Genomic DNA, 57,113 nt, shown 5'->3' with positions numbered 1-57,113 from the left:
GCGGCGCATGAGCCCCGCGATCACCCTGGCGGCCGGCGAGGCCAGCGAGCACCGGCCGCTGATCATCAGCCTGTTCGCGGTCTTCGTCGTCGCGACCCTGGTCATCACGGTCTGGGCCGGACGCCAGACCAAGGACGCCTCCGACTTCTACGCGGGCGGCCGCCAGTTCACCGGCTTCCAGAACGGCCTCGCCGTCTCCGGCGACTACATGTCCGCGGCGTCGTTCCTCGGCATCGCGGGCGCCATCGCCCTCTTCGGCTACGACGGCTTCCTGTACTCCATCGGCTTCCTGGTCGCCTGGCTCGTCGCCCTGCTGCTGGTCGCCGAACCGCTGCGCAACTCCGGCCGCTACACGATGGGTGACGTCCTCGCGTACCGGATGCGACAGCGCCCGGTCCGTACGGCGGCCGGCACCTCCACCATCGTCGTCTCGATCTTCTACCTGCTGGCCCAGATGGCGGGCGCGGGCGTCCTGGTCTCGCTGCTGCTCGGCATCACCAGCGACGCCGGCAAGATCGGCATCGTCGCCCTGGTCGGCGTCCTGATGATCGTGTACGTCACCATCGGCGGCATGAAGGGCACCACCTGGGTCCAGATGGTCAAGGCCGTCCTGCTGATCGCGGGCGCCCTGCTGCTGACCTTCCTGGTGCTGCTGAAGTTCGACTTCAACGTCTCCGACCTGCTCGGCTCCGCCGCCGACAACAGCGGCAAGGGCGCGGCCTTCCTGGAGCCGGGCCTGAAGTACGGCGCCACGGGCACCACCAAGCTGGACTTCATCTCGCTCGGCATCGCCCTGGTCCTCGGCACCGCGGGCCTGCCGCACATCCTGATCCGCTTCTACACGGTGCCCACCGCCAAGGCCGCCCGGAAGTCGGTCATCTGGGCCATCGGCCTCATCGGCGCCTTCTACCTGATGACCCTCGCCCTCGGCTTCGGCGCCGCGGCCCTCATCAAGCCGGACGAGATCATCGCCTCCAACAAGGCGGGCAACACGGCGGCGCCCCTGCTGGCACTCCATCTGGGCGGTGTCGACTCCAACTGGGGCGCGATCCTGCTGGCCACCATCTCGGCGGTCGCCTTCGCCACCATCCTCGCGGTCGTCGCCGGCCTCACCCTGGCCTCGTCGTCGTCCTTCGCGCACGACATCTACGCCAACGTCATCAAGCGCGGTCAGGCCACCGAGAAGCAGGAGATGAGCGCGGCCCGCTGGGCCACCGTCGGCATCGGTGCCGTCTCCATCCTGCTGGGCGCCCTCGCCCGCGACCTCAACGTCGCCGGCCTCGTCGCCCTCGCCTTCGCGGTCGCCGCCTCGGCGAACCTGCCCACGATCATCTACAGCCTCTTCTGGAAGCGTTTCACCACCTCCGGAGCCCTGTGGTCGATCTACGGCGGCCTCATCACGGCGGTCGGCCTGGTGCTGTTCTCACCGGTCGTCTCCGGCAAGCCCACCTCGATGTTCCCGGACGTCGACTTCCACTGGTTCCCGCTGGAGAACCCGGGCATCATCTCGATCCCGGTCGGCTTCCTGCTCGGCATCATCGGCACCTACCTGTCCAAGGAGGAGCCGGACAAGGGCAAGTACGCGGAGCTGGAGGTCCGGTCCCTGACCGGCACCGGAGCCCACTGACCCGTCCTTCGAGCGGCCGTGTCGTAGATCTCTACGACACGGCCGCTTCGTACGTCGTGGGATCGGGCACTGTCGTTGTCAGTGACGTCACGTAGGCTCGCACGTGACGGAAACCGATGGACTCGGCACTGATCCGCGACGAGGGAGGGGGCCCACGTGCTCATCGACACCTATGGCCGGCAGGCCACCGACCTGCGCGTCTCGCTGACCGACCGCTGCAATCTGCGGTGCACGTACTGCATGCCGGAAGAGGGCCTGCAGTGGCTGGCCAAGCCCGACCTGCTCACCGACGACGAGATCGTCCGCCTGATCGACATCGCCGTCACCTCCCTCGGCATCGAGGAGGTCCGCTTCACCGGCGGCGAGCCCCTGCTGCGCCCCGGGCTGGTCGGCATCGTCGAGCGCGTCGCGGCCCTGGAGCCGCGCCCCCAGATGTCCCTCACCACCAACGGCATCGGCCTCAAGCGCACGGCGAAGGCCCTGAAGGCGGCGGGCCTGGACCGGGTCAACGTCTCCCTGGACACCCTGCGCCCGGACGTCTTCAAGACCCTCACCCGCCGCGACCGCCACCAGGACGTCCTGGACGGCCTGGACGCCGCCCGCGAGGCGGGCCTGACCCCGGTCAAGGTCAACTCCGTCCTCATGCCCGGGCTCAACGACGACGAGGCCCCCGACCTCCTCGCCTGGGCGGTGGAGCACGACTACGAACTGCGCTTCATCGAGCAGATGCCCCTGGACGCCCAGCACGGCTGGAAGCGCGACGGCATGATCACCGCCGGGGACATCCTGACCTCCCTGCGCACCCGCTTCGACCTCACCGAGGAAGGGGCCGACAAGCGCGGATCCGCCCCGGCGGAGCGCTGGATCGTCGACGGCGGCCCCCATGTGGTCGGCGTCATAGCCTCGGTCACCCGCCCCTTCTGCTCGGCCTGCGACCGCACCCGGCTCACGGCCGACGGCCAGGTGCGCACCTGTCTGTTCGCCCGTGAGGAGACGGACCTCCGGGCCGCCCTGCGCTCGGACGCCGGTGACGAGGAGATCGCCCGCATCTGGCGCGAGGCGATGTGGGGCAAGAAGGCGGGGGCCGGTCTCGACGACCCGACGTTCGTCCAGCCGGACCGTCCGATGTCCGCGATCGGCGGCTAGGCCCCTTCGGGAGCCTGCCAGTCCTGGAGCTTCACGACGTCCTTGAGGAAGCCCCGCACCCCGAGGAACTGCGACAGATGCTCCCGGTGCTCCTCACAGGCCAGCCACGTCTTGCGCCGCTCCGGGGTGTGGATCTTCGGGTTGTTCCACGCGAGCACCCACACGGCGTCGACGCGGCAGCCCTTCGCGGAGCAGATCGGGGTCTCGTCACTCACGGATTTCGTCTCACAACCGGGGTGGAAAAGGCGACGCCGAGCAGCCACGGGGGGAGCTGCCCGGCGTCGGTCTGTCGCTCCGACGGGGGATGCGGAGCGCGTACGAAGTATGTCACGGGTAACCCTCGCCCCGGCACCGGAACAACATGATTGATCTGAGCTTTTCTTGAGCTTGGCGCGGAGAAGAACCGTCACGTCCGCTCGCGCGGTTCCCCCCGGACACCCGACGCCGCACCGCCCGCGCCGGCTTCCGGCACGGATTCCGCGAAGTCGTCCTCGACCCGCGGTGGCATGATCATCGGCCGGACCGGAGCGGCCACGAAGGTCGACGGCAGCGAGGGCGCGTTCTCCCGCCCCGCGTTGGCGATGACCACGGCGATATAGGGCAGAACGGCCCCCAGTACCAGTGCCACGATCGCGACGTGCCGTTCCACGTTCCAGAGGGTGGCCGCGAGCACCACCGACAGCGTACGGACCGTCATCGAGATGACGTACCGGCGCTGACGTCCGCGCACGTCCTCCTGAAGGCTGGTCCGGGCTCCGGTGATCCGGAACACCTGGGCGCTCCCGCCGCCATGCTGCTTCCGCATCACATTCCACCATCCGCCCGCATCGGACTGCTCCCGGCTCCGCATCCGCTCCGTACCCGGTGGAGGTACCGGGCCCGGACAGCTTCCACGGTACGCCGCGCCTGCGCCGCCTACGAGACCGGGGCATCTCCCGCCGGGGCCGACGGCCTCACCCCCGGCACGTACGGCGTACCCGACATGCGGCGTAGTGCGAACGGACCGACACTGGCCGTAATGCTCACGTAGAGCCGTACGAGGAGGCAGCCATGGGCTGGTTGTGGGCGATCATCGTGGGATTCGTGCTGGGTCTGATCGCGAAGGCGATCATCCCCGGCAAGCAGCACAGTCCCCTCTGGCTGACCACCATCTTCGGCATGCTGGGCGCCATCGCCGGCAACGCCATGGCACGCGGGTTCGGCGTGGAGGAGACCTCCGGCATCGACTGGAGCCGCCACGTCTTCCAGCTCATCGCCGCGATCATCATCGTCGCCGTCGGCGACATGCTCTACATGGCGACGCTGGGCAAGAGGAAGCAGCGGCGGGTCTGAGAGCCGTACGACGAAGAGGGCGCCCCTCCGTGAGGAGGGGCGCCCCCGTCTGCCGTACCGAGACCTACGCGGACGCGACCTCGACCGCGGCCAGGTTCTTCTTGCCCCGGCGCAGCACCAGCCAGCGACCGTGCAGCAGGTCCTCCTCGGCGGGAACGGCGTCCTCGGCGGTGACCTTGACGTTGTTCACGTAGGCCCCGCCCTCCTTCACCGTCCGGCGCGCGGCGGACTTGCTGGCCACGAGACCGACCTCGGCGAACAGGTCCACGACGGGACCGAGCTCGGCGACCTCGATGTGCGGAACCTCGGAGAGCGCCGCCGTCAGAGTCCGCTCGTCCAGCTCCGCCAGCTCACCCTGCCCGAAGAGGGCCTTTGAAGCGGCGATCACCGCGGCCGTCTGGTCCGCGCCGTGCACCAGCGTCGTCAGCTCCTCCGCCAGCGCCCGCTGAGCGGCCCGGGCCTGCGGCCGCTCCTCGGTCTGCTTCTCCAGCTCCTCCAGCTCCTCGCGGGACCTGAACGACAGGATGCGCATGTACGTCGAGATGTCCCGGTCGTCCACGTTCAGCCAGAACTGGTAGAACGCGTACGGCGTCGTCATCTCCGGGTCGAGCCAGACGGCGCCGCCCTCGGTCTTGCCGAACTTGGTGCCGTCCGCCTTGACCATCAGCGGCGTCGCCAGGCAGTGCACCGACGCGTCGGGCTCCAGCCGGTGGATCAGGTCGAGCCCCGCCGTGAGGTTGCCCCACTGGTCGCTGCCGCCCTGCTGGAGCGTGCAGCCGTACCGCCGGTACAGCTCCAGGAAGTCCATGCCCTGGAGCAGCTGGTAGCTGAACTCCGTGTAGCTGATGCCCTCCTGGGACTCCAGCCGGCGCGCGACCGAGTCCTTGGTGAGCATCTTGTTCACGCGGAAGTGCTTGCCGATGTCCCGCAGGAACTCGATGGCCGACATTCCGGCCGTCCAGTCCAGGTTGTTCACCATCACCGCGGCGTTCTCGCCCTCGAAGGACAGGAACGGCTCGATCTGCGCGCGCAGCCGGGTCACCCAGTTCGCGACCGTCTCCGGGTCGTTCAGCGTGCGCTCGGCCGTGGGGCGCGGGTCGCCGATCTGGCCGGTCGCCCCGCCCACCAGGGCCAGCGGACGCAGACCGGCCTGCTGGAGCCGGCGCATGGTGAGGACCTGCACCAGGTGGCCGACGTGCAGAGAGGCCGCGGTCGGGTCGAAGCCGCAATAGAACGTGACGGGACCGTCCGCGAGCGCCTTGCGCAAAGCGTCCTCGTCAGTGGACAGGGCCCACAGCCCCCGCCACTTCAGCTCGTCGACGATGTCCGTCACGGTTCTCGTATCTCCTCGAAAGGTCCTCGGGCAGTCGGGTGACTGCCGGCTATGAGGTTATACGCCCTGACTGACAGAACTCATATTGAAATCCGGCACCCGCAGCGCGGGCATCGCGGCCCTGGTGAACCAGTCGCTCCACTCCCTCGGCAGGGTCTTCTCCGTCCGTCCCGCCTCCGTCGCCCGCCCCAGCAGGCCGACCGGCGACTCGTTGAACCGGAAGTTGTTGACCTCGCCCACCACCTCGCCGTTCTCGACGAGGTACACCCCGTCCCGGGTCAGCCCGGTCAGCAGCAGCGTGGCGGGGTCGACCTCGCGGATGTACCACAGGCAGGTCAGCAGCAGCCCGCGCGTGGTGTCCGCGACCATCTCCTCCAGGGAACGGTCCTGACCGCCGTCCAGGATCAGGTTGCCGATCGCCGGGGCGACGGGCAGCCCGGTCAGGGCCGCGCTGTGCCGGGTGGTGGTCAGATGCGCCAGCGTGCCCTGCCGCACCCACTCGGTCGCCCTCACCGGAAGGCCGTTGTCGAACACCGACTGATCGCCCCCCGAGGAGTGCGCGACGACGAACGGCGCCGTCTCGAGCCCCGGCTCGTTCGGGTCGCTGCGCAGCGACAGCGGCAGACCGGTGAGCGTCTCGCCCACCCGGGTGCCGCCGCCCGGCTTGGAGAACACCGTCCGCCCCTCGACCGCGTCCCGGCCCGACGCCGACCACAGCTGGTAGATCAGCAGGTCCGCGACCGCGGTAGGCGGCAGCAGCGTCTCGTACCGCCCCGCGGGCAGCTCGACGCGCCGCTCGGCCCATCCCAGGCGTACGGCGAGCTCGGCGTCCAGCGCCGCCGGGTCGACGTCCTTGAAGTCCCGCGTGGAGCGTCCGGCCCAGGCCGAGCGGGTGCGGTCCGGCGACTTGGCGTTGAGCTCCAGCGTGCCGTTGGGCTGGTCGTGGCGCAGCCGCAACCCCGTGGAGGTGCCCAGGTACGTCGAGACGAGCTCGTGGTTGGCGAAGCCGTACAGTTCCCGGCCGCCCGCACGCGCGCGTGCGAAGGACTCGCCGAGCGCCGGCGCGAAGTCGGCGAAGACGGCCGAGGAGGTCTCGGCGGGCGCGTCCGTGAAGTCGGGGGACTCCGGTACGCCGGTGACCAGCGGCTGGGCGTCCTCGGCGGGTCCGGCGCCGCGGGCCGCGGCCTCGGCGGCCCGCACCAGCGGCTCCAGCTCGTCCGCGGTCACCGCGGACCGCGAGACCACCCCGGAGGCGGTGCCCTCCTTGCCGTCGACGGTCGCGACGACCGTGAGCGTGCGCCCGCGCGTGACGCCGTTCGTGGTGAGCGCGTTGCCCGCCCAGCGGAGGTTGGCGGTCGACTGCTCGTCGGCGATCACGACACAGCCGTCGGCGGTGGACAGCTCCAGCGCCCGCTCGACGATCTCGTGCGGCTTGTTGCTGCGGGCGCTCATCGACCTGCCTCCTGCGTGGTGTTCAGAATGTTGACGCCCTTGAAGAGGGCCGACGGGCAGCCGTGCGACACGGCCGCGACCTGGCCGGGCTGGGCCTTGCCGCAGTTGAAGGCGCCACCGAGGACGTAGGTCTGCGGGCCGCCCACCGCGGCCATCGAGCCCCAGAAGTCGGTGGTGGTCGCCTGGTAGGCGACGTCCCGCAGCTGCCCGGTGATGCGCCCGTTCTCGATCCTGAAGAACCGCTGGCCGGTGAACTGGAAGTTGTAGCGCTGCATGTCGATCGACCAGGACCGGTCCCCGACCACGTAGATCCCGCGGTCCACGCTGCCGATGAGGTCTTCCGTCGACATGCCCGCCGGGTCCGGCTGGAGCGACACGTTGGCCATGCGCTGCACCGGGACGTGCCCGGGGGAGTCGGCGTAGGCGCACCCGTTGGACCGCTCGAACCCGGTCAGCCTCGCGATCCGCCGGTCCAGCTGGTAGCCGACCAGGGTGCCGTCCTTGACCAGGTCCCAGGACTGTCCCTCGACGCCCTCGTCGTCGTAGCCGATGGTCGCGAGGCCGTGCTCGGCGGTGCGGTCACCGGTGACGTTCATCAGCTCGGAGCCGTAGCGCAGCTTGCCCAGCTGGTCGAAGGTGGCGAAGGAGGTGCCGGCGTAGGCCGCCTCGTAGCCGAGCGCGCGGTCCAGCTCGGTGGCGTGGCCGATGGACTCGTGGATGGTCAGCCAGAGGTTGGACGGGTCGACCACGAGGTCGTACAGGCCCGCCTCGACGCTCGGTGCCCGCATCTTCTCGGCGAGCAGCTCCGGGATCTGCTCCAGCTCGCCGTCCCAGTCCCAGCCGGTGCCCGTGAGGTACTCCCAGCCGCGTCCGACCGGCGGCGCGATGGTCCGCATGGAGTCGAACTCGCCGCTGGACTCGTCGACCGACACGGCCGTCAGCTGGGGGTGCAGCCGGACCCGCTGCTGCGTGGTCACAGTGCCCGCGGTGTCGGCGTAGAACTTGTTCTCGTGCACGGTGAGCAGCGAGGCGTCGACGTGGTTGACCCCGTTCGCCCGCAGCAGCCGCGCGCTCCAGTCCGCGAGCAGCGCCGCCTTCTCCTCGTCGGGCACGGAGAACGGGTCGATCTCGTACGACGAGACCCACGTACGGTCGGCGTGCACCGGCTCGTCGGCGAGCTCCACGCGCTCGTCGGAACCGGCGGCCCGGATCACCTGCGCGGACAGCTTCGCCATGGCCACGGCCTGCGAGGCGACCCTGGCGGCGGCGTCCATCGTCAGGTCCACGCCCGACGCGAAGCCCCAGGTGCCGCCGTGCACGACCCGCACCGCGTACCCGAGGTCGGTGGTGTCCGAGGACCCGGCGGGCTTGGCGTCCCTGAGTCGCCAGGACGCGCTGCGCACCCGCTCGAACCGGAAGTCCGCGTGCTCGGCGCCGAGCGCACGCGCGCGTGCCAGCGCGGCGTCGGCGAGGGCACGTAGGGGAAGCGCTGTGAAGGCTTCGTCGATGGTATGAGGCACCTGGGTCTCTTCCTGTCGGGAGGGGGTCGGCGGCGGTTGCCCCCGATCATGTCGCGGCGACCGGCGCCCGGACCACACGTTTGGGACCGCCACCGGCAACTTTCTGTAGGGACCCGACAGCGAGTCCCGTAAGCCACTGTCGGTGCCCGAATGTCCTCGGGCGGGACGCGCCCGATAGGTTTTCGGAGAAGCCGCCTGTCATCCAGGGTGTCGGGCGGATGTGTCAGACCCCAAGGGAAAGGGTGATCCGTTGAGCCGCTCGGTTCTCGTCACCGGAGGCAACCGGGGCATCGGCCTCGCCATCGCCCGCGCGTTCGCCGATGCCGGCGACAAGGTCGCCATCACGTACCGCTCGGGTGAGCCGCCGGCCGCCCTGACTGATCTGGGCTGCCTGGCCGTCAAGTGCGACATCACCGACACCGAGCAGGTGGAGCAGGCCTACAAGGAGATCGAGGCCGAGCACGGCCCGGTCGAGGTCCTGATCGCCAACGCCGGCATCACCAAGGACCAGCTCCTGATGCGGATGTCCGAGGAGGACTTCACCTCGGTCGTCGACACCAACCTCACCGGCACCTTCCGCGTGGTCAAGCGCGCCAACCGCGGCATGCTGCGCGCCAAGAAGGGCCGGGTCGTCCTGATCTCCTCGGTCGTCGGCCTCTACGGCGGCCCCGGCCAGGCCAACTACGCGGCCTCCAAGGCGGCCCTGGTCGGCTTCGCCCGCTCGCTCGCCCGTGAGCTGGGCTCGCGCAACATCACCTTCAACGTCGTCGCGCCCGGCTTCGTCGACACCGACATGACCAAGGCGCTCACCGACGAGCAGCGCGAGGCCATCGTGAAGCAGGTGCCGCTCGGCCGTTACGCGCAGCCCGAGGAGGTCGCCGCGACGGTGCGGTTCCTCGCCTCGGACGACGCCTCGTACATCACTGGAGCCGTCATTCCCGTTGACGGCGGACTGGGAATGGGTCACTGAACACCATGAGCGGAATTCTCGAGGGCAAGCGCGTCCTGATCACCGGTGTGCTGATGGAGTCCTCCATCGCCTTCCACGCCGCCAAGCTGGCCCAGGAGCAGGGCGCCGAGATCATCCTGACCGCGTTCCCGCGGCCCACGCTGACCGAGCGCATCGCCAAGAAGCTCCCCAAGCCCACCAAGGTCATCGAGCTCGACGTGACCAACGACGAGCACCTCGGCCGGCTGGCCGACGTCGTCGGTGAGGAGCTCGGCGGCCTCGACGGCGTCGTGCACTCCATCGGCTTCGCGCCGCAGGACGCGCTCGGCGGCAACTTCCTGAACACGCCGTTCGAGTCCGTGGCCACGGCCATGCACGTCTCGGCGTACTCCCTGAAGTCGCTCACCATGGCCTGCCTGCCGCTGATGCAGAACGGCGGCTCGGTCGTCGGCCTCACCTTCGACGCGCAGTACGCCTGGCCGCAGTACGACTGGATGGGCCCGGCCAAGGCCGCGCTGGAGGCCACCAGCCGTTACGTCGCGCGCGACCTGGGCAAGCAGAACATCCGCTGCAACCTGATCTCCGCGGGCCCGCTCGCCTCCATGGCCGCCAAGTCCATCCCGGGCTTCAGCGACCTGGCCGCGGTCTGGGACAACCGCTCCCCGCTGGAATGGGACCTCAAGGACCCGGAGCCGGCCGGCAAGGGCATCGTCGCCCTGCTGAGCGACTGGTTCCCGAAGACCACGGGCGAGATCATCCACGTGGACGGCGGGCTGCACGCCATCGGCGCCTGATCCCGTACGGCGTCGACGCCCCGTTCCCGCAGGGAGCGGGGCGTCCCCCGTTCGGCCTACCAGGCCGGGCGCGCACGGCCGACAACTGGGCACCCTGGATTACGCGTTCACCAGCGATTCCCTCCCCAGTACGGCCGAGGAGGTCCCCTTGTGCGCCTGTCCCGCAGTCTGGCCTCAGCGACCGCAGCCGTCTGTCTCGTGATGTCCCTGTCGTACGAAGCGATGTCGCACGCACGCGTGGAGAAGCCCCGGGCCGCCGCCTCGGAGCTGTTCGGCGCGTCCTGCCGCAGCAAGGTCACCGGCTCCCGTGTGACCACCTACTGCCACAACCCCTATCCGCGCACCGACGGGGTCCGCCTGCACATCGAGTGCGAACGCTGGTGGGACCTCGACACCGACAGCGCCGAGGTCCAGGCCGGGCCCGCGCAGACCGTGCGGCTGACCGGCAGGTGCTGGAAAGAGGTCCGCTCGGTGTGGGTCAGCCACCGGAAGCTGGCGCGCTGAACCGTCCCGGACGGCACAGGAAGGGGTAGCCGGCCGCCTCCTCGGCGGCCGTCGCCGCGTCGCCCGCGCGGATCGCGTCGACGAGCCGGGTGTGGTCCATGTACGTCTCCGGCGTCAGTTCCCCGCCGACGTCCTCGCGCAGCCAGTCCCGCAGCACCGCGCCGAGATCCGCGTACATCTCGGTCATCACGTCGTTGTGCGAGGCGGCCACCACGGCCAGGTGGAAGGTGGTGTCCGCCGTCACGAAGGCCTCCGCGTCGCCCGACGCCCAGGCCTCCTCGCGCCGCGCCAGGAGCGCGTCGAGCTGCCTGAGGTCCTTCTCGGTGCGCCGCTCGGCCGCCAGCCGCGCCGCGGACGACTCCAGGGTGGAGCGCACCTCGGCGACGTGCCGGGGGTCCGCGTCGGCGAACCTGCGGTGCATCACGCCCGCCAGCTCGCTGGTGGCCACGACGTACGTCCCCGAGCCCTGGCGGATGTCCAGCAGGCCGTTGTGCGCGAGTGCGCGGACGGCCTCACGGACGGTGTTGCGGGCCACCCCGAGCTGCTCGACCAGCTCCGGCTCGGTCGGGATCCGGGAGCCGACCGGCCACTCGCCCGAGGTGATCTGGTTGCGCAGTGCGGCGATGACCTGCTCGGACAGCGCCGAGCGGCGGGGATGGCTCAGGGGCATGGCACACCTTCGCACGGGCGGGAGGACACTGGGCGACCCGGGGATGGACAACCAATCATCCCATGATTCTATGATGGGGGACATGGCAAGCGAGGAAACCCGGACGGTGAAGTCCACGACGGCACGCCCTTCCGCGATCCCCCGCGGTTCCGCGGCCGGCCCGGAGGAGGGAGCCGCGGTGCCCGCGCCGCGCGCGTGGGCGGTGCGCCTGGTCGTCGTCGGCATCGTGCTGTCCGCCCTCAACCTCCGCCCCGCCATCACCAGCCTCGGCGCCCTCCTGGAGGAGGTGCGCGACGGACTCGGCATGAGCGGCAGCGTGGCCGGCCTGCTCACCTCGGTGCCCCCGCTGTGCTTCGCCGTCTTCGGCGTCACGGCCCCGCGCCTGGCCCGCCGCTTCGGTGCGGGCGCGGTGGTGTGCGCGGGCATGGTCGCCATCACGGCGGGCCTGCTCGTACGGCCGTACACGGGCTCCACGGCGGGCTTCCTGGCCGCCAGCGCCCTCGCCCTCATGGGCATCGCCGTCAGCAACGTCCTGATGCCGGTCATCGTCAAGCGCTGGTTCCCGGACCGGGTCGGCTCCATGACCGGCCTGTACTCGATGGCCCTGGCCCTCGGCACCTCGGCGGCGGCCGCCGTGACCGTCCCGGTGACCGAGGCGCTGGGCGGCAGCTGGCAGTCCGGGCTCACGGTGTGGGCGGTCCTGGCCGCGGCGGCCGTACTGCCGTGGATCCCGCTCGTGCGGGACCGGGGGCCTGTGTCGACGGAGACCAGGGCGGCGCAGGACGCGGTCCGGAGCGTGCACACACGCGTGGAGGGCGCCGGCCCCGTCCGGCACGTGCACGCGCGCGTGGAGCCGCCCGCGCTGCGGATCACCCGGAGCCGGACCGCCTGGGCGCTCGCCGTCTTCTTCGGGCTCCAGGCCACCGCCGCCTACATCACCATGGGCTGGATGGCGCAGATCTTCCGGGACGCGGGCGTGCCCGCCGGTACCGCCGGACTGCTGCTGGCCGTCACGATGGTGATGGGCGTCCCGCTGGCCTTCGTCATCCCGCGCGTGGCGACCCGGCTGCCGCACCAGGGCCCCATCGTCCTCGCGCTCGGCGTCTGCGGCCTCGCCGGGTACGCGGGCCTGTACCTCGCCCCCGCCGCCGGCGCCTGGGCCTGGGCCGTCCTGCTCGGTGTCTCCAACTGCGCCTTCCCGCTGGCCCTCACCATGGTCGGGATGCGTGCCAGGACCGGCGCGGGCGTCGCCCAGCTGTCCGCGTTCGCGCAGAGCACCGGCTATCTGATCTCCATCCCCGGACCGCTCCTGGTGGGCGTGCTCTACCAGCACAGCGGCGGCTGGGGCCTGCCGATCGCGCTCATGATCGGCCTGATGATCCCGCAGATGGCGGTCGGAGTGCTGGCGGGCCGCGACCGCACGGTGGAGGACGAGGCGGCCCGCTGAGGTCACCCTGGCGGACTCGGCGGGAGCCCGGGGTGCGAGACTGGCCGTATGCCAGTGCTCGACCCGAACCCCCAGAACGGCCAGAAGAAGATGCTGCTGGTCTTCGGCTCCTTCCTCGCCATCTTCGTCATCATCGCGATCATCGCGACGATCGCCTCGCCCTGATCCCGCGCACCCGCTCCCCGGCCCGATGGTGGGGTTAACCCCACATCCCCTAGGGGGTGAGTGTCAGGGTCAACTGGGTGGATCACCGGATGGGTTGAGGGCCGCTGGATCCGTACCTTCGAGATGTGACCGCGGGAAGCGGATCACGGAGGACTCGGAGACCAGCGGAGGCACTCATGTCGGCCCCTACGCACACCCCGCCCCACCCGGCGACCCGGGGCCGCGTCGACATCCGGCTGCCCTGGTGGGCCCTCGCCCTGCCGACGCTCGCCTTCGTGGTGCTCCTGGCCCTCATCCTCAACCCCGCCGACGCGCACGCGGCCTCCGGCGACCCCCTCATCACCCAGGTCCTGGAGCGCGTACAGCAGCTCATAGCCAGCTGAGCACCCGCGAACCCGCCCGTCAACTCCCTGCGCCCCATGGCCTGTTTCATGCGAAGCTGGATCCCATGAGCGTCGCAGATCCCCGCAGGATTGTCCTTTTCCGGCATGCGAAAGCCGACTGGCCACAGGTGACCGACCACGAGCGGCCGCTCGCCGACCGGGGCCGCAAAGATGCGGCGGAGGCCGGACGACGGCTGGTCGACTCCGGCATCCCGCTGGACCTGGCCCTCTGCTCCACCGCGACCCGGACCCGTGAGACCTGGAAGCTCGCCGTGCAGGAGTTCCCGCACCGGCCGAAAACGGTCTACGAGGAGCGGATCTACGAGGCCTCGCCCGGCGAGCTGATCGCCGTGCTCAACGAGACCCCGGACGACGTGCACAACGCCGTCCTGATCGGCCACAACCCCGGTGTGCAGGGCCTCGCCGACGTCCTCGCGGGCGCCGCCGAGGGCGATGCCCGCCGGCGGATGAACGGCCGCGGCTTCCCGGCCGCCGCCTTCGCCGTCCTGTCGTTCAGCGGCCCCTGGAAGACCCTGGAGCCCGGCACGGCCACCCTGGTCGACTACTGGGCGCCGTCCGACTGACGACGGCACGACTCCCCACTCGGGCGAGAGACGGCAGGGGCCCGGCACCGCCACGGTGCCGGGCCCCTGCCGATCCGTCCGGTCCGTCGTCGGAGGTCAGTCCTCCTCGTGCGCGTCGGCCGCCTCGACCTCTTCGCGGGTGACGCCCAGCAGGTACAGCACGGTGTCGAGGAAGGGGACGTTCACCGCGGTGTGCGCGGCCTCCCGCACCACCGGCTTCGCGTTGAAGGCGACACCGAGCCCGGCCGCGTTGAGCATGTCCAGGTCATTGGCGCCGTCGCCGATCGCCACCGTCTGGGACAGCGGCACCCCGGCCTCGGCGGCGAACCGGCGCAGCAGCCGCGCCTTGCCCGCGCGGTCCACGATCTCCCCGGTGACCCGCCCCGTCAGCTTGCCGTCGACGATCTCCAGCGTGTTCGCCTGGGCGAAGTCCAGCCCCAGCCGGTCCTGCAGGTCGTCGGTCACCTGGGTGAAACCGCCCGAGACGACACCCACTTGGAAGCCGAGCCGCTTCAGCGTCCGGATGAGGGTGCGGGCACCCGGTGTCAGCCGTACTTCCGAGCGCACCTTGTCCACGACCGAGGCGTCCAGCCCCTCCAGCAGCGCCACGCGCGCGTGCAGCGACTGCTCGAAGTCCAGCTCACCGCGCATCGCGGCCGCGGTCACCTCGGCGACCTCGTCCTCGCAGCCGGCGTGCGCGGCGAAGAGCTCGATCACCTCGTCCTGGATGAGCGTGGAGTCCACGTCCATGACGACGAGCCGCTGGGCCCGGCGGTGCAGACCGGCGGCGACGACGGCCACGTCCACGCCGAGCTTGCCGGCATCCGTCACCAGGGCGGTGCGCAGCGGCTCGGTCTCGACGCCGGACACCGCGAACTCGACGGCCGTGACCGGGTACTTGGCGAGCCGGAAGATACGGTCGATGTTGCCGCCCGCCTTGGCGATCTTGGCGGCGATCGCGGCGGTGGCCTCCGCGGTGAGCGGGTGGCCGAGCACGGTGACCAGGGAACGCCCCAGGCCTCGCGGCCGGTTGTCGCCGAGACCGGAGATGATCTCCGCCTGCATCTTGATCGACTCGGCCCAGCTGTGGACAGTCGCCCGCAGGTCGCCCTCCAGCGCGCGGGGCGGCGCGGTCACCAGCGCGCACAGCACCATCCGGCCACGCGTGACGACCTGCTCGATGTCGACCACGTCGACCGAGTAGGCGGCGAGGGTGTCGAACAGGCCGGCCGTGATGCCCGGCCTGTCCTTCCCGAAGATCTTGACGAGAAGGGTGGGGACGTCGGAGAACGAGGTCTGCTCAGCGCTCATGGTGCTCCCACCGTATCCGGCACCCAGTGCCTTCTGCTCCCGCGGTCCGTCTGACGGACACGGAACACTGGGTGTCGGGCGGATGGCGAGATCCTTACGGGCGGGACACGGGCGTACCGCGGCGCGCGGGGGACTGCGCGGGTGACGCCGGGTCCGGCACCGTCCTGCCCGGCCGGGCCCCGCGCGTCCCGCGCCGGATCAGCGGCGGCCCTTCGGCTTCCCGGGCGGTGGGGGAGGAGGCGGGGGTGGCGACTGCCGGCCCGCGTCCCCGGAGGACGGCCGGCGGGCGGGCCGTCGCGGTGAACGAGGGGGCGGGTCGACCGGGCGGGCCATCGTCGGGGCGCCGTACACGTTCTCGTCCCCGTCGTCGGGCGGCCCTGCCCGGTCCGGGCCCGGACCGTTCTCCGCAGGGGACGGCCCCGCGTCCCGGCCCGTCGTCGGCCCGGGATCGTCGTCCGGCCCCCGCAACTCGTCGGGCACCCGCAGGTAGGGGTTCGTGGCCGGGTTGGGCGGCCGATAGGGCGTCCCGGGCACGTACGGCCCGACCGCACCGCTGCGGTCCCCGCCCCTCTGCGAATCCACCTCACCGGCAGACCCTCCCACCGCACGGCCCTGCGCCCCCGCCCCACCGCGATACGGCCCGGCCTCGCCGCTCCGCGGCTGAGCGTCTTGGCCGGGGTAGCCCCTGCCCTGGTCGCCCTGTGCTCCGGCGGCGCCGCGATACGGCCCGGCCTCGCCGCTCGGTGCCCCAGCCTCGCCCCTTTGCGGCTGAGCCTCCGGGCCGGGCCGCCTCGCCTGACCGGGGTAGCCCCTGCCCTGCGAGCTCTGTGGCCCCGCCCCACCGCGGTGCCCCCTCGCCTCCCCCTCGTACGCCCCGGCTCCACCCTCCTCGTAGGACCGACCCTCCTCGTAGGACGGCCCCCCGCCTTCAGAGGAGCGCGACACGTCGTCGTACGGGCCACCCGCCCCCGCGTATCCCGCCGCCCCGCTTCCGGAAGCCCCCGCTCCACGCTCATAGCCCCGGCTCTGCCCCCATGGCGCCCCGGCCGCACCCTCGCCCTGCTCCGGCGGCCCCCCGACCTCACCCTCGCGAGCGCCGGCGCCCCTCCCGTAAGGGGCGCCCTCAGCCGGATGCACCCCGCCCGAACCGCCGTACACAGCGCCACCGTAGGCAGCGCCCTGGCCCCCGTAAGCGCCGCTCCGGCCGGCATACGGCCCGACCCCTGGCTCATACGCCCCGCCCGCGTACCGCGGGCCCCCCGCAGCCCCGCCCCCCGGCGTCCCCGCGCCCGAACCCACCCCCGCACCAGCCAAGTCACCCCGTGCCAACCCTGCGGCCCGGCTCCCCGCCGCCCCCGTCGCCCGAGCCAGCAACGCCCCCGCGGCGCCCGCCGCAGCCCCCCACACCGCGCCGAGCAGCACCGCAAGGCCGAGCTCGCCCCGCAGCACGACCCCCGCGCCGAACGCGTCGAACCCCAGTACCGACAGCGAGGCGTCCACCGACACCTCCGTCAGCCAGGCGAGCAACGGCAGTGCCGACGCGGTCGCGAGCCCCAGCCGCACCGCACACCGCCCCGCGAACCCAGCCGGGCCCGCCCCTTCCACCGGAGTCCGCACAGCGGTGAGCACCCCCGCCAGCAGCATCATCAGCGCCGCCGCCACTCCCAGCAGCCACACCCGCCCGTCCAGCTCCGCCAGCCGCCCCAGCGTCACCGACTGGTCGGAGTCCGAGGCGAGCAGCCGGTCCAGGGGATCGGGGAGGAAATTCCTCAGGACGCCCGTGGCCCTGCCGTCGAAGGGGACGAACAAACCGATGGGGATGCCCAGCCACACCCCGTTCGGCGCCCCGAGCAGCGCCGCCCCCGCGATCCGCTTGGGATGGTCGTCCCCGATCGCCGCGTACGCCGCCGCCGAGAGCCCCGCGGCCACCGCGACCAGCAGCACCGTCACGAGGGCGGAGACGGCCGGCCGTACGACGCGGTGCACCGCGTCCCAGCCGGGCGGCAGCGGCGTGCGTCGGGACGCCAGGAGCGCGATCAGCAGGATCCCGGCCGACCAGCCGAGCCCGCCGAGCAGCGTGGGCACGGTGTCCACCGTGAAGCCGACCGCGGCCTTCGCGTCGATGAGGTCGCCGACCTGGTCGGGCAGCAGTCCGCCGATGTCCCCGACGTCCCCGAGGCCGGGGATGTCGAGGCCGCCGCCCCCGCCCGCGCCGGGCAGCTTGTCGAGCCCCAGCGCACCCCCGTCGATCGTGACGACGTCGTGCCCGGCCCAGGCCAGCCCGCCCGTCATCGCCGTGAACAGCAGGACCACCGAGCCCGCGCGGGCGAGGAGTTCGGAGGGTGCGATCACCGCCCCGGCCCGCCGCAGGGACCGTAGGAAGAACCATGACAAAAGCACCGCGCCGGCCAGGCTGACGCCCAGTGGCGTGATCTCGATGGCGGTCGCCGCCTGCGCCCCCGTCAAACCGAACGCGGACACGTCACCGGAGGGCGTCACCGAACCACCCGCCGCAAGGGCCACAACGGCCGCGGTCATCGGACCCAGAGAGGCGACGGAATCGGCCTCCAGCAGATGCAGACCGAGCGCGGCCACCCCCGCCATCCCGATCAACGCCCAGCTCACGGCCGCGATCGCGGACAGCAGGATGTCGCCCCACGGCAGCCGCCCGCCGTGCTGCTCGGTCTCGACGCCCATGGACGCACTCATGGCAGACCCCCCGATCCGCGGCGCGGCCGAGACCGCGCTTGTCCCCCTCGCGTGAATTACCCACTCTCCGGGTCGGTTTCAACCCCGTCAACGGAACCGGCCGAAGCGTACGAACGTGGTGTTCTCGGGGCTCGACTTTCGGTCAGCAGGGGATCCTGAAATAGTTCCCGACGATGTTCGACATCCCTACACTCCCTCTGACGGGGGCTATTCGGGGGACTACTCAGTGGGGCTTGGAGTGCCGGAACTCGTACTGGAAGCGAATGGACGTACCTGGACGCTCGATCCGTCCAGGCCGTACAGCCTTGGACGCGATCCGCAGGGGGACATCGTGTTCGACGACGCCAGGGTGTCCTGGCGTCACGCCACGATCAGCTGGAGCGGGCGCAGTTGGGTCATCGAGGACCACAGCAGCACCAACGGCACGTTCGTGCAGGGACAGCGGATCCACCGGACGGAGATCGGCCCCGGTGCGGCCGTCCACCTCGGCAACGCGAGCGACGGCCCGCTGCTGAGCCTCTCCGGCACCGCGGCCCCGGTCCCGCAGCCGCAGTCCGGGCAGCAGCCGTACGCCGCGCAGAGCGCGGGTCCCGGCTGGGCCCAGCAGACACCGCAGCAGACGCCCCGGCAATCGCCGCAGCAGGCCTCGCCGTCCGGCTGGCCACAGCCCCAGCAACAGCCTCGGCGGCAGCCGGAGCCGCAGCCGCAGTCACAGCCGTACTCCCACCAGCCGCTCCAGCAGTTCCCGCAGCAGCACGGCCCGGGCGCCGGCTCCGGCCCCGGCTCCGGCATGGGCGCGGACGCCCCGCCGGTCTACGGCGACCGCAGCCCCACCACGTTCCACCAGTTCACCATCGGCCGCATCATGCGCATCGGCCGTGCCCTGGAGAACGACCTGGTCGTCTCCGACCTGCAGGTCTCCCGCAACCACGCCGAGTTCCACTCGATGCCCGACGGCCGTATGGAGATCCGCGACCTGGGATCCCACAACGGCACGTACGTCAACGGCCAGCCGATCCCCAAGGGCGGCTCCACCCTGCTCGGCCCGAGCGACATCGTCGGCGTCGGCCACTCCACGTTCCGGATCGTCGGCGACCGGCTGGAGGAGTTCGTCGACACCGGCGAGGTGACGTTCTCCGCCCGCCACCTGACCGTCACGGTCGACGGCGGCAAGCAGATCCTCAAGGACGTCTCCTTCGGCGTCCCGGAGAAGTCCCTGATCGCGGTCATCGGACCGTCCGGTTCCGGCAAGTCGACCCTGCTCAAGGCGCTCACCGGCTACCGGCCCGCCAACCAGGGCGACGTCCTCTACGACAACCGCAACCTCTACAAGCAGTTCGCCGAACTGCGCCAGCGCATCGGTCTGGTCCCGCAGGACGACATCCTGCACAAGGAGCTGACCGTCAAGAAGGCCCTCACCTACGCGGCCAAGCTCCGCTTCCCCGCCGACACCACGGCGCAGGAGCGCGAGCACCGCATAGACGAGGTGCTGCGCGAGCTGAAGCTCGACATCCACCGCGAGAAGAAGGTCACCTCCCTCTCGGGCGGCCAGCGCAAGCGCGTCTCGGTGGCCCTGGAACTGCTCACCAAGCCGTCCCTGATCTTCCTCGACGAGCCGACCTCCGGTCTCGACCCGGGCATGGACCGCGATGTCATGCAGTTGCTGCGCGGCCTCGCCGACGACGGCCGCACGGTTCTCGTGGTCACCCATTCCGTCGCCGAGCTGGCCCTGTGCGACAAGCTCCTGGTGATGGCCCCGGGCGGCGCGGTCGCCTACTTCGGCCCGCCCGAGGAGGCACTGAACTTCTTCGGCTACGACACCTGGGCCGATGTCTTCTCGGCCTTCGAGAACTACCGCGACTACGACTGGGCCGGCCGCTGGAAGGGCTCGCAGCACTACCAGATGTACGCCGCGGACATAGACGCCGTTGCGCCGCAGTCCGTAGCGATGCCTCCGATGCAGGGCATGAAGCCGCCCAAGCCACAGCGCTGGGCCGGCCAGTTCGGGACACTCGTGCGCCGCTATGTGTCGGTCATCGCGTCCGACAAGGGCTTCCTGGCCCTCACGGTGATCCTGCCGCTCGTCCTCGGTTCGGTGAGCCTGCTCATCGACTTCGGCGACATCCTGCTGCCCAAGCCGGTCGACCCCAGGACCAAGCAGCCCGAGCCGAACAGCACGGCCACCACCGTCCTGCTGATCCTGGCGGTCGGCGCCTGCTTCGCCGGCGCGGCCAACTCCGTCCGTGAGCTGATCAAGGAACGGGTGATCTACGAGCGGGAGCGTGCCACCGGTCTGTCCCGCTCGGCGTACCTGATGTCCAAGGTGGTCGTCCTGGGCGTGATCACCATCCTGCAGGGGCTGATGGTCGGCGTCATCGGCTTCGCCAGCCGCGGACTGCCGAAGGAGGGGCTGGTCCTCGGCAGCGCGACCCTCGCGGAGCTGTGCCTGCCGATCATGGGGCTCGGGTTCACCTCGATGATGTTCGGGCTGATCATCTCCGCACTGGTGAAGACGTCCGAGAAGACCATGCCGCTGCTGGTCATGTTCGCGATCGTCCAGGTCGTCTTCACCGGCTGCCTGTTCACCCTGCACGGCACCCTCGGCGTCAACGAGCTCTCCTATCTGATGCCGTCCCGCTGGGCGGTCGCCGCCGCGGGCGCCACCCTGGACTTCAACAAGGTGAACCCGCCCGTCAAGCCGGGCGACACGACCGACCCGCTGTGGAACCACACGGTCGGCACCTGGGGCCTCGACATGATCGCCCTGATCGCCCTCGGCATCGTCTGCGGCTTCCTCGTCTCCCGGTTCCTGCGCCGCCACGAGCCCGAGGTCATGCGCAAGTGATCACCGCCGTACGACGGTGAAGGGCGGCACCCCGAGGGGGTGCCGCCCTTGTGCGTAGGAGAGGTCCGCGCGGCCTCAGTACGCGCTGTTCACGTTGTCCATCGAGCCGTACTTGTCGGCCGCGTAGTTCGCGGCGGCGGTGATGTTGGCGACCGGGTCGTAGATGTTCCACGACGTGCCCGCGACGTGGTACGCCTGGAACGTCGGCGGGATGACCTGGAGCAGCCCCTTCGAGGGGATGCCGTTGATGGCGTTGATGTCCCAGTTGTTGATCGCGTTCGGGTTGCCCGAGGACTCCCGCATGATGTTGCGGTACAGACCGTTGTAGCTGCCCGGGATGCCCTTGGCCCTCATGATGGCCAGGGACTCCTTGATCCAGCCGTCCAGGTTGTTGGCGTAGGTCTTCTTGGGCGCGGCGGCCTTGAGCTTGGCGCGGTGCGCGGCCCGGCTCGCGGCCTCCCTGGCCTTGCGCGCCTGCGCGGCCTTCTTCGCGGCGGCCGCGGCGGCCTTCTTCTTCGCCACGGCGGCGGCCTTGGCCTTCGCCTCGGCCTGCGCCTTCGCCTCGGCGGCCTTGTTCTGCAGCGCCTTGGCGGCGAGCTGCGCCTTGACGTCGGCCTGGAGACCCTTGAGATCCTCGGAGGAGTACTTCACGGGGGCCGAGTAGGTGGCCGCCTCGGACGTGGTGGTCTCCGCGTTGCCCGGAACCGCGCTGAAGGCGACGGCGGCGGCGCCGAGCGTGGCGACTCCGGCGACGGCGATCTTGTGGCGCTTCGTCAGCGCGCGACTGTGACCTCGGGTGAAAGGGTTCTTGGGCATGCGGGAATGACCTCTTCGAATAGCGCGGAGGTCGCTCGCTGTCCGGTGGGGGACACGGGTGCTTCCGGCACAAACGCCGCGGGCGGAACCCGCGGCGCTGAGCGACGTTGGCCATTCTTAGCTGGCGCAAAACACCCGGGCAAAGGTGTGACGTACGACCCCGGGTAGTGGACCGGGGGAGGGCAAAACGGGACAGACGGGAACGTCTTTCCCGTTCATGCGGGGAGCCTTTGTCTCCTATTTCGCTTCGTACGTGATGTGGGCCCTATGTGCGGGCTCACATCGCCCGCACAGCTTTCTCACCGGCAGTTGCTGGCGCAATGCTCTGTGTGAGGGTCCTTCTCCGGCAGGAGGAGATGCACGTCCCCGAACTCGTGCCACAGGTACCGCCGCCGCAGCGCCTCCTCGTAGCCCCGGTCGATCGCAGCCCGCCCCGCCACCGCCTCCAGCATGAGCAGGTGCGAGGCCTCCGGCTCGTGCAGGCCCGTCAGCAGCCCGTCCACCACCCGCACCCCGCGCTCGGGGGTCACGACGAGATCCGTCCACCCCGCACGCGCGCGTACGAGCCCGTCGGCCCCGGCCGCCGACTCCACGGCCCGCACGGCCGTCGTCCCGACGGCGACGACCCTGCCGTCCCCGGCCCTCACGGCGTTGATCAGCCGGGCGGAGGTCTCCGGCACCGAGAAGCGCTCCGGATACGGCGGCTCGTGCGCCTCCGCCGAGGCGAGCCCCGTGTGCAGGGTGACCGGCGCGAACTGCACCCCCCGGCTCACCAGCTCCGCCACCAGCCGCGCGGTGAAGGGCCGCGCGGCACTGGGCATCTCGGCACTGCCCGAACCGTCGGGGGACGGCAGCGCGAACACCGTCTGGTAGACGGACAACGGCTGGTCCCGCTCCGTGTAGGAGTACCGAACGGGCCGCCCGTGCTCCCGCAGCAGCCCCAGGACCTCGCCATCCCGCATCCGCGCCCACCACAGCCGCCCGCTCACCGCCTCCTCCAGGACCAGCAGCCCGCCCCCGGGCAGCCGCACCTGTGTCCCCGCGGGCCCGCCCGCACGCGCACGCGTGGTGCCCTTCCCGTCCGGGTCCCGCAGCTCGACCACCCAGCGCCCGTCGTCCCCGCGCGTGGAGAAGTGCACCACCACGCGCGCGTGCCCGATCCGCCCGTCGACGGCCGCGGCCAGCGTGGGGGAGGTGTTCACGACGAGCAGGTCCCCGGCCCGCAGCAGCCGCGGCAGCTCCCGGAACGCGTGGTGCGACACCGCGGTGCCCCGCGACACCAGCAGGCGTACGGCGTCCCGGCCGAGCCCCGGCCCCCGCTGCTCGGCGGGCACCCGCGCGGACAGCTCCTCCGGCACCCGCACCGCGAGGGTCATCGCCCCTCCAGCAGCGACGGAGCCGCGTACCGCCCGCTCGCCGGCCGCTCGTCCAGCAGCCGCAGAAAGGCCGGCACCACACTCGCCGGCTCCGGCCGCGGGTCCCCGTCGTCCGGCACGGCCGCCGCGTACAGGTCGGTGGCCATGTCCCCGGGATCCACCGCCCACACCCGCAGCCACGGCTCCTCCTCGCCCAGCACCGCCGCGAGGTGGTCCAGGGCGGCCTTGGAGGCCCCGTAGCCGCCCCACGTCTCGTACGCCTCGGCGGCCGCGTCCGAACTCACCGCGATCACCGCGCCGGCCCCCGCGGCCCGCAACAGGGGCAGCGCTTCCTGGACCAGGCCCAGCGCGGCCACGACGTTCACCTCCAGCGCGCGGCGCAGCCCGTCCAGCGACAGGCCCGCAAGGCGCACCAGCGGCTCGGCGCCCAGCGCGCTCGCGTTGTTCACCAGCAGATCGACACCGCCGAGCTTCCAGGCCGCCGCCACCAGCTCGGAGCGGTGGGCCGGATCCGTGACGTCCCCGGCCAGGGCCGTCACCCGGGTCCCGTGCGGGGCGAGCGCGGTCGCCGTCCCCCGCAGGACCTCCGCCGTCCTCGCGTCGAGCACCAGGTCCCACCCCCGCGCGGCCAGCGCCTCGGCGAGCGCCCGTCCCAGCCCCTTCGAGGCCCCCGTGATGATCGCTACCGGCATGACATCCGTCCCCTCGTCCGCACGCCTCCTGATCGGCGTGCTGCCAACGTAGGAACGCCGTCCTCCCGGCCGCCTCGGACGCGGGCCGCAATGCGGCGAGGCCCTTCGCCCTAGGTCGCCCGCCCTAGCCGGAGGCGGTCACAGGTCCGATCCGCGCTCTCACACCCCGCCCGTACTCTGAGGGCATGAGTCAAGGCCCCCGGTCCGGCCTCGCCGCGGTGAGCTCCGCGCTGCTGGCCATGAGCAGGCACCTGGAGGTGCGCGACGTCCTCAAGACGATCGTCGCCTCGGCCCGCGAGCTGCTCGACGCGCAGTACGCCGCCCTCGGTGTCCCCGACGACCACGGCGGCTTCGCCCAGTTCGTGGTCGACGGCGTCAGCGACGCCCAGTGGAAGGCCATCGGCCCGCTCCCGCGTCAGCACGGCATCCTCGCCGCGATGCTCCACGAGGCCACGCCCGAGCGCCTCGCCGACGTCCGCAAGGACCCCCGCTTCGAGGGCTGGCCGTCCGCCCACCCCGACCTGGTCGACTTCCTGGGCCTGCCGATCCGCGACGGCGACGAGGTCATCGGCGCCCTGTTCCTCGCCAACAAGAACTGCGAGAAGCCCGAGGGCGGCTGCGGCTTCACCGAGGAGGACGAGGAGCTCCTCTCGATCCTCGCCCAGCACGCCGCGATCGCCCTCACCAACGCCCGCCTCTACGAACGCAGCCGCGAGCTCACGATCGCCGAGGAGCGCTCCCGCCTCGCCCATGAACTGCACGACGCGGTCAGCCAGAAGCTGTTCTCCCTGCGCCTGACCGCCCAGGCCGCCGCCGCCCTCGTCGACCGCGACCCGTCCCGCGCCAAGGGCGAACTGCACCAGGTGGCCGTGCTCGCCGCCGAGGCCGCCGACGAACTGCGCGCCGCGGTCGTCGAGTTGCGTCCGGCCGCCCTGGACGAGGACGGCCTGACCGCCACCCTGCGCACCCAGATCCAGGTCCTGGACCGCGCCCACACCGCCCGCGTGACCTTCGCCGCCCGCAACTTCCGGGCCCTGCCGGCCGCCCAGGAGGAGGCCATGCTGCGCGTCGCCCAGGAGGCCCTGCACAACGCGCTGCGGCACTCCGGAGCCGCCCATGTCGACGTCACCCTGGACCGGCGCGGCGGCGGAGCCGTGCTGCGCGTCACGGACGACGGCAGCGGCTTCGAACCGAAGGAGGTCCGCCGCGCGGGCCGTCACCTCGGTCTGGTCTCCATGCGGGACCGCACCAGCGGGGTCGGCGGCACGCTGACCGTGGAATCGGCGCCCGGCAAGGGCACCACGATCGAGATGGAGGTCCCCGGTGGCTGACGCGATCAGGGTCCTGCTCGTCGACGACCACCAGGTCGTCCGCCGGGGACTGCGCACCTTCCTCGAAGTGCAGGACGACATAGAGGTCGTGGGCGAGGCCGCCGACGGCGCCGAGGGCGTCGCGCGCGCGGAGGAGCTGAAACCCGACATCGTCCTCATGGACGTCAAGATGCCGGGCATGGACGGCATCGACGCCCTGCGCAAGCTGCGCGAACTGAACAACCCCGCGCGCGTGCTGATCGTCACCAGCTTCACCGAGCAGCGCACGGTGGTCCCGGCCCTGCGCGCGGGCGCCGCCGGTTACGTCTACAAGGACATCGACCCCGACGCCCTCGCCGGCGCCATCCGCTCCGTCCACGCCGGGCACATCCTGCTCCAACCCGAGGTCGCGGGCGCTCTGTTGTCCCAGGAGGAGGGCAACTCCGGTCAGGGCAGGGGCGGTTCGCTCACCGAGCGGGAGCGCGAGGTGCTCGGGCTGATCGCGGACGGCCGCTCCAACCGGGAGATCGCCCGCGCGCTGGTCCTCTCCGAGAAGACCGTCAAGACGCACGTCTCGAACATCCTGATGAAGCTCGACCTGGCGGACCGTACACAGGCGGCGCTGTGGGCGGTTCGTCACGGAGTGGCCGGTTGATCCAGGAGTCGGACGGCAATACGGAGGGTTCCGCTCCGGAGTGAGATTCATACCGTCGTGGGAATGTCCCCCGAATGGCGCATCCTCCGCGGCGGCCCGCCGTTCTTCAGTGCGTGCTGCGGCGACTGCCGCGGCAATCGCTAGGAGGGCTTAGAAGTGAAGAACCTGAAGAAGGTAGCGGCCGTGACGATGGTGGCCGGCGGGCTGGTCGCCGCCGGTGCCGGTATGGCCTCCGCCACCGACGGGTCGCACGCCGACGGCAAGGCCGTGGGCTCGCCCGGCGTCGTCTCGGGCAACCTCGTCCAGGCCCCGGTGCACGTCCCGGTGAACGCGGTCGGCAACAGCGTGAACGTCATCGGCGTGCTGAACCCCGCCTTCGGCAACCTGGGCCTCAACCACTGACGTCCCCCGCCGAGCGGGCAGTGACTTCGGCCTCCCGGGTGCGCCACGCACCCGGGAGGCCGCTCCGTTCGCCCTACGCCCGATCCGCGCCTGAACACCCCGGACCAGGCCCACCAGCCGCCGGGGCCGCCGTGGCTGTCGAGCCCCCGGCTCGCTGAGCCGACTGGCTGCCGCGCCGCCGGGCCCCGGAGCCCCGAGCCGACCTGGTTGCCGAGTTGCTGCCCACCTGCGTGCGCCTGCTGCACATCGGCTGCCTCCGCAAGACCGGCGCCACCGCTATTCAGGGGCCGGGCCCCGGAGCCCCGAGTCGCCGGGCCATTTGGTTGCCGAGTCGCTGCCCACCGGCATGCGCCTGCTGCAGATCGGCCCCCACAAGATCGGCCCCACCGCCACCCAGGGGCCGCCGAGCCACCTGGCCGCCGAGCCGCCGAACCGGCTGGTCGACCAGCTCCCACATCGGCCGACCCCCTGCCAGTCACCGCACACCGCGCTCCAACTCCTCCACGTACGCGTTGTACGCAGCCACCTGCGCCCGCCGCCCCGTCCGCTCCACCGGCCGCAGCGCCTCCCCCCGTGCCCGCATCTCGGCGGAGCTCACCGCACCCCCGTGCCCGTTCTCCTGGGCCAGCGACACCAGCAGCCCCACCCGCTGGGCGAGCTCCAACACCCGCACCGCCCGAGGCGGATACCCCGGCGCCAGCAGCTCCCGCCCCCGCTCGGCCCGAGCCCGGTAGGCCCCGATCGCCGCCTCCGCCACCGGCCCCGACGCGGCCACGTCCAGCCGTGACAACACCTCCGTCGCCTCCCGCAGGGCCTCCGCGAGCTCCCGCTCGGCCTCGCCCAACGAGGGGACGTCCGCCGGCGGAGCCTCCCGCACCGGCAGCACCTGCCACACCACCTCGACATGCACATCACCCGCGGGCCCGGCCTCGTACACCTCAGGCACCAGGCCCAGCGCGGCACCGTGACAGATCACCGCCTCCTCCGCCTCCAACGCCCGCGCGTTGAACTCCGGCGGCCCGCTCAGCCCCAGCGGATGCCCGGGCGCGGGCAACGCGACCCGCAGTCCCGTGACGCCGAGCGACCGCAGCCGCCCCAGCGCCAGCGTGAGACCGACGGCCGCCGACTCACCCGGCAGCCCCTCCACCCGGTGCACGGCATCGTCGGCGACGATCGCCAGCACGGCGTCGTCCGGTGCGACAAGTCCGGCCAAAAGGCCGTTTCCCCAAGCGGCAAGGCGTCCAGAGCGCGGTTCCGAGAGCATGCCCCCAGCCTAAGGACCGGACCGCTGGACGGGAGCGGGCGACCGGTGGCGTAGATTTCTTCGAGGGCTGCGCCCAAAAGCGCGCACGCGCCAGCCGAGACGCCGACACCGGTCACACTGCAAGGGGAGACAACGCGCTCATGAGCGATGTTCTGGAGCTTCAGGACGTATCCGTGGTCCGTGAGGGCCGGGCTCTGGTGGACCAGGTCTCCTGGTCGGTCAAGGAGGGCGAGCGCTGGGTCATCCTCGGCCCCAACGGCGCCGGCAAGACCACGCTCCTGAACCTCGCGTCCAGCTACCTCTACCCCAGCAAGGGCACCGCCACCATCCTCGGCGAGACCCTCGGCAAGCCCGGCACCGACGTCTTCGAACTGCGCCCGCGCATCGGCATGGCCGGCATCGCCATGGCCGACAAGCTCCCCAAGCGCCAGACCGTCCTGGAGACTGTGCTCACGGCGGCGTACGGCATGACCGCCGGCTGGCAGGAGGAGTACGAGGACATCGACGAGCAGCGCGCCCGCGCGTTCCTCGACCGCCTCGGCATGAGCGACTACCTGGACCGGAAGTTCGGCACCCTCTCCGAGGGCGAGCGCAAGCGCACCCTCATCGCCCGCGCCCTGATGACCGACCCCGAGCTCCTCCTCCTCGACGAGCCCGCCGCCGGCCTCGACCTCGGCGGCCGCGAGGACCTGGTCCGGCGCCTCGGCCGGCTCGCCCGGGACCCCATCGCCCCCTCGATGCTCATGGTCACCCACCATGTCGAGGAGATCGCCCCCGGCTTCACCCACGTCCTCATGATCCGTCAGGGCAAGGTGCTCGCCGCGGGCCCCCTGGAGCTCGAACTCACCTCCCGCAACCTCTCCATGTGCTTCGGCCTCCCGCTCGTCGTCGAGCAGGTCGGCGACCGCTGGACCGCGCAGGGCCTGCCTCTGTCGTGATCACGTGAAGTCCCCGCAAAAACAAGGGTAAGAAGCCCCTCCCCGCTCCATCGCGCCCTGTCCGAGGCGGTACCCCCGGACCTACCATGACCATGTGAACGACATCGACGCATGGGTGTGGTGGCTCGTCGGCGCGGCTGCGCTCGGAATCCCGCTCGTGGTGACCGCGATGCCGGAGCTCGGCATGCTCGCGGCGGGCGCCGTCGCCGCCGCGGTGGCCGCCGGACTCGGCGGCGACATCGTCGTCCAGGTCATCGTCTTCGCCGTCGTCTCGGTGGCCCTCATCGCCGTCGTACGGCCGATCGCGACCCGGCACCGCTCCCAGCGGCCCCAACTCGTCACGGGTGTCGACGCGTTGAAGGGCAAGCAGGCCGTCGTCCTGGAGCGCGTCGACAGCGCGGGCGGCCGGATCAAGCTCGCCGGAGAGGTCTGGTCGGCCCGCGCCCTCGACACCGGACGTGCCTACGAAGTAGGCCAGGAAGTGGATGTCGTGGACATCGAGGGAGCGACCGCGATCGTCATGTGACCTCGCAGGATGCAACTGAACCGAACGCACCACGAGTTGCACGACGGTCTGTCAGACTCGACCAGCAAGATCTTCAACAAGCATAAGATCTTCCGAAAACGCCGAGGCGGAGAAGGGCACGGGGAGCACGATGGAACCGGTCATCATCGTCTTGATCATCCTGGTGGTGTTGGTCTTCATCGCCCTGATCAAGACGATCCAGGTCATCCCACAGGCCAGTGCGGCCATCGTGGAGCGCTTCGGCCGCTACACGCGGACACTCAACGCGGGACTGAACATCGTCGTCCCGTTCATCGACACCATCCGCAACCGCATCGACCTGCGTGAACAGGTCGTGCCGTTCCCGCCCCAGCCGGTGATCACCCAGGACAACCTGGTCGTGAACATCGACACGGTCATCTACTACCAGGTGACCGACGCCCGGGCCGCGACCTACGAGGTCGCCAGCTACATCCAGGCGATCGAGCAGCTCACCGTCACCACCCTCCGCAACATCATCGGTGGCATGGACCTGGAGCGGACCCTGACCTCCCGCGAGGAGATCAACGCTGCCCTGCGCGGCGTCCTCGACGAGGCCACCGGCAAGTGGGGCATCCGCGTCAACCGCGTCGAACTCAAGGCGATCGAGCCCCCGACCTCCATCCAGGACTCGATGGAGAAGCAGATGCGCGCCGACCGTGACAAGCGCGCCGCGATCCTCACCGCCGAAGGTACGCGCCAGGCCGCGATCCTCACCGCCGAGGGTGAGAAGCAGTCCCAGATCCTGCGCGCCGAGGGTGAGGCCAAGGCGGCCGCCCTGCGCGCGGAAGGCGAAGCCCAGGCGGTCCGCACGGTCTTCGAGGCGATCCACGCCGGAGACCCGGACCAGAAGCTGCTCTCCTACCAGTACCTCCAGATGCTCCCCAAGATCGCCGAGGGCGACGCGAACAAGCTCTGGATCGTCCCCAGCGAGATCGGCGACGCCCTCAAGGGCCTCTCCGGCGCCATGGGCAACTTCGGCGGCATGGGCGGCGGTTCCAACGGCGGCAACACCGGCTCGGAACGCCGGGAAACCCCGAAGATCGACTGACAGGACTGCAAAAGCGAGGTTCCCCGCACCCACCAGGGGCGCGGGGAACTGCGCGACCAGCCACAACGAACCCGCAGCCGCCGACGAGCCGATTCCGGCAGACGACTAGGCGGCCTCCCGAGCCAGCCAATCCGGCAGCGCCGAGAAGTCCTCGTGCCCCAAGGACAACAGCATCGCGTCCGCCGGAGTCGGCTCGAACGGCTGACGCAGCAACGGCATCCCCGCCTCCGCCGGAGTCCGGTTCGCCTTGCGGTGGTTGTCCTCCGCGCAGGAGGCCACCGTGTTCAGCCAAGTGTCCTGACCACCCTGCGACCGCGGCACCACGTGGTCCACGGTCGTCGCCCGCCGCCCGCAGTACGCGCACCTGTGCCGGTCACGCACCAGAACACCCCGCCGCGACCACGGGGCTTGTCTTCGGAAGGGCACCCGCACATACCTGCACAACCTGATCACCCGGGGCGCCGGTATGTCGACCGCGGCTCCGCGCATGCGCAGTTCGGGGTGGGACTGCTCGACGACGGCCTTGTCCTGCAGCACCAGAACGACGGCTCGGTTCAACGTCACCGTCGACAGCGGCTCGAAGCTCGCGTTCAGTACCAGCGTGTCCCGCATGTCAGCCCACCTCCCATGTGCACCGGCCCACCCCTGGCGGGCTTGGGCTTGGATCAACTCTGGCCGGGCACGCCGAGATGGACAACGCAATAAAAAGTGCCCGCCCCTGATCAATTCCAAGACCAGAGGCGGGCAAACGCTCGTTGAACGTCAGTCTTCGGCGGGCACCTCGTACTCACCGACCAACTGAGCGCGCGCGACCGTGTGGAACCGCAGGTTGAAGCCCACAACGGCGGGAGAGGCATCGGAATCCGGCCCGAGCTTCTCCTGGTCCACGGCGTACACGGTGAAGACGTACCGGTGCGGCCCGTCCCCGGCCGGCGGAGCGGCACCACCGAAGTCCTTCGACCCGTAGTCGTTCCGCGCCTGTACGGCGCCCTCCGGCAGCCCCTCGAACTTGCCGCTGCCCGCTCCGGCCGGCAGCTCGGTCACCGAGGCCGGAATGTCGAACACGACCCAGTGCCAGAACCCGCTGCCCGTGGGCGCGTCGGGGTCGTAGCAGGTCACGGCGAAGCTCTTGGTCTCCGGCGGGAAGCCCTCCCAGCGCAAGTGCGGAGAGGTGTTGCCGGCGGCGTGGACCTGAGCGTCCTTGAGCGTGCCGCCCTCCTGCACGTCCTCGCTCGTCACCGTGAACGACGGGACGGGCGGATGGAAGTCATGGGGGAGCGGCCGCCGCTTGAGCTCGGTCACCTCGGTACCTCCTGATCGATTACCGGAATCAGCAGTTCCGAGCCTAGAACCAGTTGCGCTTGCTGCCGACCTCGGACAGCCACTGGTTGAGGTACCCGGCCCAGTCGGTGTTCTGGTAGTCGTGCAGCCCCACCTGGAAGGAACGGAAGGTGTCGCTGCCCTCGCTGAACAGCCCCGGCTTCTTGTCCATCTCCAGCACCACGTCCATCGCGTGGCCGTCCGCGACGAAGCTCAACTCGACCTGGTTGAGCCCGCGGTACTGCTGCGGCGGGAAGAACTCGATCTCCTGGTAGAACGGCAGCTGCTGCCGCGTCCCACGGATGTGACCGCGCTCCAGGTCCGCGTTCTTGAAGCGGAAGCCCAGCTGCATGAACGCGTCCAGGATCGCCTTCTGCGCCGGAAGCGGGTGCACGTTGACCGGGTCGAGGTCACCGGAGTCCACGGCACGCGCGATCGCCAGCTCGGTCGTCACACCGACGTTCATGCCGCGCAGCGCCTGGCCGTCGATCATCGTGATCGGCGTCTCCCAGGGGATCTCGAGCCCGAACGGCACCGCGTGCACCGCGTTCGCCTGAAGCGTGAAGGCACCGCCGAGCGAGACCTTCGTGAACTCGACGTCCTGCTTGTACTCCTGGTCACCGCTCTCGACCTCGACCCTGGCCTGGAGCCCGACCGACAGGCCCTCGATCTCCTGGTCGACGGACCCGCCCTGGATCCGCACCTCGCCCTGGACGACACCACCGGGGACGACGTTGACCTCGGTCAGCACCGTCTCCACCGAAGCCCCACCGGCCCCCAGGCTCGCGAGCAGCTTCTTGAACGCCATGTCTCTCCTCTTAGAACGCGCGGATTCCTGATCCCTACAAACGCGATCCGGCCGTGGTCGGTTCCGCGGCCTCACCCTGGCAAGCGGACGGACCCTTGACCACCCCTTGGCACACACCCGTCTGGACTACGCTCGTACGCCATGATCACGCCCCCGGACCGTACGCCACTGACACGAGAGTTCTTCGACCGCCCCGTACTGGAGGTCGCGCCCGACCTCCTCGGCCGCCTCCTCGTCCGCACCACCCCGGACGGTCCGATCGTGCTCCGCATCACGGAGGTCGAGGCCTACGACGGCCAGAACGACCCCGGCTCCCACGCCTATCGCGGTCGCACGGCCCGCAACGACGTGATGTTCGGTCCGCCCGGACACGTGTACGTCTACTTCACCTACGGCATGTGGTTCTGCATGAACCTCGTGTGCGGGGAGGAGGGTCGCGCGAGCGCCGTCCTGCTCCGTGCCGGCGAGATCCTCGAAGGTGCCGAGCTGGCCCGCAAACGTCGACTCTCGGCCCGGAACGACAAGGAACTGGCCAAAGGACCGGCCCGCCTGGCCACGGCCCTGGGCGTGGACCGCGCCCTGGACGGTACGGACGCCTGCGCCCCGGACGAGACCCCGTTGAGGGTGCTCACCGGCACCCCGGTCGCCTCCGACCAGGTACTCAACGGTCCGCGGACCGGCGTGGCCGGCGAAGGAGGCGTGCACCCCTGGCGGTTCTGGGTCGCCGGCGACCCGACAGTGAGCCCTTATCGCGCCCATGTCCCGAGGCGGCGCTCAAGTTGACTCGCTCTCGGAAGGTGCGTAATGTGGCCCGAGCCGCTTGACCCGGTTACGGCGATCGCCAGCAGCCGAGAGCGGCCAAACCACTACCTACGACATCCCCTCGGCGGGGACGATTTCGGCGTGCCCGCACGCCCGAATTCGAACTCGCGGAACTCGATTATGAGTTGCCGAGGGAATGGGCTAACGTAGTGAATGTCGAAAGGCCCCGCCGACAGGGAATCAGGCCCGAAAGGATCTGATAGAGTCGGAAACGCAAGACCGAAGGGAAAAGCCCGGAGGAAAGCCCGAGAGGGTGAGTACAAAGGAAGCGTCCGTTCCTTGAGAACTCAACAGCGTGCCAAAAATCAACGCCAGATATGTTGATACCCCGTCTCCAGCATCTGCTGGGGCGAGGTTCCTTTGAAGAAAACACAGCGAGGACGCTGAGAATTGCCGCCTCATTCCGGTGGTAGTTCCGCTCTCGTGATGTGCGAACCGGATATCCGGTAAACATTCACGGAGAGTTTGATCCTGGCTCAGGACGAACGCTGGCGGCGTGCTTAACACATGCAAGTCGAACGATGAACCACTTCGGTGGGGATTAGTGGCGAACGGGTGAGTAACACGTGGGCAATCTGCCCTTCACTCTGGGACAAGCCCTGGAAACGGGGTCTAATACCGGATAGCACTGCCACGGGCATCCGTGGTGGTTGAAAGCTCCGGCGGTGAAGGATGAGCCCGCGGCCTATCAGCTTGTTGGTGAGGTAACGGCTCACCAAGGCGACGACGGGTAGCCGGCCTGAGAGGGCGACCGGCCACACTGGGACTGAGACACGGCCCAGACTCCTACGGGAGGCAGCAGTGGGGAATATTGCACAATGGGCGAAAGCCTGATGCAGCGACGCCGCGTGAGGGATGACGGCCTTCGGGTTGTAAACCTCTTTCAGCAGGGAAGAAGCGAAAGTGACGGTACCTGCAGAAGAAGCGCCGGCTAACTACGTGCCAGCAGCCGCGGTAATACGTAGGGCGCAAGCGTTGTCCGGAATTATTGGGCGTAAAGAGCTCGTAGGCGGCTTGTCACGTCGGGTGTGAAAGCCCGGGGCTTAACCCCGGGTCTGCATTCGATACGGGCTAGCTAGAGTGTGGTAGGGGAGATCGGAATTCCTGGTGTAGCGGTGAAATGCGCAGATATCAGGAGGAACACCGGTGGCGAAGGCGGATCTCTGGGCCATTACTGACGCTGAGGAGCGAAAGCGTGGGGAGCGAACAGGATTAGATACCCTGGTAGTCCACGCCGTAAACGGTGGGAACTAGGTGTTGGCGACATTCCACGTCGTCGGTGCCGCAGCTAACGCATTAAGTTCCCCGCCTGGGGAGTACGGCCGCAAGGCTAAAACTCAAAGGAATTGACGGGGGCCCGCACAAGCAGCGGAGCATGTGGCTTAATTCGACGCAACGCGAAGAACCTTACCAAGGCTTGACATACACCGGAAACGTCCAGAGATGGGCGCCCCCTTGTGGTCGGTGTACAGGTGGTGCATGGCTGTCGTCAGCTCGTGTCGTGAGATGTTGGGTTAAGTCCCGCAACGAGCGCAACCCTTGTCCTGTGTTGCCAGCATGCCCTTCGGGGTGATGGGGACTCACAGGAGACCGCCGGGGTCAACTCGGAGGAAGGTGGGGACGACGTCAAGTCATCATGCCCCTTATGTCTTGGGCTGCACACGTGCTACAATGGCAGGTACAATGAGCTGCGATACCGTGAGGTGGAGCGAATCTCAAAAAGCCTGTCTCAGTTCGGATTGGGGTCTGCAACTCGACCCCATGAAGTCGGAGTTGCTAGTAATCGCAGATCAGCATTGCTGCGGTGAATACGTTCCCGGGCCTTGTACACACCGCCCGTCACGTCACGAAAGTCGGTAACACCCGAAGCCGGTGGCCCAACCCCTTGTGGGAGGGAGCTGTCGAAGGTGGGACTGGCGATTGGGACGAAGTCGTAACAAGGTAGCCGTACCGGAAGGTGCGGCTGGATCACCTCCTTTCTAAGGAGCACTTCTTACCAACTCCGGTTGGTCAGAGGCCACTACGCAGGCAAACGTTCTGCGGTGGTTGCTCATGGGTGGAACGTTGATTATTCGGCACACTTGATCGTCTTCATCTTCCTAGTACTGCTTCGGCGTGGAACGGATGAGTGGAGAGGCGAGTGGGCCGGGCACGCTGTTGGGTATCTGAGGGAATGAACCCCCTCGTGATGCCGGCCCCGGTGAAGCACCGCGTAAGTGGTGTGTGACGGGTGGCTGGTCGTTGTTTGAGAACTGCACAGTGGACGCGAGCATCTGTGGCCAAGTTTTTAAGGGCGCACGGTGGATGCCTTGGCACCAGGAACCGATGAAGGACGTGGGAGGCCACGATAGTCCCCGGGGAGTCGTCAACCAGGCTTTGATCCGGGGGTTTCCGAATGGGGAAACCCGGCAGTCGTCATGGGCTGTCACCCATACCTGAACACATAGGGTATGTGGAGGGAACGCGGGGAAGTGAAACATCTCAGTACCCGCAGGAAGAGAAAACAACCGTGATTCCGGGAGTAGTGGCGAGCGAAACCGGATGAGGCCAAACCGTATGCGTGTGAGACCCGGCAGGGGTTGCGCATGCGGGGTTGTGGGATCTCTCTTCTGTCGTCTGCCGGCGACAGGACGAGTCAGAAACCGTTGATGTAGGCGAAGGACATGCGAAAGGTCCGGCGTAGAGGGTAAGACCCCCGTAGTCGAAACGTCAGCGGCTCGTTTGAGAGACACCCAAGTAGCACGGGGCCCGAGAAATCCCGTGTGAATCTGGCGGGACCACCCGCTAAGCCTAAATATTCCCTGGTGACCGATAGCGGATAGTACCGTGAGGGAATGGTGAAAAGTACCGCGGGAGCGGAGTGAAATAGTACCTGAAACCGTGTGCCTACAAGCCGTGGGAGCGTCGGATATGTGCTTGCATATATCTCGTGACTGCGTGCCTTTTGAAGAATGAGCCTGCGAGTTTGCGGTGTGTTGCGAGGTTAACCCGGGTGGGGTAGCCGTAGCGAAAGCGAGTCCGAATAGGGCGATTCAGTAGCACGCTCAAGACCCGAAGCGGAGTGATCTAGCCATGGGCAGGTTGAAGCGGAGGTAAGACTTCGTGGAGGACCGAACCCACCAGGGTTGAAAACCTGGGGGATGACCTGTGGTTAGGGGTGAAAGGCCAATCAAACTCCGTGATAGCTGGTTCTCCCCGAAATGCATTTAGGTGCAGCGTCGTGTGTTTCTTGCCGGAGGTAGAGCACTGGATAGGCGATGGGCCCTACCGGGTTACTGACCTTAGCCAAACTCCGAATGCCGGTAAGTGAGAGCGCGGCAGTGAGACTGTGGGGGATAAGCTCCATGGTCGAGAGGGAAACAGCCCAGAGCATCGACTAAGGCCCCTAAGCGTACGCTAAGTGGGAAAGGATGTGGAGTCGCAGAGACAACCAGGAGGTTGGCTTAGAAGCAGCCACCCTTGAAAGAGTGCGTAATAGCTCACTGGTCTAGTGATTCCGCGCCGACAATGTAGCGGGGCTCAAGCGTACCGCCGAAGTCGTGTCATTCGTACAACAGGGCCAACGCCCGTACGGATGGGTAGGGGAGCGTCGTGTGCCGGGTGAAGCTGCGCCGGAAGGCAGTGGTGGACGGTTCACGAGTGAGAATGCAGGCATGAGTAGCGATACACACGTGGGAAACGTGTGCGCCGATTGACTAAGGGTTCCTGGGTCAAGCTGATCTGCCCAGGGTAAGTCGGGACCTAAGGCGAGGCCGACAGGCGTAGTCGATGGATAACCGGTTGATATTCCGGTACCCGCTGTGAAGCGTCAAACATCGAACCAGGCGATGCTAAGTCCGTGAAGCCGCCCCGGAGCCTTCGGGCAAAGGGGAGTGGTGGAGCCGACGGACCAGACTTGCAGTAGGTGAGTGATGGGGTGACGCAGGAAGGTAGTCCATCCCGGGCGGTGGTTGTCCCGGGGTAAGGGTGTAGGACGTCAGGTAGGCAAATCCGCCTGACATGTTTCTGAGACCTGATGCCGAGCCGATTGTGGTGAAGTGGATGATCCTATGCTGTCGAGAAAAGCCTCTAGCGAGTTTCATGGCGGCCCGTACCCTAAACCGACTCAGGTGGTCAGGTAGAGAATACCGAGGCGTTCGGGTGAACTATGGTTAAGGAACTCGGCAAAATGCCCCCGTAACTTCGGGAGAAGGGGGGCCATCACTGGTGATCCGATTTACTCGGTGAGCTGGGGGTGGCCGCAGAGACCAGCGAGAAGCGACTGTTTACTAAAAACACAGGTCCGTGCGAAGCCGTAAGGCGATGTATACGGACTGACGCCTGCCCGGTGCTGGAACGTTAAGGGGACCGGTTAGTCACATTTCGGTGTGGCGAAGCTGAGAACTTAAGCGCCAGTAAACGGCGGTGGTAACTATAACCATCCTAAGGTAGCGAAATTCCTTGTCGGGTAAGTTCCGACCTGCACGAATGGCGTAACGACTTCTCGACTGTCTCAACCATAGGCCCGGTGAAATTGCACTACGAGTAAAGATGCTCGTTTCGCGCAGCAGGACGGAAAGACCCCGGGACCTTTACTACAGTTTGATATTGGTGTTCGGTTCGGCTTGTGTAGGATAGCTGGGAGACTTTGAAGCTCGGACGCCAGTTCGGGTGGAGTCGTCGTTGAAATACCAGTCTGGTCGTGCTGGATGTCTAACCTGGGTCCGTGATCCGGATCAGGGACAGTGTCTGATGGGTAGTTTAACTGGGGCGGTTGCCTCCTAAAGAGTAACGGAGGCGCCCAAAGGTTCCCTCAGCCTGGTTGGTAATCAGGTGTTGAGTGTAAGTGCACAAGGGAGCTTGACTGTGAGACCGACGGGTCGAGCAGGGACGAAAGTCGGGACTAGTGATCCGGCGGTGGCTTGTGGAAGCGCCGTCGCTCAACGGATAAAAGGTACCCCGGGGATAACAGGCTGATCTTCCCCAAGAGTCCATATCGACGGGATGGTTTGGCACCTCGATGTCGGCTCGTCGCATCCTGGGGCTGGAGTCGGTCCCAAGGGTTGGGCTGTTCGCCCATTAAAGCGGTACGCGAGCTGGGTTTAGAACGTCGTGAGACAGTTCGGTCCCTATCCGCTGCGCGCGTAGGAATATTGAGAAGGGCTGTCCCTAGTACGAGAGGACCGGGACGGACGAACCTCTGGTGTGCCAGTTGTTCTGCCAAGGGCATGGCTGGTTGGCTACGTTCGGGAGGGATAACCGCTGAAAGCATCTAAGCGGGAAGCCTGCTTCGAGATGAGTATTCCCACCCCCTTTGAGGGGTTAAGGCTCCCAGTAGACGACTGGGTTGATAGGCCGGATCTGGAAGCCCTGTAAGGGGTGGAGGTGACCGGTACTAATAGGCCGAGGGCTTGTCCATATTTGCTCGCGTCCACTGTGTTAGTTCTGAGACAACGAACGGTTGTCGGCTAGAGCTGAACCACACAACAGAAGAGTGTGCTTGTTCGCTCGAAACCATTAGGGTTTCGGTGGTCATAGCGTGAGGGAAACGCCCGGTTACATTCCGAACCCGGAAGCTAAGCCTTACAGCGCCGATGGTACTGCAGGGGGGACCCTGTGGGAGAGTAGGACACCGCCGAACAATCTTTGGAGGACCCCTGGTCCCAGCGTTCAGCTGGGACCAGGGGTCCTTTTGTTTTTAGAATGCTTGCAGTACCGAAGACAGGAGTCACCATGTCCACCAACTCTCCCGACGACCGACCGGAGCGCGACCAGCGGCGACGGGACAGTGGTGACCGTGGCGATCGCGGTTACCGAGGAGACCGTGGTGACCGTGGTGACCGTGGTGACCGCGGCGGCTTCCGCCGTGACAACGACCGCCGTGACAATGACCGTGGCGGTAACGACCGCGGTGGTAACCGCGGTGGCGGCTACGGCCGGCGTGACGACCGGCGGGACGACCGCCGAGGTGATGACCGCGGTGACCGTGGCGGCTTCCGTCGCGACGACAACCGCGGTGGTGACAATCGCGGCGGCGGTTATGGCGGTGGCTATGGCCGTCGTGACGACCGCGACCGTGGTCCCCGTGGGGACGACCGCGGACCTCGCCCGCCGTTCCGTCGTGACGACCGTCCGACCGGGCCCCGTCGTGACGACCGCGATCGCGGGTTCCGGCGCGATGGTGACCGTCCTGCCTTCCGTCGGGACGACCGTGGGGAGCGCGGCGAGCGCGTAGAGCGCCGGGACAGCGACCGTGGTGGCTTCCGCCGTGACGACAACCGTGGCGGTGGGTACGGGCGACGTGACGATCGCGGTGACCGTGGGGGTTTCCGTCGCGACGACAATCGCGTCGGCGACAACCGTGGTGGTGACAATCGCGGCGGTGGTTATGGCGGTGGCTATGGCCGTCGTGACGACCGCGACCGTGGTCCCCGTGGGGACGACCGTGACCGTGGCTTCCGTCGTGACGACCGGGGTGAGCGTGGTGGTTTCCGTCGTGACGACAACCGCGGCAGTTACGAGCGGCGGGACGACCGTCGGGATGACCGACGCGACGACCGTCGGGGCGATGACCGTGGGGACCGCGGTGGCTTCCGCCGGGACAACGACCGTCGTGACGACAACCGTGGCGACCGTGGCGGTTTCCGCCGGGACGACAACCGGGGCGAGCGCGGTGGCTTCCGTGGGCGGGACGACCGGCGCGGCGGCGACGACCGTGGGGGACGCGGCGGGCCCCGCAGGGACGACCGCGGTGGGCGGCCCGGTGGGTTCCGTGGGCGGGACGACCGGCGTGGTGGCGACGACCGTCGAGGCGGTGGTGGCCGGTTCCGTGACGAGCGGGACCGTGACCGCGAGCCGATCAAGCGGCTGCCGATCCCCGAGGACGTCACGGGCGACGAGATCGACAAGGACGTACGGCAGGAGCTGCAGAGCCTGCCGAAGGGGCTCGCGGAGGATGTCGCCAAGAACCTGGTGATGGTCGCCCGGCTCATCGACGAGGACCCCGAGGGCGCCTACGGCTACTCCAAGGTGGCCCTGCGGCTGGCGTCGCGTGTCGCCGCCGTACGCGAGGCGGCCGGGTTCGCGGCGTACGCCAGTCAGAAGTACAGCGAGGCGCTCGCCGAGTTCCGGGCCGCGCGGCGGATGACCGGGAACGTGGAGCTGTGGCCGGTCATGGCCGACTGCGAGCGTGGGCTCGGGCGGCCGGAGAAGGCGCTGGACATGGCCGGTGCGCCCGAGGTGCACAAGCTCGACAAGGCCGGACAGGTCGAGATGCGGCTCGTCGCGGCCGGTGCCCGGCGTGACATGGGGCAGCTGGATGCGGCCATCGTGACGCTGCAGAGCCCCGAGCTGGCATCCAACTCGGTGCAGCCGTGGACCGCGCGCCTGCGGTACGCGTACGCCGACGCGCTGCTCGCGGCCGGCCGGGAGGGCGAGGCGCGGGAGTGGTTCGCCAAGGCCGTGGAGTCCGACAAGGACGGCAGCACGGACGCCTCCGACCGGCTCGCCGAGCTGGACGGGGTCGAGTTCGTGGACGCCTTCGAGGACGCTGACGACGAGAGTGACGGCGAGACCGCCGTGAAGGCCGTGGAGGACGAGGACGGCGAGGGCGTCGAGGACGGCGACCTCAAGGACTGACGACGTGAGCCGTCGGTGAGCCAAGGGGCGGGATCCCGGGATCCCGCCCCTTCGTGCGTCGGACGTGTCAGACGTCCAGCGCGCGCAGGACCAGGCCCGACGCCGGTTTCGGGCCGAACGACGTCGACTTGCGCGGCATCGTGACGCCCTGGCGGGCGAGGTCGCGGACGACGTCCTCGCGCACCGGATGCATCAGGACCGCCGTGCCGCCGTCGCGTTCCGCCTTCTCGACCGTGGCGGCCGTGTCGTGGATGTAGGCGATGCGGGCCGGGTCGTCCTCGGGGACCTGCCAGACGTGGGCGAGGAGCGTGGCGTGCAGGACCGTGGCATCCAGGGTGCGCCAGGCGCTGGGGCGGTCCGCGGGGATGGTGCGGGCCAGGAGGTCCGGGTCGGGGCGGTCCACGAGGTGGAAGGCGCCGTCGCCGGCGAGGAGGAAGGCGTTGCCCGCGCAGGCGGCGTCGGCGAGGACGTCCAGGGCCTCGGCCAGGGGCACGTCGAGGTGCCGTACGCGGAAGAGGCCGTCCAGGAGTTCCAGGGCCCGGGACACCGGGACGCCGTGCAGAAGGCGGTGGATGGCGCGGACGCGCAGGGGATAGCGGGCCGTGTCGACCAGCAGGACCAGGCCGTGGTCCCAGGGACTGGGGGAGGGGTGCTCCGCGCGTAGACGGCGGTAGGTCGCCCAGCGGTGGTGGCCGTCGGCGATGAGGGCCTGGTGCCGGGTCAGGTCCGACTGGATGCGGGCCACTTCGGCGGGGTCGGTGATCGACCACAGGCGGTGGCGGTAGCCGTCCTCCGTGGTGGTGGCGAGGAGCGGGGGCTGTTCAGCCGTGCGTTCGATGACCTGCGTCGTGACGGATTCCGAGCCGTTGCCGCGGTAGGTGAGCAGCAGGGGTTCGAGGTTGGCGGAGGTGGCGCGCATCAGGGCCGCGCGGTCGGCGACTACGTGCGACATGACGTCCTCGTGGGGCAGGACCACGCCCTCGGAGGGCTCCGACAGGAGCAGGGTGCCGATGATTCCGCGCTGGAGCAGGCCCGCGCCGTCGTCCTGTTCGTAGACGTACAGGCCGGGCTCGCGGTCGGCGGCCAGGATGCCCTCGGAGAGCCAGCCGCGCAGGGTGCGGGCCGCCTGCTCGTTGCGTTCGGCCGGGGTCGTCGCCTGCGGGAGGATCAGCCGGACGATGTTGTACGGGTCGTTCGACTGGAGCTGGTGCAGGCCGTCGGGGCGGACCACGACGTCGTACGGCGGGGATGTCACGGCGGCCAGGCTGCCGACCCGGTCGGGGTCGTAGCGCAGGCCTCGGAACGGGGTGAGTTCCAGGCCTCGGCGCGCCGTTGCTTCCGGGTGACCTGCTGTGTTCATCCCGGCATCGTACGGGTGTCGGTGGCATGGGGGATGATCGGGGGAAAGCCGTCGAACGAGGAGCGATGCGGAATGAGTCAGCGCGTGAGGACGAGGCCCGAGGGCAGTGGGCAGGCCCTGAGCGAGGCGTACGACACCGCGCTGCTCGACCTCGACGGGGTGGTGTACGCGGGCGGGAACGCGATCGCGCACGCCGTCGAGTCGCTCGCCACCGCGCGCGAGGGGGGCATGCACCTCGCCTACGTCACCAACAACGCGCTGCGGACGCCCGATGCCGTGGCCGGGCACCTCACCGAGCTGGGGATACCGACGGGGGCCGAGGACGTCATCACCTCCGCGCAGGCGGTCGCGCGGCTGATCAGCGAGCAGGTGCCGGCCGGGGCGCGGGTGCTGGTCATCGGTGGCGAGGGGCTGCGGGTGGCGCTGCGGGAGCGGGGGCTGGAGCCCGTGGAGTCGGCGGACGACGATCCGGCGGCGGTCGTGCAGGGGTTCGGCGGGCCGGATCTGCCCTGGGGCCGGTTCGCGGAGGCGAGTTACGCGGTCGCGCGCGGGGTGCCCTGGTTCGCGTCCAACACCGACCTGACCATTCCGAGCGGGCGCGGGATCGCGCCCGGCAACGGGGCCGCGGTGGAGGTCGTGCGGATCGCGACCGGTGCCGAGCCGCAGGTCGCGGGCAAGCCGCTGCCCCCCATGCACCGGGAGACGATCCTGCGGACCGGTGCGGAGCGGCCGTTGGTGGTCGGGGACCGGCTGGACACCGACATCGAGGGCGCGTTCAACGGCGAGGTGGACTCGCTGCTCGTGCTCACCGGCGTCACCGACGGCCCCCGGTTGCTGGCCGCGCCGCCGCAGCACCGGCCGACCTATGTGGACGCGGATCTGCGGGGGATGCTCACCGGACAGCCCGAGATCGTCGAGGCCGGGGAAGGCTTCCGGTGCGGGGGATGGACGGCGACGGCCGGGAAGGAGCGGCTGGAACTCGACGGTGACGGCGAGGCGCTGGACGCGCTGCGGGCGCTGTGCGCGGCGGCCTGGACGGCGGCCGGGGACGGTGTGTGCGAGCTGGACGCGGGGAAGGCGCTGGCCAGGCTGGGGCTGTGAGGGCGGGCGCGGGAGGCGGGTTCCGGTGAGTCCGGGGCGTTCGGGCCTCGGGATCGTGGCTGGTTGGCAGGGTAGGCTAACCTAACTGCGTGTTGGTCGACAGTCCTCCCGAACAGCGCGCGGAGACCGCCCCCGCGCCCCCAACCCGCCGGGCGATACGAGTCCTTGGGCTCCTCGTGTCCGTCGTGCTCCTGGCGCTCCTCGCGACGGCGAGCATCGCGGTCGGGGCGAAAGGGCTGTCCGTGGAACAGGTCTGGCACGGACTGTTCCAGGACACGGGGACCTACGGCGACGTCGTGGTGGCCGACCGGCTGTCCCGGACCCTCCTCGGGCTGCTCGCGGGCGCCGCGCTCGGTCTGTCCGGGGCGGTGCTCCAGGCCCTCACCCGCAATCCGCTGGCCGACCCCGGGCTGCTCGGCATCAACGCGGGCGCGTCCGCCGCGGTGGTCACCGCGATCACCTTCTTCGGCGTCACTTCGCTCAGCGGCTATGTGTGGTTCGCCTTCCTCGGCGCGGCAGCGGTCGGCGCGCTGGTCTGGTTCCTCGGCGGCAGCCGGGGCGCCACCCCGGTGCGGCTCGCGCTGGCCGGTACGGCGATCAGCGCGGCCCTGTACGGCTACCTCCAGGCCGTGATGATCACCGACGACCAGGCGCTCAACAAGATGCGCTTCTGGACGGTCGGTTCACTGTCCTCCGCGAGCAACTCGACGATCATGCAGGTGCTGCCGTTCCTCGCGACCGGTTCGCTCCTCGCGCTCGCTCTCGCCCGGCCGCTCAACGCGATGGAGATGGGCGACGACACCGCCAAGGCCCTCGGCGCCCACCTCAACCGCACCCGGGCGCTGGCGATGCTCTCCGCGACCGTGCTGTGCGGGGCGGCCACCGCGGCCTGCGGACCGATCGTGTTCGTCGGCCTGATGGTGCCGCACATCGTGCGCTCCTTCACCGGCCCCGACCTGCGCTGGATCCTGCCCTACGCGACCGTCCTGTCGCCCGTGCTGCTGCTGGGCTCCGACGTCATCGGCCGGATCGTGGCCCGGCCCGCGGAGCTCCAGGTGGGCATCGTGACCTCGATCATCGGCGGACCGGTCTTCATCTTTCTCGTACGACGGCGAAGGACGGCGCAGCTGTGAGGACCAACCGTGCCCTCAGGACCCCCGGCGGGCTCTCCGTCCGGCTGGACGTCCGGGCCACCGTCGCCGTCGCCCTGATCCTGCTCGCCGCGCTCACCGCGAGCGTCGTGCTGATCGGCACCGGCGACTTCCCGATCCCCGCCGGGGACGTGCTCAAGACGCTGCTCGGGAACGGTGACGCCGGGCAGGAGTTCATCGTCAACGAACTGCGGCTGCCCCGGGTCCTCGTCGGGCTCCTGGTCGGCGCCTCGCTCGGGCTCGGGGGCGCGCTGTTCCAAGCCGTCTCCCGCAACCCGCTGGGCAGCCCGGACGTGCTCGGCCTCAGCCAGGGGGCCACGGCCGGGGCGCTCACGATGATCGTGCTGTTCTCGGGGACCACGGCCCAGGTCACCCTGGGCGCGCTCGTGGGCGGCCTGGTGACCGGGCTGGCCATCTATGTGCTCGCCTGGAAGCAGGGGGTGCACGGGTACCGGCTGGTCCTGGTCGGCATCGGAATCTCCGCGATCGTCACGGCGGTCAACGGCTATCTGCTGACCAGGTCGACGATCACCGAGGCGGCCCAGGCCGTGGTGTGGATGACCGGCTCGCTCAGCGGCCGGGACTGGGCGCAGGTGTGGCCGCTGCTGTGGCTCTGCGCGATCCTCGTCCCGCTCGTCCTCGCCAACGGACGCGGCCTCAGGATGATGGAGATGGGCGACGACGTCTCGGGCGCTCTGGGCGTACGGGTGGAGCGCGTACGGCTGCTGCTCCTGGTCGCCGCCGTCCTGCTCACCGCCGCCGCCACCGCGGCCGCCGGGCCGGTCAGCTTCGTCGCGCTCACCGCACCGCAGCTGGCCCGCCGCCTCACCCGCTCGCCCGGCCCCCAACCTGCTGCCGTCCCTGTGCATGGGCGCCACCCTCCTGGTCACCGCCGACCTGGTCTCGCAGAAGATCTTCGGCGCCGACCAGCTGCCCGTCGGCGTGGTCACCGGAGTCCTCGGCGGGGTCTACCTGCTGTGGCTCCTGGTCACCGAGCGCAAGGCGGGCCGGATATGAACACCCCGAGGAGCACAAGGAGCACCGTGAACCGCCTGTCCGCCGACACCGTCACCCTGGCCTACGACCAGCGGGTCATCGCCGAGCAGCTGTCGGTGGAGATCCCCGACAACTCCTTCACGGTGATCGTCGGCCCCAACGCGTGCGGCAAGTCCACGCTCCTGCGGGCTCTGTCGCGGATGCTCAAGCCCAGCCAGGGCAAGGTGCTGCTCGACGGGCAGGTCATCCAGTCGATGCCGGCGAAGAAGGTCGCCCGCACCCTGGGCCTGCTCCCGCAGTCGTCGATCGCGCCCGACGGGATCACCGTCGCCGACCTGGTCGGCCGCGGTCGCTACCCGCACCAGGGCATCCTGCGCCAGTGGTCCACCGAGGACGAGCGGGTCGTCCAGGAGTCCATGCGGCAGACCGGGGTGGCGGAGCTCGCCGAGCGGTACGTCGACGAGCTGTCCGGCGGTCAGCGGCAGCGGGTGTGGATCGCGATGGCCCTCGCCCAGCAGACCCCGCTGCTGCTCCTGGACGAGCCGACGACCTACCTCGACATCCAGCACCAGATCGACGTCCTCGACCTCTGTGCCGAACTGCACGAGGAGCAGGGCCGCACGCTGGTCGCCGTCCTGCACGACCTCAACCACGCGGCCCGCTACGCCACCCACCTCATCGCGCTCAAGGCCGGGAGGATCATCGCCGAGGGCGCCCCGAACGACATCGTCACGGCCGAGCTGGTCGAGGAGGTCTTCGGGCTGCGCTGCCAGGTCATCGACGACCCGGAGACCGAGACACCGCTGGTGGTGCCGGCCGCGCGCAAGGCACGCGCACGCGTGGTCGCTAAAGAAGCTTCCTGAGCCGGAGCAGGTCGCGCAGACCCGCCTCCAGCTTCACCCGGCCCGAGCCCCACGCCTTGGCGAAGTTCAGCTCGCCGTGCACGAGCGCCACCAGGTCGTCGCCCGCCAGGGTGAGCCTGATCTGGGCCTTCTCCTTCGGAGGGCCCTGGATCGTGTCCCGCACCACGATCCGGCCGCCCGTCATCCGGCCGACGAAGGTGACGTCGAGATCGGTGACACGGCAGCTCACCGAGCGGTCCATGGACGCCGCCGCGGCGACGTCCCCCTCGGCGTTGCCCATGTTGTCGGAGAGCTTCTCGAGTGCGGCGCGGCACTCCTCGGTCGTGGCCATCGCGATCGACGGTACCCCAGCGGTTCGAGGTAGCGTCTGGGCATGAGCGACGCTGTTCCAGAGCCTTCACACGAGGCCACGGCCGGACCCGGGGGCGACCCGGCCGGCCCCGCCCCGCTGAACGTCCCTCGCACTCCCACCGGCAACGCCGAGGTCGACGTACAGCTGGAGCGGCTCGGCGACGCCGACCACCTCGCCACGGACGGGCACATCGAGGTGTACGAGGATGTACACCGGGGGCTGCGCGACGCGCTCACCGCGCTCGACGCGCGCCCGGGACCTCCGGCGCCCTCACCGTCGTATGACCACAGGGGGCCCTCACCCTCGTATGGCACTAGGAGCTGAACCGAACGTGGCAGGAGTCGCACGCCGTCGGCTGGACGCGGAGCTGGTCCGGCGGAAGCTGGCGCGCTCGCGTGAGCACGCCAGCCAGCTGATCGCGGCCGGGCGGGTCACCGTCGGCAAGACCGTGGCGACCAAGCCCGCCACTCAGGTGGAGACCGCGGCGGCGATCGTGGTGCAGAGCGACGACGGCGATCCCGACTACGTGTCCCGCGGTGGGCACAAGCTCGCGGGGGCGCTGGAGGTGTTCGTGCCGCAGGGGCTCGTCGTCGAAGGGCGGCGGGCGCTGGACGCCGGCGCCTCCACCGGCGGTTTCACCGATGTGCTGCTGCGGGCCGGGGCCGCGCACGTGGTCGCCGTCGACGTCGGGTACGGACAACTCGCGTGGTCTCTCCGGAGCGATGAACGCGTCACCGTCAAGGACCGTACGAACGTACGCGAGTTGACGCTCGAAGCGATCGATGGGGAACCAGTGGATCTTGTCGTGGGGGATCTGTCCTTCATCCCGCTCGGACTGGTACTGCCCGCCCTGGTGCGGTGCGTGAAGCCGGACGCCGATCTGGTGATGATGGTGAAGCCGCAGTTCGAGGTGGGGAAGGAACGGCTGGGCAGCGGGGGAGTCGTACGGAGCACGCAGCTGCGGGCGGAGGCCGTGCGGGGAGTGGCCGAGAAGGCGGGCGAGCTCGGGCTCGGGGTGAACGGGGTCACGGCCAGTCCGTTGCCCGGACCCTCGGGCAATGTCGAATACTTTCTGTGGCTGCGTGCCGGGGCGCCCGCCCTGGACCCGGCCGATGTCGACCGTGCAGTTGCGGAGGGGCCGCGTTGAGCCAGAACCGAGCTCGTACTGTTTTCCTGCTCGCCCACACCGGGCGGCCCGCGGCCATTCGCAGTGCCGAGCTGGTCGTGAAGGGGCTGCTGCGCTCCGACATCGGCGTGCGCGTCCTGGAGTACGAGGCGGCCGACCTGCCGCTGCCGCCCGAGGTGCAGCTGGTCAAGGAGGCCACCCCGCAGTGCCTCGAAGGGTGCGAGCTGCTCATCGTGCTCGGCGGTGACGGGACGCTGCTGCGCGGCGCGGAGTTCGCCCGCGCTTCCGGGGTGCCGATGCTCGGCGTCAACCTGGGCAGTGTCGGGTTCCTCGCGGAGGCCGAGCGGGACGATCTCGACAAGGTCGTCGACCGGGTGGTGTCCAAGGCGTACGAGGTCGAGGAGCGGATGACCGTCGATGTCGTCGTTCACCGGAACGGGGACATCGTCCACACCGACTGGGCGCTGAACGAGGCGGCCGTGCAGAAGGCCGGCGCCGAGAAGCTCCTCGAGGTCGTGCTGGAGATCGACGGGCGGCCGGTGACGGGGTTCGGGTGCGACGGGATCGTGCTGTCCACGCCCACGGGGTCCACGGCGTACGCCTTCTCCGCGGGCGGGCCCGTGGTGTGGCCCGAGGTGGAGGCGCTGCTGATGGTGCCGATCTCCGCGCACGCGTTGTTCGCGAAGCCGTTGGTGACCTCGCCGAACTCCGTGCTGGCCGTGGAGTTGTTGCCGCACATTCCGCCGGGGGTGTTGTGGTGTGACGGGCGGCGGACGTTCGAGTTGCCGCCGGGGGCGCGGGTGGAGGTGCGGCGGGGGGCTGTGCCGGTGCGGCTGGCTCGACTGCATCATGCTTCGTTCACGGATCGGCTTGTGGCGAAGTTCGCGTTGCCCGTGTCCGGGTGGCGGGGGGCGCCTCACTAGCCGACCGTGGGGGCTGGTTGCGGAGCGTGGGCGGCCTTCGGTCGGTGGGGCTTCTCGCGCAGTTCCCCGCGCCCCTGAAGGCCTGACACTCGCCCGAGTGACAAGGGCACCTCGCACTCGCCCGCCCCGACCTCGTAAGGTCTTCACCGTGCTGGAAGAGATGCGGATACGGTCGCTCGGAGTCATCGATGACGCCGTCGTCGAGTTGTCGCCCGGGTTCACCGCTGTCACCGGTGAGACGGGTGCGGGCAAGACCATGGTGGTCACCAGCCTGGGGCTGTTGCTCGGGGGACGGGCTGACGCGGCGCTCGTGCGGATCGGGGCCGAGAAGGCGGTCGTGGAGGGGCGGATCACCGTGGCCGCCGGCGACTCCGTCGTCGTACGGGCCGAGGAGGCGGGGGCCGAGCTCGACGACGGGGCGCTGCTGATCAGCCGCACCGTTTCCGCCGAAGGGCGGTCGCGGGCGCACCTGGGCGGGCGGTCGGTGCCCGTCGGGGTGCTCGCCGAGCTCGCCGACGAGCTGGTCGCCGTCCACGGGCAGACCGATCAGCAGGGGCTGCTCAAGCTGAACCGGCAGCGGCAGGCGCTGGACCGGTACGCGGGCGACGCGGTCGCCGTGCCGCTCGCCAAGTACACCGAGGCCTACCGGCGGCTGCGGGCCGTCTCCGCCGAGCTGGACGAGATCGTCACACGCGCGCGTGAGCGGGCCCAGGAAGCCGACCTGCTGCGGTTCGGGCTCGACGAGATCGCGGGGGTGGAACCGCGGGCCGGCGAGGACGTCGAGCTGGCGGAGGAGGCGGAACGGCTCGGGCACGCCGAGGCACTGTCGTCCGCCGCCACGGCCGCCCATGCCGCCCTCGCGGGCAATCCCGAGGACCCCGAGGGCATCGACGCGGCGACGCTCGTGGCGGGCGCCCAGCGGGCTCTGGAGGCCGTACGGTCGCACGATCCGGCCCTCGCCGCGCTGGCCGACCGGATCGGGGAGATCGGGATCCTGCTGGGCGATGTGGCGGGCGAGCTGGCGGGGTACGCCGACGACCTGGACGCCGATCCGCTGCGGCTGTCGGCCGTCGAGGAGCGGCGGGCCGCGCTCACCGCGCTGACGCGCAAGTACGGCGAGGACGTGGCCGCCGTGCTCACCTGGGCCGAGCAGAGCGCCGCGCGCCTGACCGAACTGGACGGCGACGACGAGCGGATCGACGAGCTGACCGCCGAGCGGGACGCGCTCAGGGCCGAACTGGGCGGACTCGCACAGGCGTTGACGGATGCGCGGACCGAGGCCGCGGAGCGGTTCGCGGCGGCGGTGACGGCGGAGCTGGCCTCCCTGGCGATGCCCCACGCGCGCGTGTCCTTCGCCATCCGGCAGACCGAGGACCCGGACGGCGTGGAGGTCGGCGGGCGCGCGGTCGCGTACGGCCCGGCCGGTGCCGACGAGGTCGAACTGCTGCTCGCCCCGCACCCCGGTGCGCCGCCGCGGCCCATCGCCAAGGGCGCGTCCGGCGGTGAGCTCTCGCGCGTGATGCTGGCCGTCGAGGTCGTCTTCGCGGGGACGGACCCGGTGCCGACGTACCTCTTCGACGAGGTCGACGCCGGTGTCGGCGGCAAGGCGGCGGTCGAGATCGGGCGGCGCCTCGCGCGGCTCGCGAAGACCGCGCAGGTCGTGGTGGTGACCCACCTGCCGCAGGTCGCGGCCTTCGCCGACCGGCAGCTGCTGGTGGAGAAGACGAACGACGGCTCCGTGACCCGGTCCGGTGTGAAGGTGCTGGAGGGCGAGGAGCGGGTCCGGGAGCTGTCCCGGATGCTCGCGGGCCAGGAGGACTCGGAGACGGCCCGGGCGCACGCGGAGGAGCTGCTGGCCACGGCACGTGCGGACGCGTGAGGGGTGCGCGGCTGCGACTCACCGAAGTCGTGACGCGCGCCCGCACCGGCCGTCCTGCGCGCCGGGTTGCCGGGGTCCCCGCCTCACTCCCGCCGGGCTCTCGGGCACATCTGGGTGCGCTGGTGAGCGGCGAAGTCACCAGCGCCGCTGTCCAGTTGGCCGGGACCCCGGCGGCCGGGCCCTGGAAACGGGTTGGACACCCCACTGTCACTCTTGTGAGTGACGCCGACTCGCCGCACACGCCCTTCCCCCGTTCTCCGCATGCACGGAACACCCGTACGTCCTGGCATCCTTGGCAGGGAACCCGTCACGCGTAGGAAGCGCGCGGTACACCCCTCCGCTCGACACCTTCTGTACGTTTCCTCGTGACCGTCCGACCCGAACCAGGAGCCCGGCCACGTGACCCCCGTGAGCAGCCACTCACCGCACGGCCAGTCGCCGCTGCGCACCGTGCAGGTGCTGGGCGGAGGCAACGCCGGCAGCAGCGCGCATGTGCGCTCCCTGACCTCGGGGCTCGTCGCGCGGGGCGTGCGGGTCACGGTGTGCGCCCCCGCCGAGGCGGATCGCGCCTACGACTTCACCGGGGCCGGTGCCGACCACGTGCACGTGCCGCGCAGCAGTGACCCGACCTCCGTGGCGGTGCTGCGGGCGGCCTGTGCGGACGCGGACCTGGTGCACGCGCACGGGCTGCACGCCTCGTTCCGCGCGGTGCTCGCGCTCAGCGGGCGCCGGACCCCGCTCGTCGTCACCTGGCACGACCGGGCGTACGCCGAAGGAGCGCGGGCCCATTTCGTGCGCCTTCTGGAACGCCGGGTCGTCAAGGCGGCCTCCGTGGTCCTCGGTTCCACCTCGGCCCTCGTGGACCGCGCCCGCAGGACCGGTGCCCGGGACGCGCGCCTGGCCGCCGTCGCCCTGCCCGGGCCGCGCGTGGTCGTCGAGCAGGAGGACCCCGACCGGCTGCGGCCCAAGGTGCGGGCGGAACTAGGCGCCATCGGGCGCCCGTTGCTGATGGCGGTCGGCGCACTGGAGCGGCACAAGGGCTACGAGACGCTGCTCGACGCCACACGCGCGTGGCGCCTTCTCGACCCCGTGCCGCTGGTCGTCGTCGCCGGTGAGGGGCCGCTGCGGGCGGTCCTGCAGAGCCGTATCGAGGAGGAAGGGCTGCCGGTCCGGCTGATCGGGCGGCGCGACGACGTCTCCGAACTGCTCGCGGCCGCCGATCTCGCGCTCCTGCCCAGCCGCTGGGAAGCGCGCTCGGTGCTCGCCCAGGAGGCCTTCCACGCGCGGGTGCCGCTCGTCGCCACCGAGGTCGGCGGCATCCCCGAACTCGTCGGCGACGCGGCCGAACTCGTCCCGTACGGCGACCCGGAGGCCCTCGCCGGGGCCGTGGTGCGGCTGCTCGGCGACCCCGAGCGGCGGGAGCTGCTGAGGGAGCGCGGGGTGCGGCAGGCGGCGACCTGGCCGACCGAGGACGAGACGGTCGCGCAAGTGCTCAGCGTCTACGACGAGTTGACCCAGCCCCGGCCGCTGATCTGAAGGGCCGGACCGGACCTTAGGGCACGTGTCGGCGTGCCCGCAGCGCCAGGCTCAACGCCAGTACCGTCTGCGGGTCGTCGAGGTCCGTGCCGAGCAACTCGCCGATGCGGGCGAGGCGGTTGTAGAGGGTCTGCCGGTTGAGGTGGAGTTCGCGGGCCGTCTCCGCCTTGCGGCCGGCGTGCGCCAGATAGGTCTCCAGGGTCGGCAGCAGGGGCGGCTTGGAGCGGTTGTCGTGGGCGCGCAGCGGGCCGATGGCGCGGTCCACGAAAGCCGCGAGGTCCGGATGGTCGCGCAGCCGCCACAGCAGCAGGTCGATGTCGAGGCGGCGGGCGTCGTACCAGGGGCGGTCCGACAGGCCCTGCGCCGCCGTCGCCGTCTCGGCCGCGTGGCGCAGGCCCGCCGAGGCCGCAGCCCAGCCGCCGGCGACCCCGACGACCACGACCGGCGGCTGCGCGCCCGGCCGCTGCATCCCGGCCCGCTCCACGCCCGCCCGCAGGGCCGCCGCGACCCGGTCCGCGACCGCCGGGCGCTCCGACTCCGAGCGCAGACCGAGCAGCACGAGCACCCGGCCCTCGACGGGCCGTACGCCCAGCAGAACCGGCACGCCGACCGCGGCCAGCTCCTCGGAGACCGCCCGGGCCAGGACCGCCCAGCCGCCGCCCGAGGAGCCGAGGTGCATCACGACGGGCAGCAGCGGGCCGCCGCCCGGCCTGAAGCCCAGCACGCGCGCCTGCGCGGGCGCGTCCTCGGCGGTGATCCGGCCCTCGGCGAGGTCGGTCAGGAAGTCGCCGCGCCCGCGGGCCGCCAGCTCCTCCTCCTGGCGGGCCTGCATCAGGACGACGGCGAGGATGCCCGCGGCCCGTTCCGCCGCCATCCGGTGCACCGGCCCCATCGGCCCCCGCACGGGCAGCAGGACCAGCCGCGCCCGCACCGAACCCGTACCGGCCCCGCCCCCGGGCACGTCCACGAGGACCGACCCGGCAGGCGGCGCGTCCTTGTGCTGGCCGCGCAGTCCCTCCCACACCTGGAGCGGGTCGGCGCCCTCGGGGCCCTCGCCCGCGGCGTACAGGAGCTGTCCGTCGGTCGTCTCCAGGAAGACCGGGTTGCCGCTGAAGTCGGCCAGGATGCCGAGGACCTGCGGGACACCGCCGCCGCCCAGCAGGGCCTCGGTACAGCGGCGGTGCACCTCCTCGGCCCGCTGGAGCAGCGCGTAGTGACCGTTGACGATCTCGGTGTGGATCTCCTCGGTGACCGTCACGAAGGGCACCTCGCGGTGCAGCTGGACAAGTGGCAGGCCGGTCGCGCGGGCCGTGTCGACCAGGGCCGCGGGCAGCCGTGTGAAGCGCGGGCCGAGCTCGACGACCAGGGCCGCGATCCCGCGCTCGGCCAGCGTGCGCACGAAGGCGCGCTGCTCGGCCGGACGGGTGCCGAGCCCGTAGCCGGTGGTCAGCAGCAGCTCCCCGCCCTTCAGCAGGGAGGCGATGTTCGGGACCTCGCCCGCGTGCACCCACCGCACGGTCCGGTGCAGCCGGTCCGCGCCCGCGAGGATCTCCGGGAGGCCGCTGCGCAGACCGGGCAGCTCCAGCGCGCGCTGCACGGTGATCCCGGCGCCCTGGGTGTCGAAACCGCTGTTCGTGCCGCTGTCCATGAGCCGGACGCTACCCGAGGCGTGCCCGGTGCCGTGCCGGGGTAGCGGCCGGGGCATGGACTTCAGCGTGGTGGCCGTGGCCCGGGAGGACGACAGCGCGGTGGAGGAGCCGGTACGGGTGGCGGTGGCCGCCGACCGGCTCGGGTACCGGGAGGTGTGGGCCGGGGAGGGCCCGACCTGGGACGCGTTCGTCCTCGCCACCGCGATCGGGCGGGCCACCGAGCGGGTCGCGCTGACCGCGGGACCGGTCCCGGTCAACGTGCGCGATCCGTACACCACGGCCCGCGGCGCCGCCTCGGTCGCGGCCCTCGTCGGCCGTCCGGTCGGGGTGGCCCTGGGCACGTCCAGCAAGCGGGTGGTCGAGGGCGTGCACGACCGGCCGCGGTCACGGCCCGCTGCCGTACTGGAGGAACAGGCGGCAGCCGTACGGCGGTTGCTGCACGCCTCCCCGGGGGAACCGGTCGTGCCCGGCAGCCCCTTCCGCCGCCGGTTGCCGCCGTCCGGCGGGCCCCTCACGGTGGCCGCGTTCGGGCCGCGCGCGATCGCCACGGCCGCCGCGCACGCCGACCGCATGCTGCTGGACGTCGTCTCCCCGGAGCAGGTGCGGGCCCTGCGCGCGGGGCTGGACGCGGCGGCCCGGAAGGCCGGCCGGACGCCGCCCGTGCTCGCCGCCTGGCTGCCGGCGGCCGTCGACCCCGACGCCGGGGCGCTCGCGCAGGTGCTGGGCGGCATCGCCGGATACCTGACGGTGCCGGGCTACCGCGAGGTCTTCACCGCGGCCGGGTTCGGGGAGGCGGTGGAGCTCGCCGCGGGCGGCGCGGACCGGGAGACCCTGGTGCGGGCCCTGCCCGCGGCGGCCGCGGGCACGGTCGGGCTGGTGGGCGACCTGGACGCCGTACGGGCGCGGATCGACGCCTATGCCGAGGCCGGGCTGGACGAGATCGCCCTGGTCCCGGCCACCGCGGGGGACCCGGGCGGCGAACGCACGCTGACGGCGCTCAGGCCGGCCTGATGTTGTGGTTGAAGCGGAACACGTTGTCCGGGTCGTACTGGCGCTTCACCTCGGCAAGGCGGCGGGTGTTCTCGGGGCCGACCCCGGCCGCCACGCGGTCCGCGCCCTCGTCGCCGATGAAGTTGAGATAGACCGCGCCGGTGCTCCACGGCTGGACGTCGGCGCGCATGTCCCTGACCCACTGGACGCCCCGCTCGTCGTCCGCCGGGTCCTCCCAGATCCCGAACGGGTGCACGGCCCAGGCCGCGTCCCGGTACGGCACCGGGAACTCGCGCGGACCGGCTGCGATCGCCCCGCCCAGCGGCAGCAGCACCTGCTGGCTGCCGGTGGGCACCGGGAGGGAGTCCGCGCGGGCGCAGTAGACGTCCACGAAGTCGTCCGGCGCGCCCGTCAGGTACTCCGCCGACCAGTAGTTCCGCATCCCCGGCGGATCGTCGATCATGCACTGGACGTCCGCGTACGGCATCGCCCCGACGATCTCCGTCACATGCGGCAGCGCCAGCAGCGGCTCGGCCAGTTCGCGCAGGTCCGCCTCCCCGCCGGCGTACGTCATCAGGACGCCGCACAGCAGGGTGCCGACCAGGTGCGGCGGTACGAACTCCTCGGGCGGGCCGGTGAGGTAGAGCACCCCGCCCGACGCCTCGTCCGGTCCGGCCGCGATCACGTCCCGGTAGGTGCGCACCACCTCGGGGCCGAACTCCGGGAGGTACATCAGCAGCGCGATGGAGAACTCGGGCAGTTCGTGCAGCCTCAGCGTCAGCGCGGTGGCGATGCCGAAGTTGCCGCCGCCGCCGTGCAGGGCCCAGAACAGGTCGGGGTTGTCCTCGGCGTTCGCGTGCAGCCTGGTGCCGTCGGCGGTGACCAGTTCCACATCGAGCAGGTTGTCGACGGCGAGTCCGCAGCATCGGTCGAGCCAGCCGCTGCCGCCGCCCAGCACGAAGCCGCCGACCCCGGTCGTCGAGGCCCGGCCGCCGGTGGTGGCGAGGCCGTGCGGCTGGCAGGCGCGGTCCAGGTCGCTCATCGTGGCGCCGCCCGCCACGCGCGCCGCCCGGACCGCGGGGTCGACGGTGACCGCGCGCATGTGGCGCAGGTCGACGACCAGCCCGCCGTCGTTCAGAGCCATGCCCGCCACGCTGTGGCCGCCGCCGCGCACCGCGATCGGCAGGTCGAGGTCACGGGCGCAGCGCACGGCCCGGACGACGTCCTCCTCGTCCACGCACTGCGCGATCACCGCGGGCCGGCGGTCGATCATCGCGTTGAAGACGGTCCGGGCCTCGTCGTAGCCCGGGTCCCCCGGGGCGAACACGTCGCCGGTCAGGTCCTCGCGCAGCGCGGTGAGGGCCGCGCCCGCCTTCGACGGGGATGCCATGGGGCGCCCCCTTCCGTGCAGGGGCCGATGGTGCTTCCCAGCCTAGGCGGGCCCGGCGTCCGGGTCCTGTTCAGCCGCCGTACGCCCCCGAGGCCGTCAGCCGCAGGGCGGTGTCGATGAGCGGGACGTGGCTGAAGGCCTGCGGGAAGTTGCCGACCTGACGTTGCAGGCGCGGGTCCCACTCCTCGGCGAGCAGACCGAGGTCGTTGCGGAGCGAGAGGAGCTTCTCGAAGAGCTTCCTGGCCTCGTCCACGCGGCCGATCATCGCCAAGTCGTCCGCCATCCAGAACGAGCAGGCCAGGAAGGCCCCTTCGTCGCCGGGGAGGCCGTCGACGTTCTCGTCGCCGCTGGAGGTCGGGTAGCGCAGGATGAAGCCGTCCGGCGTGGACAGCTCGCGCTGGATCGCCTCGATGGTGCCGATGACCCGCTTGTCGTCCGGCGGCAGGAAGCCCATCTGCGGGATCAGCAGCAGGGAGGCGTCCAGCTCCTTCGAGCCGTAGGACTGCGTGAAGGTGTTGCGCTCCTTGTCGTAGCCCTTCTCGCAGACGTCCCGGTGGATGTCGTCGCGCAGTTCGCGCCACTTCTCCAGCGGACCGTCCGCGTCACCGGACTCGATGAGCTTGATGGTGCGGTCGACGGCGACCCAGGCCATCACCTTGGAGTGCACGAAGTGCCGGCGCGGGCCGCGCACCTCCCAGATGCCCTCGTCCGGCTCGTCCCAGTGGTCCTCCAGGTAGCGGATCAGCTTGAGCTGGAGCAGGGAGGCGTAGTCGTTGCGGGACAGGCCCGTCATGTGGGCCAGGTGCAGGGCCTCGGTGACCTCGCCGTACACGTCGAGCTGGAGCTGGTGCGCGGCGCCGTTGCCGACCCGGACCGGGGCGGAGTTCTCGTAGCCGGGCAGCCAGTCCAACTCGGCCTCGCCCAGTTCCCGTTCGCCCGCGATGCCGTACATGATCTGGAGGTTCTCGGGGTCGCCTGCGACGGCCCGCAGGAGCCACTCGCGCCAGGCGCGGGCCTCCTCGCGGTAGCCGGTGCGCAGCAGCGAGGACAGGGTGATGGCCGCGTCGCGCAGCCAGGTGTAGCGGTAGTCCCAGTTGCGGACGCCGCCGATGTCCTCGGGCAGCGAGGTCGTGGGGGCGGCGACGATGCCGCCGGTGGGGGCGTACGTCAGCGCCTTGAGGGTGATCAGCGAGCGGATGACGGCCTCGCGGTAGGGGCCGTGGTACGTACAGTGCTCGACCCACTCGCGCCAGAAGTCCTCGGTGGCCTCCAGGGACTGCTCCGGCTCCGGCAGCGGCGGCGGCTCCTTGTGCGAGGGCTGCCAGGAGATGGTGAAGGCGATCCGGTCACCCGGGGCGACGGTGAAGTCGGAGTACGTCGTCAGGGACTTGCCGTAGGTCTCGCAGTCGGT

Annotated in this window: 48 protein-coding genes, 3 rRNA genes and 2 pseudogenes (2 of these 53 running past the window's edge); 33 read left to right on the top strand and 20 right to left on the bottom strand. The window is 70.3% G+C overall.

Going from position 1 to position 57,113, the window contains the following annotated elements; all coding sequences use genetic code 11:
* From M2163_RS14805 to moaA, 3 genes are all read left to right on the top strand, one after another.
* On the top strand, positions 1-11 hold the final stretch of the coding sequence (locus tag M2163_RS14805; RefSeq protein WP_280852323.1) for a DUF485 domain-containing protein. The gene continues 346 nt to the left of window position 1, outside the view; only the last 11 of its 357 coding nucleotides appear in the window; the start codon falls outside the window, past its left edge; the stop codon is at positions 9-11.
* Positions 8-1,627 (top strand): cation acetate symporter, encoded by a 1,620-nt coding sequence (locus tag M2163_RS14800; RefSeq protein WP_280852324.1) that lies wholly within the window; start codon positions 8-10, stop codon positions 1,625-1,627. The genes M2163_RS14805 and M2163_RS14800 overlap by 4 nt, the downstream gene beginning before the upstream one ends.
* Before the next feature lie 156 nt (positions 1,628-1,783).
* The gene (gene moaA, locus M2163_RS14795; RefSeq protein ID WP_280852325.1) at positions 1,784-2,773 is read left to right on the top strand and encodes a GTP 3',8-cyclase MoaA; all 990 of its coding nucleotides are present in this window, start codon (positions 1,784-1,786) and stop codon (positions 2,771-2,773) included.
* On the opposite strand, the gene M2163_RS14790 is transcribed toward moaA, so the two are convergent.
* Positions 2,770-2,988, bottom strand: coding sequence for a hypothetical protein (locus M2163_RS14790; protein WP_280852326.1), 219 nt, complete (start codon positions 2,986-2,988; stop codon positions 2,770-2,772). The genes moaA and M2163_RS14790 overlap by 4 nt on opposite strands.
* Before the next feature lie 191 nt (positions 2,989-3,179).
* The gene (locus M2163_RS14785; RefSeq protein ID WP_280852327.1) at positions 3,180-3,578 is read right to left on the bottom strand and encodes a DUF3099 domain-containing protein; all 399 of its coding nucleotides are present in this window, start codon (positions 3,576-3,578) and stop codon (positions 3,180-3,182) included.
* A 245-nt stretch (positions 3,579-3,823) separates the two neighbouring features.
* Between M2163_RS14785 and M2163_RS14780 the strand changes: the two genes are divergently transcribed.
* On the top strand, positions 3,824-4,105 hold the full coding sequence (locus tag M2163_RS14780; RefSeq protein ID WP_280852328.1) for a GlsB/YeaQ/YmgE family stress response membrane protein: 282 nt from the start codon (positions 3,824-3,826) through the stop codon (positions 4,103-4,105).
* Between the two features lie 64 nt (positions 4,106-4,169).
* On the opposite strand, the gene tyrS is transcribed toward M2163_RS14780, so the two are convergent.
* Genes tyrS through M2163_RS14765 form a run of 3 tightly spaced genes read right to left on the bottom strand, consistent with a single transcriptional unit; the run spans position 4,170 to position 8,410 of the window.
* Positions 4,170-5,438, bottom strand: a complete 1,269-nt coding sequence (gene tyrS / locus M2163_RS14775) for a tyrosine--tRNA ligase (RefSeq protein WP_280894161.1) — start codon at positions 5,436-5,438, stop codon at positions 4,170-4,172.
* Between the two features lie 57 nt (positions 5,439-5,495).
* Positions 5,496-6,890 carry a metallopeptidase TldD-related protein gene (locus M2163_RS14770; RefSeq protein WP_280852330.1) on the bottom strand — a complete coding sequence of 465 codons (1,395 nt, stop codon included), beginning with the start codon at positions 6,888-6,890 and terminating at the stop codon, positions 5,496-5,498.
* Complete coding sequence (locus tag M2163_RS14765) at positions 6,887-8,410, bottom strand: TldD/PmbA family protein (protein ID WP_280852331.1); 1,524 nt, start codon at positions 8,408-8,410, stop codon at positions 6,887-6,889. Before M2163_RS14765 ends, M2163_RS14770 begins: the two co-directional genes overlap by 4 nt.
* Positions 8,411-8,660: 250 nt before the next feature.
* Here M2163_RS14765 and fabG point away from each other — a divergent pair, with 250 nt between their 5' ends.
* The 3 genes from fabG to M2163_RS14750 all read left to right on the top strand — a co-directional run bounded on the left by fabG (position 8,661) and on the right by M2163_RS14750 (position 10,657).
* Positions 8,661-9,380: a 3-oxoacyl-[acyl-carrier-protein] reductase gene (gene fabG, locus M2163_RS14760; protein WP_280852332.1), complete on the top strand. Its 720-nt coding sequence runs from the start codon at positions 8,661-8,663 to the stop codon at positions 9,378-9,380.
* Positions 9,381-9,385: 5 nt separating this feature from the next.
* Positions 9,386-10,153, top strand: a complete 768-nt coding sequence (gene fabI / locus M2163_RS14755) for an enoyl-ACP reductase FabI (RefSeq protein WP_280852333.1) — start codon at positions 9,386-9,388, stop codon at positions 10,151-10,153.
* 150 nt (positions 10,154-10,303) lie between these two features.
* The gene (locus M2163_RS14750; protein WP_280894160.1) at positions 10,304-10,657 is read left to right on the top strand and encodes a hypothetical protein; all 354 of its coding nucleotides are present in this window, start codon (positions 10,304-10,306) and stop codon (positions 10,655-10,657) included.
* Here M2163_RS14750 and M2163_RS14745 read toward each other — a convergent pair.
* Positions 10,632-11,327 (bottom strand): FadR/GntR family transcriptional regulator, encoded by a 696-nt coding sequence (locus tag M2163_RS14745; protein ID WP_280894159.1) that lies wholly within the window; start codon positions 11,325-11,327, stop codon positions 10,632-10,634. The two genes, M2163_RS14750 and M2163_RS14745, sit on opposite strands and share 26 nt — an antisense overlap.
* A gap of 82 nt (positions 11,328-11,409) precedes the next feature.
* On the opposite strand from M2163_RS14745, the gene M2163_RS14740 reads away from it, so the two are divergent.
* From M2163_RS14740 to M2163_RS14725, 4 genes are all read left to right on the top strand, one after another.
* A complete protein-coding gene (locus M2163_RS14740) occupies positions 11,410-12,774 on the top strand; it encodes a CynX/NimT family MFS transporter (RefSeq protein WP_280894158.1) in 1,365 nt (454 codons plus the stop codon).
* A 48-nt stretch (positions 12,775-12,822) separates the two neighbouring features.
* A complete protein-coding gene (locus M2163_RS14735; RefSeq protein ID WP_269787331.1) occupies positions 12,823-12,939 on the top strand; it encodes an SGM_5486 family transporter-associated protein in 117 nt (38 codons plus the stop codon).
* 176 nt (positions 12,940-13,115) lie between these two features.
* Positions 13,116-13,322 carry a hypothetical protein gene (locus M2163_RS14730; protein WP_280894157.1) on the top strand — a complete coding sequence of 69 codons (207 nt, stop codon included), beginning with the start codon at positions 13,116-13,118 and terminating at the stop codon, positions 13,320-13,322.
* 65 nt (positions 13,323-13,387) lie between these two features.
* A complete protein-coding gene (locus tag M2163_RS14725) occupies positions 13,388-13,906 on the top strand; it encodes a histidine phosphatase family protein (protein ID WP_280894156.1) in 519 nt (172 codons plus the stop codon).
* Between the two features lie 96 nt (positions 13,907-14,002).
* On the opposite strand, the gene serB is transcribed toward M2163_RS14725, so the two are convergent.
* Complete coding sequence (serB, locus tag M2163_RS14720; protein ID WP_280894155.1) at positions 14,003-15,217, bottom strand: phosphoserine phosphatase SerB; 1,215 nt, start codon at positions 15,215-15,217, stop codon at positions 14,003-14,005.
* Positions 15,218-16,528: 1,311 nt separating this feature from the next.
* A pseudogene (locus M2163_RS14715) lies at positions 16,529-17,926 on the bottom strand (streptophobe family protein); the annotation flags it as partial.
* Between the two features lie 238 nt (positions 17,927-18,164).
* On the opposite strand from M2163_RS14715, the gene M2163_RS14710 reads away from it, so the two are divergent.
* Positions 18,165-20,771: an FHA domain-containing protein gene (locus M2163_RS14710; RefSeq protein WP_280894154.1), complete on the top strand. Its 2,607-nt coding sequence runs from the start codon at positions 18,165-18,167 to the stop codon at positions 20,769-20,771.
* Positions 20,772-20,846: 75 nt separating this feature from the next.
* On the opposite strand, the gene M2163_RS14705 is transcribed toward M2163_RS14710, so the two are convergent.
* The 3 genes from M2163_RS14705 to M2163_RS14695 all read right to left on the bottom strand — a co-directional run bounded on the left by M2163_RS14705 (position 20,847) and on the right by M2163_RS14695 (position 23,655).
* Positions 20,847-21,587 carry a transglycosylase SLT domain-containing protein gene (locus tag M2163_RS14705; RefSeq protein WP_280894153.1) on the bottom strand — a complete coding sequence of 247 codons (741 nt, stop codon included), beginning with the start codon at positions 21,585-21,587 and terminating at the stop codon, positions 20,847-20,849.
* A gap of 299 nt (positions 21,588-21,886) precedes the next feature.
* Positions 21,887-22,963 carry an S-adenosylmethionine:tRNA ribosyltransferase-isomerase gene (locus tag M2163_RS14700; RefSeq protein WP_280894152.1) on the bottom strand — a complete coding sequence of 359 codons (1,077 nt, stop codon included), beginning with the start codon at positions 22,961-22,963 and terminating at the stop codon, positions 21,887-21,889.
* A complete protein-coding gene (locus M2163_RS14695; RefSeq protein ID WP_280894151.1) occupies positions 22,960-23,655 on the bottom strand; it encodes an SDR family NAD(P)-dependent oxidoreductase in 696 nt (231 codons plus the stop codon). The genes M2163_RS14700 and M2163_RS14695 overlap by 4 nt, the downstream gene beginning before the upstream one ends.
* Before the next feature lie 185 nt (positions 23,656-23,840).
* On the opposite strand from M2163_RS14695, the gene M2163_RS14690 reads away from it, so the two are divergent.
* The 3 genes from M2163_RS14690 to chpE all read left to right on the top strand — a co-directional run bounded on the left by M2163_RS14690 (position 23,841) and on the right by chpE (position 26,022).
* A complete protein-coding gene (locus tag M2163_RS14690; RefSeq protein ID WP_280852344.1) occupies positions 23,841-24,986 on the top strand; it encodes a GAF domain-containing sensor histidine kinase in 1,146 nt (381 codons plus the stop codon).
* Positions 24,979-25,620, top strand: coding sequence for a response regulator transcription factor (locus M2163_RS14685; RefSeq protein WP_280852345.1), 642 nt, complete (start codon positions 24,979-24,981; stop codon positions 25,618-25,620). Before M2163_RS14690 ends, M2163_RS14685 begins: the two co-directional genes overlap by 8 nt.
* 156 nt (positions 25,621-25,776) lie before the next feature.
* Positions 25,777-26,022 (top strand): chaplin ChpE, encoded by a 246-nt coding sequence (gene chpE, locus M2163_RS14680; RefSeq protein WP_280852346.1) that lies wholly within the window; start codon positions 25,777-25,779, stop codon positions 26,020-26,022.
* 475 nt (positions 26,023-26,497) lie between these two features.
* Here chpE and M2163_RS14675 read toward each other — a convergent pair whose 3' ends face one another.
* Positions 26,498-27,286, bottom strand: a complete 789-nt coding sequence (locus tag M2163_RS14675) for a hypothetical protein (RefSeq protein ID WP_280852348.1) — start codon at positions 27,284-27,286, stop codon at positions 26,498-26,500.
* Positions 27,287-27,426: 140 nt separating this feature from the next.
* On the opposite strand from M2163_RS14675, the gene M2163_RS14670 reads away from it, so the two are divergent.
* The 3 genes from M2163_RS14670 (at position 27,427) to M2163_RS14660 (ending at position 29,819) form a co-directional block, all read left to right on the top strand.
* The gene (locus tag M2163_RS14670; RefSeq protein ID WP_280852349.1) at positions 27,427-28,224 is read left to right on the top strand and encodes an ABC transporter ATP-binding protein; all 798 of its coding nucleotides are present in this window, start codon (positions 27,427-27,429) and stop codon (positions 28,222-28,224) included.
* A gap of 94 nt (positions 28,225-28,318) precedes the next feature.
* Positions 28,319-28,750 (top strand): NfeD family protein, encoded by a 432-nt coding sequence (locus M2163_RS14665; RefSeq protein ID WP_280852350.1) that lies wholly within the window; start codon positions 28,319-28,321, stop codon positions 28,748-28,750.
* Positions 28,751-28,880: 130 nt separating this feature from the next.
* A complete protein-coding gene (locus M2163_RS14660; RefSeq protein ID WP_053850431.1) occupies positions 28,881-29,819 on the top strand; it encodes an SPFH domain-containing protein in 939 nt (312 codons plus the stop codon).
* A 105-nt stretch (positions 29,820-29,924) separates the two neighbouring features.
* Here the strand turns inward: M2163_RS14660 and M2163_RS14655 are convergent, their stop codons facing one another.
* From M2163_RS14655 to M2163_RS14645, 3 genes are all read right to left on the bottom strand, one after another.
* Positions 29,925-30,431 carry an HNH endonuclease gene (locus tag M2163_RS14655; RefSeq protein ID WP_280852351.1) on the bottom strand — a complete coding sequence of 169 codons (507 nt, stop codon included), beginning with the start codon at positions 30,429-30,431 and terminating at the stop codon, positions 29,925-29,927.
* A gap of 150 nt (positions 30,432-30,581) precedes the next feature.
* The gene (locus M2163_RS14650) at positions 30,582-31,121 is read right to left on the bottom strand and encodes a YbhB/YbcL family Raf kinase inhibitor-like protein (RefSeq protein WP_280852352.1); all 540 of its coding nucleotides are present in this window, start codon (positions 31,119-31,121) and stop codon (positions 30,582-30,584) included.
* Between the two features lie 43 nt (positions 31,122-31,164).
* Positions 31,165-31,947: a sporulation protein gene (locus tag M2163_RS14645; RefSeq protein ID WP_280852353.1), complete on the bottom strand. Its 783-nt coding sequence runs from the start codon at positions 31,945-31,947 to the stop codon at positions 31,165-31,167.
* Between the two features lie 141 nt (positions 31,948-32,088).
* Between M2163_RS14645 and M2163_RS14640 the strand changes: the two genes are divergently transcribed.
* From M2163_RS14640 to M2163_RS14620, 5 genes are all read left to right on the top strand, one after another.
* Positions 32,089-32,730: a DNA-3-methyladenine glycosylase gene (locus M2163_RS14640; protein WP_280852354.1), complete on the top strand. Its 642-nt coding sequence runs from the start codon at positions 32,089-32,091 to the stop codon at positions 32,728-32,730.
* 492 nt (positions 32,731-33,222) lie between these two features.
* Positions 33,223-34,748, top strand: a 16S ribosomal RNA gene (locus tag M2163_RS14635).
* Between the two features lie 298 nt (positions 34,749-35,046).
* A 23S ribosomal RNA gene (locus M2163_RS14630) occupies positions 35,047-38,167 on the top strand.
* Between the two features lie 105 nt (positions 38,168-38,272).
* A 5S ribosomal RNA gene (gene rrf / locus M2163_RS14625) occupies positions 38,273-38,389 on the top strand.
* The 16S, 23S and 5S rRNA genes sit together here, the layout of an rRNA operon.
* 1,226 nt (positions 38,390-39,615) lie before the next feature.
* Entirely contained in the window at positions 39,616-40,386 is a 771-nt protein-coding gene (locus tag M2163_RS14620; protein WP_280854237.1) for a tetratricopeptide repeat protein, read from the top strand.
* A 67-nt stretch (positions 40,387-40,453) separates the two neighbouring features.
* On the opposite strand, the gene M2163_RS14615 is transcribed toward M2163_RS14620, so the two are convergent.
* Positions 40,454-41,746 carry a DUF1015 domain-containing protein gene (locus M2163_RS14615; RefSeq protein ID WP_280894150.1) on the bottom strand — a complete coding sequence of 431 codons (1,293 nt, stop codon included), beginning with the start codon at positions 41,744-41,746 and terminating at the stop codon, positions 40,454-40,456.
* A 72-nt stretch (positions 41,747-41,818) separates the two neighbouring features.
* On the opposite strand from M2163_RS14615, the gene M2163_RS14610 reads away from it, so the two are divergent.
* From M2163_RS14610 to M2163_RS14595, 4 genes and pseudogenes are all read left to right on the top strand, one after another.
* Positions 41,819-42,847, top strand: a complete 1,029-nt coding sequence (locus tag M2163_RS14610; RefSeq protein ID WP_280894149.1) for an HAD hydrolase-like protein — start codon at positions 41,819-41,821, stop codon at positions 42,845-42,847.
* An 89-nt stretch (positions 42,848-42,936) separates the two neighbouring features.
* Positions 42,937-43,980, top strand: a complete 1,044-nt coding sequence (locus tag M2163_RS14605) for an iron chelate uptake ABC transporter family permease subunit (protein WP_280852357.1) — start codon at positions 42,937-42,939, stop codon at positions 43,978-43,980.
* Positions 43,977-44,928 (top strand): annotated as a pseudogene (locus M2163_RS14600) (iron chelate uptake ABC transporter family permease subunit); the annotation flags it as partial. The gene M2163_RS14605 and the pseudogene M2163_RS14600, both read left to right, overlap by 4 nt.
* A gap of 83 nt (positions 44,929-45,011) precedes the next feature.
* The gene (locus tag M2163_RS14595) at positions 45,012-45,857 is read left to right on the top strand and encodes an ABC transporter ATP-binding protein (RefSeq protein ID WP_280894148.1); all 846 of its coding nucleotides are present in this window, start codon (positions 45,012-45,014) and stop codon (positions 45,855-45,857) included.
* On the opposite strand, the gene M2163_RS14590 is transcribed toward M2163_RS14595, so the two are convergent.
* Positions 45,841-46,188 carry an SCP2 sterol-binding domain-containing protein gene (locus M2163_RS14590; protein ID WP_280852360.1) on the bottom strand — a complete coding sequence of 116 codons (348 nt, stop codon included), beginning with the start codon at positions 46,186-46,188 and terminating at the stop codon, positions 45,841-45,843. The genes M2163_RS14595 and M2163_RS14590 overlap by 17 nt on opposite strands.
* Positions 46,189-46,230: 42 nt before the next feature.
* Here M2163_RS14590 and M2163_RS14585 point away from each other — a divergent pair, with 42 nt between their 5' ends.
* From M2163_RS14585 to M2163_RS14565, 5 genes are all read left to right on the top strand, one after another.
* A complete protein-coding gene (locus tag M2163_RS14585; protein WP_280894147.1) occupies positions 46,231-46,533 on the top strand; it encodes a hypothetical protein in 303 nt (100 codons plus the stop codon).
* Between the two features lie 7 nt (positions 46,534-46,540).
* Entirely contained in the window at positions 46,541-47,356 is an 816-nt protein-coding gene (locus tag M2163_RS14580) for a TlyA family RNA methyltransferase (protein ID WP_280852362.1), read from the top strand.
* Positions 47,353-48,258 carry an NAD kinase gene (locus tag M2163_RS14575; RefSeq protein WP_053847878.1) on the top strand — a complete coding sequence of 302 codons (906 nt, stop codon included), beginning with the start codon at positions 47,353-47,355 and terminating at the stop codon, positions 48,256-48,258. The genes M2163_RS14580 and M2163_RS14575 overlap by 4 nt, the downstream gene beginning before the upstream one ends.
* Before the next feature lie 160 nt (positions 48,259-48,418).
* Positions 48,419-50,137: a DNA repair protein RecN gene (gene recN / locus M2163_RS14570; RefSeq protein WP_280897257.1), complete on the top strand. Its 1,719-nt coding sequence runs from the start codon at positions 48,419-48,421 to the stop codon at positions 50,135-50,137.
* A 399-nt stretch (positions 50,138-50,536) separates the two neighbouring features.
* A complete protein-coding gene (locus M2163_RS14565; RefSeq protein WP_280852363.1) occupies positions 50,537-51,673 on the top strand; it encodes a glycosyltransferase family 4 protein in 1,137 nt (378 codons plus the stop codon).
* Between the two features lie 16 nt (positions 51,674-51,689).
* On the opposite strand, the gene M2163_RS14560 is transcribed toward M2163_RS14565, so the two are convergent.
* Complete coding sequence (locus M2163_RS14560; protein WP_280894146.1) at positions 51,690-53,321, bottom strand: PucR family transcriptional regulator ligand-binding domain-containing protein; 1,632 nt, start codon at positions 53,319-53,321, stop codon at positions 51,690-51,692.
* A 55-nt stretch (positions 53,322-53,376) separates the two neighbouring features.
* Between M2163_RS14560 and M2163_RS14555 the strand changes: the two genes are divergently transcribed.
* Positions 53,377-54,333 carry an LLM class F420-dependent oxidoreductase gene (locus M2163_RS14555; RefSeq protein ID WP_280894145.1) on the top strand — a complete coding sequence of 319 codons (957 nt, stop codon included), beginning with the start codon at positions 53,377-53,379 and terminating at the stop codon, positions 54,331-54,333.
* Here M2163_RS14555 and M2163_RS14550 read toward each other — a convergent pair.
* Positions 54,320-55,702: an FAD-binding oxidoreductase gene (locus M2163_RS14550; protein ID WP_280894144.1), complete on the bottom strand. Its 1,383-nt coding sequence runs from the start codon at positions 55,700-55,702 to the stop codon at positions 54,320-54,322. The genes M2163_RS14555 and M2163_RS14550 overlap by 14 nt on opposite strands.
* Positions 55,703-55,772: 70 nt before the next feature.
* Positions 55,773-57,113, bottom strand: the 3' portion of a protein-coding gene (locus M2163_RS14545) for a glycoside hydrolase family 15 protein (RefSeq protein ID WP_053851662.1). The gene runs 462 nt beyond the window's last position; 1,341 of the gene's 1,803 nt are visible here — the last part of the coding sequence; its start codon lies off the right edge, out of view — the gene reads right to left on this strand; it ends in the stop codon at positions 55,773-55,775.

It is taken from the genome of Streptomyces sp. SAI-135 (assembly GCF_029893805.1).
Taxonomy (GTDB): Bacteria; Actinomycetota; Actinomycetes; order Streptomycetales; family Streptomycetaceae; genus Streptomyces.
Note: the sequence above shows the minus strand (reverse complement) of the source record. Positions and strands in the feature narration are given on the sequence as shown.

Coding starts and splice junctions, on each gene's coding strand:
- M2163_RS14800 (WP_280852324.1), top strand. CDS start 8: ATGAGCCCCGCGATCACCCTGGCGGCCGGCGAGGCCAGCGAGCACCGG.
- M2163_RS14785 (WP_280852327.1), bottom strand. CDS start 3,578: ATGCGGAAGCAGCATGGCGGCGGGAGCGCCCAGGTGTTCCGGATCACC.
- M2163_RS14780 (WP_280852328.1), top strand. CDS start 3,824: ATGGGCTGGTTGTGGGCGATCATCGTGGGATTCGTGCTGGGTCTGATC.
- M2163_RS14770 (WP_280852330.1), bottom strand. CDS start 6,890: ATGAGCGCCCGCAGCAACAAGCCGCACGAGATCGTCGAGCGGGCGCTG.
- fabI (WP_280852333.1), top strand. CDS start 9,386: ATGAGCGGAATTCTCGAGGGCAAGCGCGTCCTGATCACCGGTGTGCTG.
- M2163_RS14745 (WP_280894159.1), bottom strand. CDS start 11,327: ATGCCCCTGAGCCATCCCCGCCGCTCGGCGCTGTCCGAGCAGGTCATC.
- M2163_RS14740 (WP_280894158.1), top strand. CDS start 11,410: ATGGCAAGCGAGGAAACCCGGACGGTGAAGTCCACGACGGCACGCCCT.
- M2163_RS14735 (WP_269787331.1), top strand. CDS start 12,823: ATGCCAGTGCTCGACCCGAACCCCCAGAACGGCCAGAAGAAGATGCTG.
- M2163_RS14730 (WP_280894157.1), top strand. CDS start 13,116: ATGTCGGCCCCTACGCACACCCCGCCCCACCCGGCGACCCGGGGCCGC.
- M2163_RS14725 (WP_280894156.1), top strand. CDS start 13,388: ATGAGCGTCGCAGATCCCCGCAGGATTGTCCTTTTCCGGCATGCGAAA.
- serB (WP_280894155.1), bottom strand. CDS start 15,217: ATGAGCGCTGAGCAGACCTCGTTCTCCGACGTCCCCACCCTTCTCGTC.
- M2163_RS14705 (WP_280894153.1), bottom strand. CDS start 21,587: ATGCCCAAGAACCCTTTCACCCGAGGTCACAGTCGCGCGCTGACGAAG.
- M2163_RS14700 (WP_280894152.1), bottom strand. CDS start 22,963: ATGACCCTCGCGGTGCGGGTGCCGGAGGAGCTGTCCGCGCGGGTGCCC.
- M2163_RS14695 (WP_280894151.1), bottom strand. CDS start 23,655: ATGCCGGTAGCGATCATCACGGGGGCCTCGAAGGGGCTGGGACGGGCG.
- M2163_RS14690 (WP_280852344.1), top strand. CDS start 23,841: ATGAGTCAAGGCCCCCGGTCCGGCCTCGCCGCGGTGAGCTCCGCGCTG.
- M2163_RS14675 (WP_280852348.1), bottom strand. CDS start 27,286: ATGCTCTCGGAACCGCGCTCTGGACGCCTTGCCGCTTGGGGAAACGGC.
- M2163_RS14670 (WP_280852349.1), top strand. CDS start 27,427: ATGAGCGATGTTCTGGAGCTTCAGGACGTATCCGTGGTCCGTGAGGGC.
- M2163_RS14660 (WP_053850431.1), top strand. CDS start 28,881: ATGGAACCGGTCATCATCGTCTTGATCATCCTGGTGGTGTTGGTCTTC.
- M2163_RS14655 (WP_280852351.1), bottom strand. CDS start 30,431: ATGCGGGACACGCTGGTACTGAACGCGAGCTTCGAGCCGCTGTCGACG.
- M2163_RS14645 (WP_280852353.1), bottom strand. CDS start 31,947: ATGGCGTTCAAGAAGCTGCTCGCGAGCCTGGGGGCCGGTGGGGCTTCG.
- M2163_RS14640 (WP_280852354.1), top strand. CDS start 32,089: ATGATCACGCCCCCGGACCGTACGCCACTGACACGAGAGTTCTTCGAC.
- M2163_RS14615 (WP_280894150.1), bottom strand. CDS start 41,746: ATGAACACAGCAGGTCACCCGGAAGCAACGGCGCGCCGAGGCCTGGAA.
- M2163_RS14610 (WP_280894149.1), top strand. CDS start 41,819: ATGAGTCAGCGCGTGAGGACGAGGCCCGAGGGCAGTGGGCAGGCCCTG.
- M2163_RS14595 (WP_280894148.1), top strand. CDS start 45,012: ATGAACACCCCGAGGAGCACAAGGAGCACCGTGAACCGCCTGTCCGCC.
- M2163_RS14590 (WP_280852360.1), bottom strand. CDS start 46,188: ATGGCCACGACCGAGGAGTGCCGCGCCGCACTCGAGAAGCTCTCCGAC.
- M2163_RS14585 (WP_280894147.1), top strand. CDS start 46,231: ATGAGCGACGCTGTTCCAGAGCCTTCACACGAGGCCACGGCCGGACCC.
- recN (WP_280897257.1), top strand. CDS start 48,419: ATGCGGATACGGTCGCTCGGAGTCATCGATGACGCCGTCGTCGAGTTG.
- M2163_RS14560 (WP_280894146.1), bottom strand. CDS start 53,321: ATGGACAGCGGCACGAACAGCGGTTTCGACACCCAGGGCGCCGGGATC.
- M2163_RS14555 (WP_280894145.1), top strand. CDS start 53,377: ATGGACTTCAGCGTGGTGGCCGTGGCCCGGGAGGACGACAGCGCGGTG.
- M2163_RS14550 (WP_280894144.1), bottom strand. CDS start 55,702: ATGGCATCCCCGTCGAAGGCGGGCGCGGCCCTCACCGCGCTGCGCGAG.